Raw genomic sequence first — 57,671 nt, 5'->3', positions numbered from 1 at the left:
CTATCGCACCATTGTATTGAGCAAATGTTCGATCGCGCTGGGTAGATTTTCGCACAAACCAGTGTGTACCCTAGATGTTTGAACGATCGTGCTGCGGGGTGCTACGAGCCAGTGAAAGCGCTCTCTGTGTGGAAGTTGACCGATCGCGCCAGATTCGGAGCCGCCCGCACAAATGACGGGAATGACTGCTAGGTGGTTGCGAATCAGTTCCAGATCCAAGGTTGAGTCGATCGCCCTCAAGCGCTCTTCGTCAATTTCGATCCGGGCTTCAAGAAATTTTTTGGTACCGCAAGAAACGATCGCCCCGACGTTGATAAACTCTTCGCGATCGACTTTGGGAACGACGCGGATAATGGCATAATCATACAGAAATCGAGCGGGCACTAATCGCTTCCTCCAAAAAAATATGTGTTGATTCTAGCCGATTTAGCAGGTACTCAATATAAGCATCGCGATGCTGGTTGCTGTCGGTGAAAGGCGAATTTCCCACCAGCCAAACATCGGGAATCAGTTGAACGATGTTGCGAATAATTTCTGGGGTTAGCATCTGAGTCATCTTGAAGTTTGCAGCTTCCAGATTGCTCGCAAAACGCAGCAAAACGTGGTCTTTAATTGCGGGAAAACGATCGCGGCTGCGGGATAGATAATCTTTCCAAGTGTGGTGGAAATACATCGCCGCACCGTGGTCGATCAGCCACAGCCGGCGGTGCCATACCAGCATATTTGCATTGCGCGGCGTGCGATCGATATTAGTGACAAAAGCATCGAACCAGACAATTTCCGAGGCCAGATCCGCCTCAGATTTGCCCGCTACGGGGTCAAAGGTGATGGAACCGGGAAGATAGTCAAGGGCGAGGTTGAGGCCTGCACTGGCGCGAATTAAATCTTGAATTTCCGGGTCTGGTTCCGTGCGCGCGAGTTCGGGATCGAGTTCCACAAACACGAGTTCGGGGATTGGTAGCCCGATCGCGCGCGCAATTTCTCCGGCTACTAACTCCGCGATTAAAGATTTTGCTCCCTGACCCGCACCGCGAAATTTGAGTACGTACATACCGTCATCGTCGGCTTCGACGATCGCCGGTAGCGAGCCTCCCTCGCGCAAAGGAGTGACATATCTGGTAGCATTGACTGTTCGCAAGCTGGGACTCATTCTATTTTCGATTTTAGATTTTAGATTTTCGATTGAAGAATTGGACTGGACTAGATTGCTCGTGTAAAATTTTGATTGAGTCAACTGCAGATGTCAGGCAGATTGACGCAAATCAACTCAGATACATTTTTATTTAAATAGTATAACTTGATATCAATTATAATATAATTATGTACAAATTTGCGGCGGCTTCTGAGGATGAATTAGTTGTGTTTGGTGCGGCAAAACCGGGATACGGCGATGCAGAAGTTGCTCGGTGGATTGATTTTATGCGGCGACAGAAGATCGATCGAGTTTGCTGTTTGCTTGCTGAGACTCAACTCGTCCGCTATGGTGATTTGCTGGGAAGCTATCGAAATGTTTTTGGGGGCGATCGCGTTTGCTGGGCTCCGATCGCCGATTTTGAATTTGCCAGTCGCGAAATTTTAATCGATCGCATTTTACCGTTTTTGGCATCTGCAGATAGCGCGGGCGATCGGGTGGTAGTTCACTGTAGCGGTGGAATCGGGCGCACAGGACACGTCTTGGCTGCTTGGTTAGTGTGCGGGCGGGGATTTTCTAACCAAGAGGCGATCGCGGCTGTCAAAAAAACTGGCAGAAATCCCTATGAAGCTGCGATCGCTGCTTTTTTGAAAGGTCGAAATCCTTGGCAAGTTGCTGGAGAACTTGATGCTTTGTTAGATTGCTGCCGCCGTGATTTTGGGAAGTAACATACCCCCTTTACGATCGGGCGGTTGAAACCGCGTCTGTACCAACAATGATATCAAATCCTCTCTTCATCGGAAGAGTAAATTCACAGTTAACAGTTGACAGTTAACAGTTAACAGTTAACAGTTAACATCATTCCGATGCAACCGGAAACGATATGACTAATGACTAATGACCAATGACCAACAACCAATAACTAATAACTAATAACTAATAACTAATAACCAACAACCAATAACCAACAACCAATAACTAATAACTAATGACTGCTCAATTGAGCCGCCACGGCTTCGGTGAAGGGAACCGGCGCATCAAGCTGCAACCAGTGGCTGGTTTCGGGTATGACGGCGGTGGCAATTTCGGGGCGGAGTATGTGGAGGCTGAAGGGCCATGAGTTGGCGGGTGCGATCACTGCTGCGATTCGCGCGCCCGGAGTTGCTAAGTAGCGATCGATCGCACCGACGGCGCTGTAAGCAAACATACCTTTGTACATACCGATCAGCCGATCGCGCGGGGTGGATGCGAGGCGCGCGATCGTAGTTTGGCGCGTCGCAGCCGTAGCGCCTTCGAGGGCTTGGGCGAACTTTTCCTCTGCAGCAGCGCGGTAGCCGTCGCCCGCCAGCGCTGCGAGGAAGGGAACCATCTGTTCCTCGTACACCGACGGCGGCAGGTAGTTAAAGTCACCGGGCGGATCTGCGAGAATGACGTGCGTCACCCGCGTTGGCGCGGAGGCGGCCGTGGCGAGGACGACAAATGCCCCGAAACTGTGCCCGACAAGGGCTACTTGCGGGAGATTCAGCGCGTCGAGGACGGCGATGATATCGGCGGCGCAGGCATCGGGGCTGTAGTCGCCGTCTGCGGGCGGATCGGATGCGCCGTGGCCCCGGAGGTCGATCGCCAGAATGCGCTGGTTTTGACCGAGATTTGCTCGCAAAAGTGCGCTCGTCTCGTCCCAGACTCCGATGTCGTAAGCCATACCGTGTACTAACAGGACGGGGATGGCTTGTGGTTCTTCGCCACTTACCGCGCCCGTGTCGGTGAGATTGAGTCGCCCCGCAGGGCCCGCGACAGTTGTAAAGTGCATAAAATGCCTCGACTTCTACAAGGACACAACAATGTTTTATTCTTAAACAATTTTGACTTCAAATTCGGCACCCCAACATTCATATATGGGTGCAGGTGGACTGTGGAAAGCGGGCTACAATGTCATCGGCGCTACAGGTTCAATCTCTCCATTAAAACCTCCGACCTGATTTGTTCGCAATACCCAAGCTTCCCCACCCTGTTCGAGAAAGGCTTGAGTCACTTCATCGCTTGTCAGACGCGGTAGAATTGTGCGCCAACTCAACAGGCTTCGGCGAATCTTTTGCAGCGGACGATCTTCTAAAGTGCTGCCCAAAACTTCATCTTGATTCTTCCAGTCGGCGCGTGCGGTTCCACAGGGCAACAGCAGCCGTTTTAACTCCTTGCTCAACTGTTCTAACTGCTTTAATTTATCTAATTCTTCGGGGTGTTGCTGTTTCGATGCTTCGATATTTGGGAGAGACAAAAGCGATCGAGCAATTTGCCGCATTGCTGCATACAAAGCTTGATTGGAGTCTTGAGTGCAATTGTAGTCAGGCCCAACAAACGTCCCTCCGGTGCCATCGCCAATCCGGTAACGAGCCGCCATGATTTCTAACTGGTAAATCAATCGATCGAGTGGCGATCGCTTCTGGCCGTTCTGGGTTTCATACTCGCTCGTGAAGGCATCGAATTCGATTATCGTATCGCAAACCGGGCGCAAACCAAAGCAGCCAAACTGTCTGTCGCCCATGTAGCGCGACCAATGCAAACTCCCAGCAATCAGCCCCTCCTGGTTGTGCGTATAGATTTGGTGATAAACAATATCAAACCGCAGTTCATTCGCCAGCGGTTCTCGCACGACTGTCGCCAGTCCGTAAGCAAAATGCCCGAAGTAGAGCGGAGTTTTGGTAGCTGGTTCTGCTTTTTTGCCTCCAATCCCACCATAGATGTGAATCAGTAAGGCTCGTTTTCCTTCGTGCCAATTAACTGGATTTCGATTTGATTTGAAACGGAGCAATGTCTTACTGGTTGTTCCCTTCTGAGCTACCAGATTGCTCCAAGACTCGTGTTTAAGGTAGTGTTTAACTGAGGTTTTGCCTGCAATCTGTCGGTCAGCTTCAACCTGCAACAAACTCCGAGGCGCGATCGCCTGCACGACAAATCGCCCCGATCGATCCGGCGCACCGTAAATATACCATCCACTTTCATTTAGGGGCGATTTCTCAATGTTTTTGCTGGTGGAAGAAGCATTCTGATTGCTATTGGCAATTACTGGAGGCAGGCTAACGATTTCTTGGGCTCCCGCAAATTGTCGCGAGGCGCGATCGAAGTGAATTACCTCAAACAAATCACCCTTCGGCTGAATCGATCGCACAAATTTCACTAACCCGTAATAACGTCCGGTAATTTGCACTGGTTCGCAAGCAACGGTCAGAATGTTGTTTTGTGCAAATTGTTCCACACCCACGGGTTCTTGCAGCATCACAATTACATCATCGTGAGGATGCGAACCTGCGATCGACTCTAGGGGATTAACTTGTCGCCAGTGATTGAGCCTAGTTGGGTGAACTATGCCTTTTTGTTGGCTGCGTTCAGCTTGAGGACTGAAATGCACGTCTTTCGTCACGGCCCGAACGTAGGCCTGCACCAGGCGATCGTCACTAAACCGCAGGATCGCAATTTGTCCCACCAAATGCTGAAATTCATCGGGCGCGTGATGAATTTCAAAAAACGCGCCTTGAATCGTTTGCCGTTGGTGAATGGCCGGCAAAATTAATCGCCCCATCCAAGGCGCAATGGGGCGGTAATATTCGGGCGACACAGATCGATCGATCGGATAAAACTCCGGTCGGTTGAAAGCCGCTTGCTGGTAGCGTTCGTAGTTACTCAATTTGTCGGAAACGGCTCGATTATTCTTTTGTGCAGTACCGAGCAATATCTCTCCTAATTGCTGCCAGAAGTGGCTGAGGGCAGTTTCATAGCTCATTGTATGGCAGTTGACAGTTGATTGTTGACAGTTGACAGTTTACAGCTAGATAGTACGAGCCTCAAACCGTTTTCGATCGAGGGTGAGCGTCCTCTCAATCTGGAGGTTATACCAATTTAAAAAAATAATGCAACAGTATTCTTGTCCCCCCCCTTACTAAGGGGGGGCTAGGGGGGGTCAAAGAGTATTGCATGATTTTAGATAAATGGTATTATTTCTGCCCATACCTACAGGTGGCGCGATCGCAAATATGAATCTTAATTGGAACGCGGAGCATAAATAATCTGCTCTCCCCCCGCCCCTTATTTTAGTCAACCATCGCCTCATTTAAGCAAGTTTTTCTTAAGTCACATCTACCTAAATTTGCACCTCTTAAATCTGCATTTTTTAAGTTAGCATTGCTTAAATCTGCATAACTCAAATTTGCGCCTCGGAGATTAGCATCTGATAAATTAGCTCCAACTAAATTAGCCCTGACCAGTTGCGCTCCACTCAAGTTACTGTCACTCAAATTTGCTCCCGGCATCTCCGCTGATGTTAAATTAGCTTGACTTAAATTCGTGCCGCCCAGGTCGGCCAAATTCAATTTTGCATAACTCAAATCAATCTTTTGCAAGCAGACTTTATCCAATTGAGCGCATCTCAAATTGGCATTAATAAAAAATCTGTCTCCCAGGGCATAACGGCGGAGCAATTCGTCCGCTGCTAACCGAATTAAAACTGTTTCGGAAGCATTTTGGTAGCACCACGATGCCTCCAGCAAACTAGCGGCTGCTTCAATTGCTACCTTGTCGGATTTAGGAAGAACCAAACTATTGCAGCCATCCCACTCACCCTTGAGCATAAATGCCATGTCAGAAGCTGCTGCAATTGAGTCGCATAACAAAACGGTTTCTTGTTTTGGTTGCAGCCAGTTCATTAAACCTATCGAACTCTTGTTTTTCACGGTTGGTTCGGGATTTGTTTGTTTTTCTTAATTATAGATAAAATTATTTTTAATGTGCTGAAACGGTAGGCACGCGGCGCGCACCTACCGTTATAGTTCGGGGAATTAACCCTAGATATCGCAGCAGGCAAAAGGCATTAGTCAGAATCTGACTAATGCCTGATGACTGATGACTAATCTGTTGTACTTACGTGGTCGATTCTCTCTAATTGCCAGAGAATTTGGTTTCCCTCGCGCCGCACGCGAGAAACTACCCAGTTGCGCCACACCCAATTGTCTCCGCGACTGGTGACAGCGCTGGCATTTACATCCATCAAATCAGCCAGTTCAGAACTGGTGATCAAGTAGCCCTTGGTGGCCACTTCATCGGCTGTGTGCAAAGTTTCTATCAGGTTGCGGAGTTCCTGAACTCTCACCTCGCGGGGCAAGTTCTCCAGGGTATCGGCAGTTGAATCCATCATGGTAGAGTTGGAGATCGGAAGGTCAGAAGATATGACATAGGATTCTATCGTTTTGTTACCAGTTGTGTCCGTTTCTTCCAAAACAATTGGGTTTTGCAAGTGTAGCGGCGGTGCCCCCGTACTCGCCCCAGTCCCGCCTGTGGTTGCTTTCTGCTGTTGCAGTTTGGGAGTGAGATTGTGGGAAAAGCTGCGGGCGATTTCGTCGCACCTGTCGTTGTAGAAGTTGCCGGAGTGGCCCCGGACGTGTTCCCACTGGATTTGTCGCGAATTCAGCTTGTCTAGCAGGTGCCAGAGGTCTTGGTTGACGACTTCTTTGCCCGTCGAGGTTTTCCAGCCTTTGTTTTTCCAGCCTTGAATCCATTTGGTGATGCCGTTTTTAACGTATTCACTGTCCGTGTAAAGGGTTACTGGTTCGGTTTGACCGGAATTAGCAAAAAATTCGAGCGCAGCGACTGCGGCCTGCATTTCCATGCGGTTGTTGGTGGTTTGGGGGTCTGATCCCCCGAGTTCGTGACAGTTGCCGTCGGCGTAGCAAACTACTGTACCCCAGCCGCCGGGGCCGGGATTGCCGGAACAAGCGCCGTCTGTGTACAAGCTTTTGATGGTGGGAGTTGTCATGAGGGAATTAATTTTTCATTTACAGGTAACTGGTTTGCAGGTGTAATAATTGAGGAAAATAGCGATCGACTGTAGCTGCCATGAAAAACGTCAACTTAAAGATTAAAAAGGTCGGGTTATTTATTTGTCCGTTTTCTTTGTTAATTTTTAATACTTTGGCGCAAGCACAGCCAATAGTCCCGGCTGCTGACGGTACTGGCACTGCTGTTACCCGCACCGGCAACCGCTACGATATCAATGGCGGCAGTTTGTCGGGAGACGGGGCGAATCTTTTTCATAGTTTTGGCCAATTCGGCTTAAATCAAGGTCAAATTGCTAATTTTCTGACTAATTCGGCTATTCAAAATATATTAGCTCGCATTGCTGGCGGCGACGCTTCACTCATTAATGGCTTAATTACTGTCACGGGCGGCAATTCTAATCTGTTTCTGATTAATCCTGCGGGGATTGTGTTTGGCCCGCAGGCGAGTTTGAATGTGCCGGGGGCTTTCACTGCGACTACTGCGACGAATGTCGGTTTTGGTTCTAATTGGTTTAATGCTGCGGGTACAAATAATTTTAGCGCGTTAGTTGGTGCGCCAAATGCTTTTTATTTTGGCGGGACTCAACCGGGGAGTATTGTTAATGCTGGTAATTTGGCTGTGACTCCGGGCAAGAGTTTATCTTTGTTGGGCGGTACGGTTGTTAGTACGGGGCAGTTGTCGGCACCGGGAGGGCAAATTACTGTTGCTGCGGTTCCGGGGGAGAATGTTTTGCGTATCAGTCAACCGGGGCTTTTGTTGAGTTTGGAGATATCAACGGGCGGGAATTTTGGGAATTCTCCACAAGGTTTAAATCCTGTTTCTTTGCCGCAGTTGCTGACAGGTACGGGGCAAAATCAGGCGACTGGTGTTGTGGTTGCGGATGACGGTAGCGTGCGGCTAGTGGGTTCTGGTTTGCTGGTGAATTCTGGGGATGTGGCGATTGCTGCTGGGAATATGTCTGCGTTGGATCAATTGAATGCGGGAAGTGCGAATTTATGGGCTGCAGGAAATCTGACGTTAGCGGGGACTAGGTTGCAAACTGCGGGGGATTTGAGTTTGCTGGCAGGGGATGCGGTGCGGGTTCGAGATAGCGTTCAGAATCCGTTTTTGGCGCGGGCTGGGGGGAATTTAGAGGTGCGGGCCGATCGCGCGATCGACATTCTCACTCAAAATGCTACTGGCGGCTTGTCTCTTCCGCCGCAATTCCAAAGCGCAGGCAATTTGAGTTTAGTTAGCAACGGCACGATTTCGGGGGATTCTCACTTTGTTGCGGGAGGCAATTTTTCGGTGCGGAATTTGTCGGGAATGCCGGGAAATTTTGTGAGTTTATTTGACCCGATTATCAGTTCCGAAGGAGATGTTTTCTTTGGGGATTATACTGGTGTTTCTCTGAAAGTAGAGGCGAGGGGAAGTATTGTTGGTGAAAATATTACTATTACTGGCCCGGATTTGGCATTGCAGACTGAAAATGTGAATTCCGACCCAGATATTGCGATTTTAACCAGCAGTCCGGCTTTGATTCTGCGGGCGGGAGTGGCAAATTTGGCCAATTCTGTTAATGTTTCTCCTGACATTTTAGGTGAGGATGGAAATTTCACTGCGGAGCCTGTTTTTAGCAGAAATTTGATTGCTGTGGAAAATATTTTAGCAGCCGGGCCGGTGATTTTGTCGGCAACGGGAGATGTGCAAACTAGAGATATTAACGGGGGACAAGTTAGCCTCGAAAGCAGGGAAGCTGGAGTAGTGGTTGGGGGCAGATTAACGTCGAGTTCGACAATTAATATTCAAGCTCTCAACAATATTATATTAACCAATGATATTTCTCCCAATGATATCAACGGCAATATTAGTCTGAATACGACTGGGGGTAATATTGTAACCGGTGCGATCGACACTGGGAATTCTGGGGCGATCGCCTTTACAGCTTTTGGCAATGTGAATTTTGGGAATTTGCAGGGTTCTCAAGTTAATATTACCAGTAGCTCAGGGACTCTGGGAGTTTTGACCGATCCGAATACAATTGTCCCGAATACAACACCCGCCAATATTACAGCCACCGAAAATCTCACTTTGGCAGCTTCGGGCGACTTAACCGTAGGGAACCTCGCGGGTGCTACTCTCAGGGCTAGCAGCAGCAGCGGAAGTGTCGCTACGGGTACGATCGCCACTACGGGAGATGTCAGAATTTTAGCAGGACAACAAATCAACACGGGGGCGATCGCTGTTAATCCTGCCACAAATCCAGTTAATCCTGCGATTCCCACAGTCAATTTGGACGCCCAAACTAATATTAATGTGGCATCGATTGATGCTGCCGCCGCCAGCGTTGCTTTGAGAGCTTCTAGCGACTTAAATACTGGGAATTTGCAGGGTGCTGCAGTTGATGTTAATAGTGATGGGGGAAATATTGCGATCGGCAATACTGCGTCAACTGGAAATATCAATGTAAGAAGTGCGGGAAATGTGAATTCAGGGGATTTGCGGGGTGTGGCTGTTAATATTAACAGCAGTGCGGGGACAATTGGAGTTACCAGTGCTACCGCCACCAGCAATGTGAATTTGACAGCTTTGGGCAATATAAATTCAGGTATTTTACAGGGAAGTGATGTTTCAGTTAATAGTAATGCTGGAAGCATTCAGACTGCAAATGTTACCGCAGCTAACGGTGTCAGCTTCACAGCATCTGGCGATGTCAATGCTGGAAATTTGCAGGGAGTTATAGTTGATTTAGTTAGCAGCAGGGGAAATGTCAGCACTGGCAATATTAATGCTTCATCAATTGTGGATATTTTAGCGGGAGGGCAGATCGGAACTGGGGAAATAGATGTTAATCTTTCGGGGCGCGGCCGCAATCCTGCAGTCAATATTAACGCTCAAAATGATATTAGCATTGTATCGGTCTATGCTCCGGGCGCTAAAGTTGATATCGCAACTCCGGGTTTGGTGCGAGTGACTGGTACTTTTGACCAAAACCGCACTGTGAGTGTCTCAACGCTTGGTGGCGATCAACCGGGTACAGTCAGGATCGCCCACGGCGGCGGGGATGTCAATCCGCCGATACCTTTTGCGGTGGGAGATGCGGCGGTTAACGGGACTGCTGGGGCGATCGCCAGCAATGCTGCAGGTACAATTGCTCAGGGACAATCTTTCATCAATTCTTACACTCAGGGCAATAGTGCGATCGTCACTACCAACCAACCAAATAATCCCAATAATCCGAACAATCCCAATAATCCCAACAATCCCAACAATCCCAACAATCCCAACAATCCCAACAATCCCAACAATCCTAATAATCCGAACAATCCCAACAATCCCAACAATCCCAACCAACCAAATAATCCAAATAATCCCGACAATCCCAACCAACCAAATAATCCGAACAATCCGAACAATCCGAACAATCCGAACAATCCGAACAATCCGAACAATCCGAACAATCCGAACAATCCCAATAATCCCAATTCGCTGCCGCCATCACTCAGGGATAGATTTCCAGATCGAGGGCGATCGATTTTTCCCGAACCAAACGAACCCCTTAACTCCCAACAGCAACGGAATCAAAACAGAATATCGCGAGATATAGAAAAACTCCGAGAAAGGCTGCCGCCGGAAAGAATCCAATCTCAGAGAGGACTGAGAAATGTGATCAATTCAAATATCAGAGATTCAGTTATTCAGTCAGCATTTCGCAGTGAAATCGGCAGAAATTTGGATGTCGGTCAAATATCGGCAGCTTTACCTCTGCTGGAAAAATCTTTCAGCCAAGAATTCCGGGAATATTTCGGTATCAACGTCAGCAGCGACGAGTTGCTATCCCCAGACGAAATCAAGAAAAAGTTAGCATCTGCGGGTGCAGAAACGGGCACGAAACCCAGCTTAATTTATCTGTTTTCGCGAGAAGAAAAATTAGATTTAATGTTAGTAACTTCTTGCGGTGCAGTAGTTCACAAAACGGTGTCGGAAGCAAATCGGGAAGAATTGCTGAAAGTTGTAACTGAATTCAGGGGTGAGATTACTAAGCCTGGGGCGCGGACTACTACGAGTTATCTACCATCAGCCCAAAAGCTTTATAAGTGGATGGTTGCGCCTTTGGAGGAGGATTTGCAAAAGTGCGAAACGGATACTATTTCCTTTGTTGTCGATCGGGGTTTGAGAGGTATGCCCTTTGCTGCTTTGCACGACGGAAAGCAATTTTTGGTGGAAAAATACAGTCTCAGTTTGATGCCGAGTATTAATTTAACAGATAGTCGCTACGTCGATCTCAGAAATTCTCAAGTTCTAGCAATGGGCGCGTCGCAATTTTCACAGTTGAATCCTTTACCTGCAGTTCCTGCAGAAATAGCAGCTATTTCGCGAGAGTGGCCGGGAGCAAGTTTTCTGAATGAGGGTTTCACTTTAGAGAATTTGAAACGACAGCATCAAAGCCGGCCTTTTGGAATTATTCACTTAGCTACTCACGGCGAATTTCGTCCGGGGGCTCCGAGTAATTCTTTTATTCAGTTGTGGGATAGTCGGCTAAGACTGGATCAATTACAGAATTTGAGATTGAATAATCCGCAGGTGAATTTGTTAGTTTTAAGTGCTTGTCGGACTGCTGTGGGTGATGAAAGTGCGGAGTTGGGTTTTGGCGGTTTGGCGCTGCAAGCGGGGGTGCAAACGGCTTTGGGGAGTTTGTGGTATGTTTCGGATGAGGGTACTTTGGGATTGATGAATGAGTTTTACCAGCATTTGAAGACTGCGCCAATTAAGGCTGCGGCGCTGCGAGAAGCGCAAATTGCGATGTTGCGGGGTGATGTGCGTTTGGAGGGCGGCAAGTTGCGGGGTTCGAGTCGGGGCGAGGGGGTGGAGTTGCCGCAATCTTTGCAGGGGTTTGCTGATTTGAAGTTGTCGCATCCTTATTATTGGTCGGCTTTTGTGATGATTGGCAGTCCGTGGTGAAAAGATATTAATATTCCTTTTCTTCTATTAGATCATTTCAGGTTACACCGTCAGGTGATGTTGACTGTTGACTGTTCACTGTTTACTGTTTACTGTCAACCGTCAACAGTGAAATCGAATTTACCATTCCGATGAATAGAGGATTTGATATTACTTAGCACGGCAATTTTCCGAGGATTTTAATGATTGGCAGTCTGTTTTTCCATTTTGTATTTTCCCCGCAGCGCGTGGCATTACTTGAATTTGCGGTTCGGTTAGCAGCGAAGTGGTTGGTAAAGCCGACAGAAACGAGCGATTGAAAGCCAAGAGATGCCGAAAAACTAAACAGGAGTTAAAAAACCCTATTTTTTTCGTTTCTAACGCGCTATTATTTACAGAAAGCTGGTGCGTTGTGACTTAGCGTTAATTTTTAGCAGAAAAATCAATATGCTCTCGATTCCAGGCGTTGCCGTCCAGACACTGCTCTATGAAAGTGCTAACTCTCTGGTTTACCGGGCCATTCGGGAAGCGGATCGTCAACCGCTGATCCTCAAACTTCTCAAAGAAAGCTACCCCACACCTCAAGAATTGCTGCGCTACCGCACCGAATATCGCATCACCCGAGAGCTGAAAGAGGCGGGAGTCGTGCGAGTCTATGATTTGCAAAAATACCAAAACAGCCTCGTGATTTTTGTGGAGGACTTTGGCGGGGAATCCTTGAAAATATGGATGCTGCGGCGAAAGTTTAGCCTCAAGGAGTTTCTGCAAATTGCGATCGCCACTACTGAAACTTTAGGGCAAATTCACGCAGCTAACATCATCCACAAAGATATTAACCCCTCAAATATTGTTTATAACCCGGAAACGGGGCAACTCAAAATTATCGACTTTGGTATTTCCACTCAGCTAACGCGAGAAATGCCAACCCTGAAAAACCCCAGCATTTTAGAAGGCACCCTCGCTTACATCTCGCCGGAACAAACAGGCAGGATGAATCGCTCTATCGATTACCGAACTGACTTTTACTCCCTCGGTGTCACCTTCTACGAATTGCTGACAGGAAAATTACCTTTCGAGACAGAAGATGCTTTAGAAATCGTTCACTGTCACATTGCCAGACAGCCAATTCCTCCCCACGAAATCAAGCCAGGAATCCCCCTAATTGTCTCCCAAATAGTCAGTAAATTGATGGCGAAAAATGCCGAAAACCGCTATCAAACAGCAGTGGGTATCAAGCAGGATTTAGAAATATGTCAGGTTACATTACAAGAAAACGAGAGCATAGAAGAATTTGACTTGGGAACGCATGATATTACAGATAATTTCCTGATTCCCGAAAAATTATACGGCAGAGAAACAGAAGTTTTCGAGCTATTAGCTGCCTTTGAAAGAGTTGGTAATGCTACTGCCGAAATGATGCTAGTCGCTGGCTCCTCTGGAATTGGTAAAACCGCAGTAGTGAACGAAGTCCACAAGCCGATCGCCCGACAGCGCGGTTATTTCATCAAAGGCAAATACGACCAGTTCCAGCGCAATATCCCGTTCAGTGCATTTGTGCAAGCATTTCGGGAATTGATGGGACAATTATTATCAGAAAGTGACGCTCAGTTAGACAGATGGAAAACCCTGATCCTCACAGCAGTAGGCGAGAGCGGGCAAGTCTTGATTGACGTAATTCCTGAATTAGAACGCATCATTGGCGCTCAAAATCCAGCACTAAAATTGTCGGGGAGTGCCGCCCAAAATCGCTTCAATCTGCTGATGCAGAAATTTGTGCAAGTATTTACTACTGCTGAACATCCCTTAGTGATGTTTCTGGACGATTTGCAGTGGGCGGATTCAGCATCTTTGAAATTGCTACAACTATTGATGGAAGATACGGGGCATCTCTTGGTATTGGGTGCTTATCGGGATAATGAGGTATCACCTGCTCATCCGTTTATGTTGGCGGTGGATGAGATTGTGAAGTCTGGGGCCACGGTGAATACGATTACGCTGCAACAATTGCGTTTAGCAGATCTCAATCAGTTGGTAGCAGATACACTGATTTGCGATTTATCTTTAGCCGAACCCCTGACAGAATTGGTTTATCAAAAAACCCAAGGTAATCCCTTTTTCTCGACTCAATTCCTCAAGGCGTTGTATGAAGATGGTCACATTATCTTTAACCACCCTCAATCCCCCACCCCCCTTTCATCCCCCCTTACCAAGGGGGGACAGAGGGGGGTACAAGGGGGGTGGCAGTGCGATATCGATCGAGTTAAATTTGCCGGCACCTCGGATGTGGTGGAGTTTATGGTGGCGCAATTCCAGAAGTTGCCTGCCCAAACTCAGGATGTTCTCAAACTTGCCGCGTGTATTGGGGCGCAGTTTGATTTAGAGACATTGGCAACAGTCAGCGAAGAATTACCAGAAGCGACGGCATCAGCGCTGTGGAAAGCCTTGCAAGAAGGACTCATTTTAGTAATTTCCGAAGGCTATAACTTTATTCAAGTAGATGCTCAATCTCCGAATCAGTCTGTTGCTAATCCAACTTATAAGTTCCTGCACGATCGCGTCCAGCAAGCGGCTTATTCATTGATTCCCGACAACCAAAAACAAGCCACTCATCTGAAAATTGGCCGGTTGCTGCTACAAAGTTCTTCCGAGATAGAAATCGAAGAAAAAATCTTTGATATTGTGGGGCATTTAAATCTAGGAATTGAGTTAATCAATCAATTAAGTGAACGCTCAGCTTTAGGCCAACTCAACTTAGAAGCTGGACGCAAGGCCAGAAATTCTACCGCCTACGCTGCGGCAAATATCTATCTGCAAATAGGAATTGAGCTACTGACACCTGAATGCTGGCAAACTCAATATGAATTGACCCTAAATCTCTATATTGCTGCAGCCGAAACTGCTTATTTGAATGGTGACTTTGATGGTATGGAACAGATGGCAGCACTGGTTTTGCAAGAAGCTCAGACAATTTTAGATCGAGTTAAAATTTACGAAATTCAAATTGCTGCTCAGACAGCCCTGAGCAAGGTTTTAGAAACGATCGCAGTAGCAAGAGACGCACTGTTACAACTGGGGATTGAACTTCCTGCCGAACCTGATGAAGCCAAGATGGGCAAAGCGCTGCAAGCCCTTGCGGGGCAACTAAGCGGCCGAAAAATTGAGGAATTGGTTGACTTACCTGTGATGACAAATCCAGAGACTCAGGCAGCTATGCAACTGTCTGGTATGTTGTTTCCACCCATTTTCCAGGGAATGCCCGGTTTGCTGCCCCTGCTGAGCTCCACGATGGTGAGTTTATCGCTCTCTTTTGGGAATGCGCCCGCATCGACAGTGGGTTATGCGATGCACGGGATGGTGTTATGTGCCTTTTTGGGAGAGGTAAAAACGGGCTATGTTTTTGGGCAATTGGCACTCTCATTGCTCGATCGGTTGAATGTACCCGAATTCAAGTCCACAGTTCTGCTTTTGTTTGGCGGTTGGATTCAGCACCGCCAAGAATCTCTTTTGGCAACGATACCGACGCTGAAAGAGGGCTATAGGTTGGGTATGGAAACAGGCGATTTTGTAGACGCTGGATACAACATATATATTTGTTTTTATACTTATTTATTCGCTGGTGTAGAACTAGATACTTGGGAATCAGAAATAGCAAGTTTCAGGGCTGTCATGGCGCAGTTGAAACAATATTCTGCTCGGATTTATTTGGATATGATTCAGCAGACGGTGCAAAACTTGAGAGAAACCCGTATTCGGCCGGATTTGTTAATAGGATCTGCCTATGATGAAACGGTGATGATTCCCAAGCACTATCAGGATAATGAATTTACGGCGATCGCCTGTGCCTGCATTTTCCAACTGCTGCTTGCTTACTGCTATGGCAATTACACGGCGGCCCTAGACCACATTACCCAAGTCCAACAGTATTTGATGGGAGTATCTGGATCGGCTTTTGTACCCATTTTTCATTTTTATGCTGCCCTGACGCACCTGGCACTTTTTCCCGCACAGCCAGAAACGAAGCAAACTGAAATTCTTGGCTTAGTGGAAACCCATCAAAGCACGCTGCAACAGTGGGCGAACAATGCTCCGATGAATTATCTGCATAAATGGCATTTAGTTGAAGCAGAACGGCAACGGGTGTTGGGCAATAAAGCCGAGGCGATTGAAATGTACGATCGCGCAATTTCTGGAGCCAAAAAAAACAAATATGTTAATGACGAAGCCCTGGCAAACGAACTCGCAGCAAAATTCTACGGCGAATGGGGCAAAACAAAAATTGCTCAAGCCTACATATTTGAGGCGTACTATTGTTATGTTGAATGGGGAGCAACTGCTAAGGTAACAGATTTAGAAACGCGATATCCCCAATTATTTATTGTAACTCAACCGGGAAGGAAAAACACTCAAACTACCGTAGCAATGACAACGACTGGTTCGGGGAATCACCTAGATATCAGCGCAGTGATGAAGGCTTCTCACGCGATTTCCGGCGAAATATTGCTGGATAAACTACTGTCTAGCTTGATGAAAATTTTGATGGAAAATGCAGGGGCGCAAAGAGGCTATCTGATTTTGTCAAGCCAGGGACAACTGTTAATTGAAGCGGAAGGGGCAATCGATGACGAACAAGTCACCGTGCTGCACTCAATCCCTGTTGATAATTGTCAAGAACTTTGTTCTGCGATTGTCAATTATGTGTCCCGCACTCAAGAAAGTGTGGTACTAGATGATGCTGTGCGATCGGGACAATTTACCAACGACCCCTACATTCAAAAGCATCAGCCAAAATCAATTTTATGCGTGCCGCTGATCGATCGATCTCAAATCGTCAGTATTGTTTACCTAGAAAACAATCTGACAGCAGGAGCTTTTACGCCAGAAAGAGTGGAATTATTAAAAGTGTTATCTGGACAGGCGGCTATTTCTATTCAAAATTCTAAGCTTTATACAGAAGTACGCGAAAATGAAACTAGGCTGGCTCAACTCAACAAAGCTTACGAGCGATTTGTACCCTATCAATTTCTCCAATTTCTAAATAAATCAAGCATCGTGGATGTGGAATTGGGCGACCAAGTGCAGTTAGAAATGTCGGTATTGTTTTCAGATATTCGCGATTTTACAACACTTTCGGAAACTATGACACCGGAGAATAATTTCAAATTTATCAATTCCTATCTTTCTCGCATGGAACCCGTGATTAATGAAAATAAGGGGTTTATTGATAAATATATTGGCGATGCGATTATGGCGCTGTTTAGCGGTGAGGCGGATAATGCGGTGAAAGCGGGAATTGCGATGCTGCACCGTCTCGTTGAATACAATCAATACTGCGCTAATTCAGGCTGTGCCCCGATTCAGATTGGGATTGGGATTAATACGGGTTCTTTGATGCTGGGAACGGTGGGAGGACAAAATCGCATGGATGGGACAGTAATCAGCGATGCCGTTAATTTAGCTTCTCGCGTGGAAAGTTTGACAAAAAATTATGGGGTGGCGCTGTTAATTACTCAGCCAACTTATTCGCGCCTGAAAAATCCATCTCAGTATGCAATCCGCACTCTCGACACGGTAAAAGTCAAGGGAAAATCGGAAGCGGTGACGATTTATGAGGTGTTTGATGCCGACAGGCCAGAAATCAAAGCGGGCAAGTTAGCTACGCTGGAATTGTTTGCAGAAGCGAGGGCAATTTACTTGGAAGGGAATGTGGCTGAAGCGGCGCGGCTGTTTTCCGAGTGTTGGCGTCAGAATCAGGCCGATCGCGCGGCTAAAATTTATTGGGAACGCTGTCAGTCTGCATTGGGGACTCGCACAAAAATCAAAGACAGGCTACACAATTTAAATTAAGCGGTTGCTATACCTGAAAATCAAATCAAAAGTGCGATCGACTGTTGATGCACCATACAAATTAGGCGATCGAAATCGGGGCAACCACAAAGTATTTGCAGGCTGCTGCCCGAAAAACTAAACATTTGTTACACAAACAAAATTTTTGCCTTTCTAACGTGCTATTCTATACACAAAGCTGGTGCGTTTTGACTGCGCGTTAATTTTTAGCAAAAAAATCAATATGCTCTTGATTCCAGGCGTTGCCGTTGTGACACTTGTCTATGAAAGCGCCAACTCTCTGGTTTACCGAGCCATTCGGGAAGCAGATAACCAGCCGCTTATCCTCAAATTTCTTAAAGAAAGTTACCCCACACCTCAAGAATTGGTGCGCTACCGCACCGAATACCGCATTACCCAAGAGTTGAAAGAGGCGGGAGTTGTGCGAGTCTATGACTTGCAAAAATACCAAAACAGTCTCGTGATGTTTGTAGAGGACTTTGGCGGTGAATCCTTGACAATTTGGATGCAGCAGCGAAAGTTTAGCCTCAAGGAGTTTCTGCAAATTGCGATCGCCACCACAGAAGCATTAGGTCAAATTCACAGCGCAAATATCATTCATAAAGATATTAACCCCTCGAATATTGTTTATAACCCGGAAACGGAACAATTAAAAATTATTGATTTTGGCATTTCCACTCAACTAACGCGAGAAACACCGATACTGAAAAACCCCGGCATTTTGGAAGGAACCCTTGCTTACATCTCACCAGAACAAACCGGGAGAATGAATCGCACTCTCGATTACCGCACTGACTTTTACTCCCTCGGTGTCACCTTCTACGAATTGCTGAGTCGAAAACTGCCTTTTGAGACAGAAGACGCTTTAGAGTTGGTTCACTGCCACATTGCCAGACAGCCGCTTTTCCTGCAGGAAATCGAGCCAGAAATTCCCCTAATCGTATCTCAAATTGTCAGTAAATTGATGGCGAAGAATGCCGAAAACCGCTATCAAACAGCCTTCGGAATCAAGCATGATTTAGAAATGTGTCTGGTTCAATTACAACAAACGGAAAGCATAGAAGAATTTGACTTGGTAAGCCGAGATATTACAGACCGTTTCCTGATTCCCGAAAAACTATACGGCAGAGAAACAGAAGTTTCTAATCTATTAGCAGCCTTTGAACGAGTTGCATCAGGACGATCCCCCCAACCCCCCTTAATAAGGGGGGCTTCATCCGACTCCCCCCTTCTTAAGGGGGGCGGGGGGGGATCGCATTTAGGAAGCAGTGAAATGATGCTGGTAGCTGGCTTCTCTGGAATTGGCAAAACCGCCGTAGTGAACGAAGTCCATAAGCCTATAGCCAGACAGCGTGGCTATTTTATTAAAGGCAAATATGACCAATTCCAGCGCAATATTCCCTTTAGTGCATTTGTACAAGCATTTCGGGAATTGATGGGGCAATTATTATCAGAAAGTGATGCTCAGTTACACACATGGAAAACCCTAATTTTGACAGCAGTAGGCGAGAGTGGGCAAGTGCTGATTGAGGTGATTCCTGAGTTAGAACGCATCATTGGCGCTCAACCGACTGCACTAGAATTGTCGGGTAGTGCAGCACAAAATCGCTTTAATTTGCTGATGCAAAAGTTTGTAAAAGTATTTACTACTGCCTCACATCCATTAGTGATGTTTTTGGACGATTTGCAGTGGGCGGATTCGGCATCGCTGAAGTTGCTACAACTATTGATGGAGGATAGGGGGCATCTGTTGGTATTGGGTGCTTATCGGGATAATGAGGTGTCGCCCGTTCATCCGTTTATGTTGACGGTGGATGAGATTGTTAAGTCTGGGGCAGTGGTGAATACTATTACGCTGCAACCGTTGAGCCAAAGATATCTGAATCAGTTGGTGGCAGATACGCTGATTTGCGATTTATCTTTAGCCGAACCCCTGACAGAATTGGTTTATCAAAAAACCCAAGGTAATCCCTTTTTCTCGACTCAATTCCTCAAGGCGTTGCATGAAGATGGTCAAATTAGATTTGACTGGGATGTACGGCATTGGCAGTGCGATCTCGATCGAGTTAAATTTGCCGGCACCTCGGATGTGGTGGACTTTATGGCGGCGCAATTGCAGAAGTTGCCTGCCCAAACTCAGGATGTTCTCAAACTTGCCGCGTGTATTGGGGCGCAGTTTGATTTAGAGACATTGGCAACAGTCAGCGAAGAATTACCAGAAGCAACGGCATCAGCGCTGTGGAAAGCCTTGCAAGAAGAACTCATTTTAGTGATTTCCGAAGGCTATAACTTCATTCAAGCAGATGCTAAATTCCCCAATCATTCTGTTGCTAATCCAACTTATAAGTTCCTGCACGATCGCGTTCAGCAAGCGGCTTATTCATTGATTCCCAACGATCAAAAACAAGCCACTCATCTCAAAATAGGACAGTTACTTCTACAAAATTTCTCGGATATTGAAAGAGAAGAAAAACTCTTTGATATTGTGGGACATTTGAATCAAGGAATTGAGTTAATTAATCAATCAATTAAGCGAACGAGAAGCCTTAGCCCAACTTAACTTAGAAGCGGGAGGTAAGGCAAGAAGTTCTACCGCCTACGCTGCGGCAAATATCTATCTGCAAACAGGGATTGAACTGTTGACAGCCAACTGCTGGCAAACTCAATATGAATTGACCCTAAATCTTTATGTTGCTGCTGCCGAAGCCGCCTATTTAAATGCTGACCTTGAAGGCATGGAACAAATGGCAGCCTTGGTGTTGCAAGAAGCTAAGACGATTTTAGACAAAGTGAAAATTTACGAGATTAAAATCGCTACTTACACAGCCCAGAGCAAGATGTTAGAAGCGCTCGCCGTCGGTAGAGATGTCTTGGGGCAATTAGGGGTTGAACTCCCCATCACACCTGACGAAACCCAAATTAGCCAAGCGCTACAAACCCTCAATAGCCAGCTTCAGGGAAGAAAAGTTGAGGAATTGATTGACCTGCCAGTAATGACTAATCTCCAAACTCAGGCAGCTATGCAACTGCTAGGAATGTTGATTTCAACCATTGTTCAAGCAATGCCGAGTTTGCTACCCCTACTTAGCTCGACGATGGTGAGTTTATCGCTCCAATTTGGGAATGCACCCGCATCAACTGTGGGGTATGGAGTTCATGGTCTGGTGCTGTGTGCATTTTTGGGAGAGGCGAAAACGGGCTATGGCTTTGGGCAATTGTCAATCTCATTACTAGAGCGGTTTAATGTGCGGGAATTCAAGTCTGTAACTCTGATTGGCTTTGGGGGTTATATTCAGCATCACCAAGAATCTATTAGGGCAACGATACCAATACTAAAAGATGGCTTTACGGCTGGCATGGAAACTGGCGACTTTCTCTCTGCTGGCTACAACATAGATTTTTACTTTTATGCTAAATTTTTCGGTGGGGTAGAACTAGACACTTGGGAAACCGAAATAGCAGATTACAGCGCTGCATTGGCTCAGGTGAAGCAATATTCTGCTCAGACTTCTTTGAAGATAATCCAGCAGACGGCGAAGAACTTGAGGGAAACCCTCAGCCAACCGGATTGTTTGATCGGAACTGCCTACGATGAAAGGGTAACGATTCCTAAGTACCATCAGAATAATGAATTCACGCCGATCACTATTGCCTACACTTACAAACTGCTGCTTGCCTACTCCTTCGGGAATTACACGGCAGCCCTCAACTACATTGGCCAAGCCAAACAGTATTTGATCGCAATATCGGGAATGGTTTTTCTTCCTATTTTCCATTTCTATGCCGCCCTGACGAACTTGGCACTTTTCCCCACACAGTCAGAAACCCAGCAAGCTGAAATTCTTGCTGAGGTGGAAACTCATCAAACCACTTTGCAGCATTGGGCGAAAAATGCTCCCATGAATTATCTGCATAAATGCTATTTAGTTGAGGCAGAACGGCAACGGGTGTTAGGTAATAAAGCGGAGGCGATTGAAATGTACGATCGCGCCATTGCTGGAGCTAAAGAAAATCAATTTCTCAACGAAGAAGCCCTTGCCAACGAACTAGCAGCAAAATTTTACCTAGAATGGGGTAAAGAAAAATTTGCCCAACTCTACATGATTGAGGCATATTATTGTTATATTCAATGGGGAGCCACTGCTAAGGTAACGGATTTAGAAACGCGATATCCGCAGTTATTGAAACCAATTCAATCGGGAAATAAAAACACTAAAACTACCGCAACAGTTACGACTGCTGGTTCGGCTAATAACTTAGATATCACCACAGTAATGAAAGCTTATCAGGCGATTTCCGGCGAAATATTGCTAGATAAGCTACTGTCTAGCTTAATGAAAATTTTGATAGAAAATGCAGGGGCGCAACGAGGCTATCTGATTTTGTCAAGCCAGGGAAAGCTGTTAATTGAAGCTGAAGGGACAATAAATTCTGAACAAGTTACCGTGTTGCAGTCAATCTTAGTTGATAATAGTCAAAAACTTTCCACCGCAATTGTCAATTATGTGGTCCGCACTCAAGAAAGCGTGGTATTAGATGATGCTGTCCGAGAGGGACAATTTACTAACGACCCCTACATCCAAAAGAATCAGCCTAAATCAATTTTATGCGTGCCGCTAATTAACCAATCTCAAATCGTCAGTATTGTTTACCTAGAAAACAATCTGACAGCAGGAGCTTTTACGCCAGAAAGAGTGGAATTATTAAAAGTGTTATCTGGACAGGCGGCTATCTCGATTCAAAATTCTAAGCTTTATACAGAAGTCCGCGAAAATGAAAGCAGGCTGGCTCAACTCAACAAAGCTTACGAGCGATTTATACCCTATCAATTTCTCCAATTTCTAAATAAATCAAGTATTATTGATGTGGAATTGGGCGACCAAGTGCAGTTAGAAATGTCGGTGTTGTTTTCAGATATTCGCGACTTTACCACACTTTCGGAAACTATGACGCCGGAAGATAATTTCAAATTTATCAATTCCTATCTTTCTCGCATGGAACCCGTGATTAATGAAAATAAGGGGTTTATTGATAAATATATTGGCGATGCGATTATGGCGCTGTTTAGCGGTGAGGCGGATAATGCGGTGAAAGCGGGAATTGCTATGCTGCACTGCCTCGTTGAATACAATCAAAATCGCGCCAATTGTGGTTATCCACCGATTCAGATTGGGATTGGCATCAATACTGGAACTTTGATGCTGGGAACGGTAGGAGGACCAAATCGCATGGACGGGACAGTAATTAGTGATGCCGTTAATTTAGCTTCTCGTGTGGAAAGTTTGACGAAAAATTATGGGGTGTCGCTGTTAATAACCCAGTCAACTTACTGGCGCTTAGAAAATCCCTCCCAGTACGCAATCCGCACCCTCGATACGGTAAAAGTCAAGGGAAAATCTGAAGCGGTGACGGTTTATGAGGTGTTTGATTGCGACTCGCTAGAAATTAAAGAAGGCAAGTTAGCGACGCTAGAATTGTTTGCAGAAGCTAGGGCGCTTTACTTGGAAGGGAAGTTAGCTGAAGCGGCACGGTTGTTTGCCGAGTGTTGGCGTCAGAATCAGGGCGATCGCGCGGCTAAAATTTATTGGGAACGCTGTCAGTCTACATTGGGGTCAACTGAAGACTGAAATCCTCGATATCGATGTTGATATCGAAGTCGGAAGCCCCTTTTTTTATCTATTACCAACCAGAAAAGAAACCACTCGTTTTCTAGCAGCCTCAAAGGGCGATCGCTTAACCGAATCATCCGCGAGAAATATCCCAACATTCCCGCCCAATTTCCCAATCTTCCTGAGTGTGAATTACCAAAACCCGCACCGCTGAATCAACCGCCGCAATATCATCATCCACTGGCGAATTCAAATTTTTCTCCCCATCCAATTTTAACCCCATAAATCCAAAAACTTCGCAAGCCGCAGCCCGCAAAACCGCCGAATTTTCCCCAACACCCGCAGTAAAAATCAAAGCATCCAACCCGCCCAAACTCGCCAACATCGCCCCGATACCAGCCCGCAAACGGTGCACGTAAATATCCAAAGCAAGTTGAGCCCGAGAATTACCATCTTTAATCGCTGCCAAAATTTGCCGCATATCGCTAGAAACCCCGGAAATCCCCTTCAAACCAGAATTTCGATTCAGAATATTATCTAGTTCCTCAGCGGTAAAGTGCGATCGCCTTAACAGATAAATTATGATACCAGGATCGATCGCCCCCGATCGACTTCCCATCATCAAACCATCCAAAGGAGTAAAACCCATCGTAGTATCAACACTCCGACCACCGAGAACCGCCGCCAGAGAGCATCCGTTGCCCAAATGACAGCTAATCAGCCGCAAATCGGCAGAATCGCGGTTGAGAATTTCAGCAGCCCTGCGAGTGCAATATTGATGGCTGATGCCGTGAAAACCGTAGCGCCGAATCCCCTCTTCCAGCCATTCGTAGGGGCCAGGATAAACAAACGCAGCGGGCGGCAATTGAGCGTGAAAAGCCGTATCAAAAACAGCAACTTGCGGCACATTTCCCAGTATTTTTTCGATTGCTTCGATGCCTTCCAAATTAACCGGATTGTGGACAGGAGCAAACTCAGCCAAACGAGAAATTTCCTCTTTTACTTCCGGCGAAATCAGCGTGCTTTGCTGATATTTTTCCCCGCCGTGAACGACGCGATGACCGACAATATCAATGTCCTTTAAACTATTAATAACTTGAGTTTTCCCCTGCCACAGAGTCTCCAGCATCCGAGCAATGGCCTGGGAGCGAGAATTTGAAGCGAATTCTTCCGCAAGCCTATTGCCCGCAGCAGTTTTGACCTGCAACTCCCCGGCATTTTCGCGGTGAGTCCAGTCTATTTGCGCTTCCCAGAGGGGTTGCGGCGCGCGATCGGGAAGTCGGTCATTTAGTTCGTACAAGCAGCTTTTGTGACTGCTAGAACCTGCATTTAAAACTAGGATTTTCATGGGAATTGGGAATTGGGAATTAGTAGTAGGGGCGGTGCCCCCGTGCCAGCCCTATTTTTTTACCTTTTCTGTTGGTTGGAACCTGTGTATTTTGCTAAAAAACCCGGTTTCTGGCTATCCGTATTAATTGTTAGCTATGCACTCATTATAACTTTGTTAAGGAATATGTCAAATTATTAAAAATTAATTCAAGATGTAGCCACGGGTTGCTGTTGTTTGATATATCTTCATCATCTGATTTTCATGGACTAAAAATTAAGGAGTCGATCGCCATGCTGACAACAATTTTACTAACCGTTACGGCCAGAACCGTAGAGTGGAGCCCCGAAATCGGTTTAATTATGATTATTTGCAATGTTGCAGCCATTGCTTTCGGCAGCTTAACCATCAAAAATCCTCACACAGGCCCAGCCGCGCCCTCAGCGAATCTGGTGGGCGGTTTGAGCTTGGGTGCACTTATCGGAAGTCTCTGCTTCGGTCATATTCTGGGAACAGGTACGATTTTAGGATTGTCTTACTTGGGCGCACTTTAGTTGAAAACTGTAGGGTGCGCCCCCGCACCTTACCGCCAATGTCAAGTACCAGGCAAATTGCGGAGAGTTTCATCCATGTACGATCGATCGCCCAAAACCTCCAGCATCGGCCCGCGCACATCAAACTTGACAACACTCACAGAAGCTGCTAAGGCGGCAATGCGAAGGCGATAACTTCCCAAATCGATCCCCAACAAACTGCACAGAATAATCCGAATAGTCGCCTTGTGGGAAACCACCAAAACATTACCATTCTTGTACTTTTCCTGAATTTCTGCAATCACTAAGGACGATCGGCTAGCAATTTGCACAGAAGTTTCCCCCTCAGTCGGTGGATTCCAAGCCGGTTCCGTCAACCAATTAATATAATCATCAGCATATTTTTCACGAACAAACTCAACTGTTTTACCCTCCCACTTGCCGTACTTAATTTCCCTCAATCCGTCGCGAAGTTGCATTTCAATTCCCACAGCATCGCACAGAGGTTTCGCAGTTGCGATCGTGCGTTTCATGGGGCTGACATAAACAGCATTCCAAGGCAATTTTGCATAAGTTGCAGCAAATTGTTCGGCCATCATAGAACCTTCCGGTGTTAATTCTGCGTCGAGGTCGCCGCAGTAGCCGCCAGTCTTGCTGTAAGTTGTTTCACCGTGTCGTACAAAGTAGATTTTTAAGCTCATGAGTTAATTGTGTGTGAATTTTACTATGTTAGCAAAAGAGTGTAAAAAACTCCTTCAAATCATCGAGAGCAGGATTATCCCAATCCCAAATATCTTTTTTCTGTTCCATAACATAATCAAACCCAGACATACTGCATTTCCTTCCAGCTTGTTTCTGATCCTGCTTTGAGCAAGTATCATACCTGAGATAGATGCTTACCCAGAATTTATCAAAATCTTTCTGCTTGATTTCCTTTCCCTCCTTTTCTTTTATGCAACTTCTCCAGCTATCCAAACAATCAGCATGAGGTGATTCTCTAGCCTTTATTGCCTTTAAAAGCGTTTCCAGTTCGCCTTTACCTCCAACATTTGTAAAGTAACAAGCCAATTTTGCATTTGTTCCATGATCTGTACAAATATCGATAAATTGTTTAGTGCTTGACAAGCTTTCAGCTTGAAACACTTGTTTTATACATCTATCTACGAATTTCAGCCGTTCTTGCTCTGAATAATTATCAATATCGATAATTATTCCAATCTTTTCGATATCTTTTCGGTCAATCTTTCTTATTAAATTTTTTAAAGCTTTGATTAACTCTGTTTCGCTCAAGCCTTCCAAAGGTTCATAATTATCTATATAAATAGGTTTTTCTACCTGAATATCGCAGTTTAGTTTCTCAACCATTGCCTGCATGAAAAATTTATCATTTTTACTTTCTACTATGACAGTATTACTCACCTCTCACTCCTTCTTGATGCTCAAGGGCATAACTAAGAGTTTCCAAATCGAGCCGACTTCCGATTATTTGATTTGTTTTGAGTTTCCTTGCTAGTTCAAAATATGCGCTGCTGCATTCCTGATTTGGTTCTAAACCCACATCAGCAAATGCTTGAAGCATCTCTAAACTGTGCGTTGTAGCAAAAATCTGCGTATCCAGTTCCACCGCCAAGCGAAATAAAATTCTCCAAAACTCCCGCTGGTTTTTATAGTGTATGCCATTCTCTATTTCATCGATTAGCAGGATTTTATGTTCGCTGTTTACCAGTTTCAAGATAATGTCTGCAACTCGGTTAATTGCATCTCCGAATAATGGAAGAGGCAAACGCTTTTCTCCTTTTTTTCTCAAGTACAGGGTGGGTTCACCAATTGAAAAGCTTTCTACTGATTCGATAGCCGGATCGATAACTTGAAAAGCTTTTAAAACTTCACTATCTTTATCATCCAAACGGGCGCGGTCGTAGGCTGCCGTGAGTTCTTTTCCAGAAATCCTGATAAAGGAGGGAATGATTGGTACTTCGTCAAGAGAAATGCTATAATTCATTAAACTTCTGGCAGGAACCTTGGTTGATGACCAAGTAGATTCATCCTCGTTTCTCATGAACTCAAAAATTATCTTATCTCTAAGTGAATTGATTTCTACTTTAATTTCTACTCGATCGGTATTATTGTTGTCGTCTTTGCCAATAATTCCTATAAATCTATCTTTTTTTAGTGCATAAAATAAGTTGTCCCAGGCTCTATCAGGCATAGCTTCTAGGGCTTTTGATGGCTCTCTTCTCAGATATCTTAGGATTGCGAGACTGCTAGCATTGGGAGCGAAATTGAGAAAAAGTGCTTCTAGCAAGGCTGTTTTGCCAGCATTGTTTTTACCGCCGATTAAATTGACTCTTTCAAACCCAGAAATTTTGATTTGCTCAAAGCATCTAAAATTTTGAATTTCTATTTCTTTAAGCATTACCGCCTCTTTTGAATGTACAAATCCTAAATCACCGTTGATTTATGCTAACATTAATTCTATCTTAGTTGTTTTACTTGAGCCGCAACAAGCAACGAACGTCATGCAGAATATAGACCTCTTTGAAGTGATTGAACGCGATCCGACCAAGGTGAGTGGTGCATGGGTATTTCGGGGAACGCGCGTACCTGTTGCCGCCTTTTTCGAGAACCTTAAAGATGGAGCATCTATTGACCAGTTTCTCGAATGGTTTCCGGGAGTAACTCGCGCCCAAGTTGAGGTATTGCTCGATCGCGCGCTAGCCTCATTTTAGCATCGTCCTGTATTCATCTCTCTCTTATCTTCCTCTGCGTTCTCTGCGTTCTCTGCGGTTAAATCATTCCGATCCAACCGGAATTGATATGACTAATTCTAACAGGATTTAGGTAAAAAGTGGAAGGGCTAAAGCCCTCACTACGAACCAGGTTTGTAGTGAGGACTTTAGTCCTTATAAATCTAGGTGAAGAAGGACTAAAGTCCTGACTACAAACCTCTTACCCAGGTGCACCCGATCGCACGCTTTGATCTCCTGTCGTTGTCGGATCTTTCGTTTCCTGCGGCGCATCCGACGAAACTGCGCCACCGTGCGGCCACTTCCAATCGCGGATTTCCGGCATATCGTCACCGTATTTGGTGATATACTGCCTGTGTTCGATCAGCTTGTCCCGCATAGCTTGTTTGCCGTAAGCTGCTACAGAGCTCAGTTTCGGAACCCGATCGAGTACATCACCAACCAAATGGAAGCGATCGAGATCGTTCATCACCACCATATCAAACGGCGTAGTAGTCGTACCCTCTTCCTTGTAACCGCGAACGTGAATATTCGGGTGATTAGTCCGGCGGTAAGTCAAGCGGTGAATCAGCCAAGGATAGCCGTGAAAAGCAAAAATCACAGGCTTATCCTTCGTGAACAAAGCATCAAAATCGCGATCGGACAAACCGTGCGGATGTTCGCTAGTAGGCTGCAGCGTCATCAAATCCACCACATTTACCACCCGCACTTTTAACTCAGGATAATCTCGGCGCAGAATGTCAACAGCAGCCAAAGTTTCCAGCGTCGGAACATCGCCCGCGCAAGCCATCACCACATCAGGTTCGCCACCTCGATCGTTGCTAGCCCACTCCCAAATACCGAGGCCAGTCGTACAGTGTTTGATCGCAGCATCCATATCCAAATACTGCAAAGCCGGCTGCTTCCCTGCAATAATCACATTAACGTAATTGCGGCTGCGGAGACAGTGGTCAGTTACTGACAGCAAAGTGTTCGCATCCGGCGGCAAATAAATCCGCACCACTTCCGCTTTCTTGTTAATTACGTGGTCGATAAAACCCGGATCTTGGTGAGAAAAACCGTTGTGATCTTGCCGCCAAACGTGAGATGTCAGCAAATAATTCAAAGAGGCGATCGGTCTGCGCCAAGGAATATCGCGAGTAGTTTTCAACCATTTAGCGTGTTGGTTGAACATCGAATCAATGATGTGAATAAACGCCTCGTAGCAAGAGAAAAATCCGTGTCTTCCTGTTAGTAAATAGCCTTCCAGCCATCCCTGACACAGATGTTCGCTGAGGACTTCCATCACGCGGCCGTCGGGGGTGAAGAGGTGGTCATCTTCCGGCAAAGTTTGGGCCATCCACTCCCGACTCGTCACTTCAAACACCGGATCGAGGCGATTTGAGGCCGTCTCGTCGGGCCCGACAACTCGGAAATTCGCGTTTTCCTGATTGAGTTTCATCACGTCTCGCAGGAAACGGCCGGTAACGCGGGTTGCTTCTGCAATCACAGCCCCCGGTTTTTGCACATCTACCGCGTAGTCTGCAAAATTTGGCATTTTCAAGTCTCGCAGCAGCTTGCCGCCGTTAGCGTGGGGATTTGCCCCCATCCGCCGATCGCCCTTGGGTGCGAGTTCCGCCAATTCTGGAATCAGTTGGCCCCGATCGTCAAAGAGTTCTTCGGGCTTGTAGCTTTTCATCCAATCTTCCAGGAGTTGGACGTGTCCAGGCTTAGAAGCCATTTCAGCTAACGGGACTTGGTGCGATCGCCAAGAACCCTCAGTTTTCTTCCCGTCAACCTCCTTCGGCCCCGTCCAGCCCTTGGGAGTTTTCATCACAATCATCGGCCACTGAGGGCGATCGGAATATCCCTCTGTCCGGGCTTTTTCCTGAATCGCCTTAATTTCCCCAATGACTGTATCCATAGTTGCAGCCATCAACTGGTGCATCGTTTCCGGGTCTGAACCTTCCACCCAATAAGGTTTGTAGCCGTAACCAACCATCAAACTTTCCAATTCCTCCTGCGGAATGCGGGCCAACACCGTCGGATTGGCAATTTTGTAGCCGTTGAGGTGCAAAATCGGCAACACGGCCCCGTCGCGAACCGGATTGAGAAACTTGTTAGAATGCCAGCTAGCAGCCAGCGGGCCAGTTTCTGCTTCCCCGTCGCCGACAACAGCCGCCACGATTAAATCGGGATTGTCGAAAGCCGCCCCGTAGGCGTGGACGAGGGCGTAGCCGAGTTCGCCGCCTTCGTGAATCGAACCGGGAGTTTCCGGCGCGACGTGGCTGGGGATACCGCCGGGAAACGAGAACTGTTTGAACAGCCGTTTCATCCCTTCTTCGTCTTCAGAAATGTTCGAGTAATATTCGCTATAGGTACCTTCGAGATAGGTGTTGGCCACCAAGCCGGGGCCGCCGTGTCCGGGGCCTGCGATGTAGATGGCATTGATGTCTTGGGCTTTGATGATGCGGTTGAGGTGAACGTAGATGAAGTTGAGGCCTGGAGTTGTCCCCCAATGTCCGAGGAGTCTGGGTTTGACGTGTTCGAGTTTGAGGGGTTCTTTGAGTAGGGGATTGTCGAGGAGATAGATTTGTCCGACGGATAGATAATTTGCGGCCCGCCAGTAGGCGTTAATTTTATGTAGTTCTGAGTCGGAAAGCAATTTTAATTGGGGGCTTTCGGTGGTTCCTAACGTCATCGGCTGTTGACTCCTGAGTTTTGGTTGTTTGGAAAAAATTGTTTGGGAAGTTGTTTGGCAAGTGCGATCGATCATATTTTGCGATCGGTAATATTTGCTATTTTTATTCCCTATTTTTGTCACAAACAATTGAATTGTAGATCGTTTTTGTCTATATCAAAGTTTAAATGAATCTTAATATTTTACTAAACATCGCGCTATTTTAACGGAAGAAAGGCGGCAACTAGCGAGGGCTCAAGGAATTATGCAATAGAAAATAGGAATTATGCAAGAGTTTTTGTAGGGCGCGGGCTGCGGGCCGATCGCTATAGCAATCCTTGCAGGAGTCGTAAAGTTTTTTACCCCACCCCAACCCTCCCCTTATTAAGGGGAGGGAGTAAGAAATTCACAAATGATTTAGGATTGCTATATATACTGCGCGTCGCCGGCTGTGCGGTGCAAGTTGTGAAAAATTATGCTTCAGGTAGAGGTCAGAAATATTAATAATAAATCTAAATAATAAATGTAAAAAGTTATCGAGGGCGATCGCACGCGCTCAATTCATTTTTCAAATTCATAAATTAAATAAGCTCTGTGACAGTCCCAGAATTATCGCCTTTCTCAACTCCTCATATCAAATCCTCTCTTCATCGGAATAATAAATTCGAGTCAACAGTCAACAGTCAACAGTCAACAGTCAACAGTCAACAGTCAACATAATTCCGGCGTAACCAGAAATGATATCACCTGTTTGAAAAAGGCTATATCGTAGATTGCTATCTCCATCTGGGTGCTGCTGATTTAGTAAATGTTTCGGCTTATGCTGAAGCTTACCCTGACGACATTGAGGAAGCAATCAGGCTGCAAGACGAGGCTGACGAAATCTTAGATATACCTAAAAATATCCGATAAATCTATGGCGCGTATCTATGCAGGCGAAGACTTTCCCCGACAAATCACGCATAACTTGCGTTCTTTTGAAACCGATGTCGTGACTGTTCGACAAGCAGGAAACGCTAGAATATTCGATCGAGGATGTATTGGCGCATTTGCGATCGTTGAAAATCGGGCTGTTTTGATTGTCAACCGGCGCGATTTCTTTCAATTGCACAAGCTGGAACCTAAGCGCTGCGGTATTGTTCCCTGCACGCGAAATAACGGTATTGCTAGACAGACTGCTAATATGAATGATGCGATATCTACTGCTGAGACTCTGAGGGGAAAATTGATTCGAGTCGATCGCACAGTCACCGCCATCTATATCTTAAGTCGATCGCCACACCGTAAAGCAAAGCAATGTCAATCCGAAAATTACTGCATCGGTTTGATTGTTTGCTAAAAGCCATCGCCGATATTTCCCGCTGAAAAACCTAAGACGCGACTAAAACAGGGCACTGTGAAATTTGGCAACTATTGGACACACTTGGCTGCTGCGAAACGACTAGCAGTTCGTGAGGATACCGGGGACGGGGGTCATTTTCTAACCAGATGGGCGGTACCATCATCACTTCATAGTAAGCGATCGTATGCAAAACCCCTGGCTGGGACTTCAACTCCACTGTCAAGCCCGCTCTGTACTCAAATGCTTCTTCCCAATCCAGGTCTTCATTGATACTCATAGCGATCGCGCCTCTTTTCTTGTTTCGTTTCTCTATTGTAGGGCCGTACATAAAACATTTGGTAGTTTCTGTTGTTTTTGATACATTTTTTAACTTTTATGTTATATCCCTGACAATTTAACAGAGAAGAGCAATTGTCAATAAGTAAATAGGCTGATTTTGCCGGCTGGTGACAAGCCAGCCCAAAAGCTAGGCTTGACAAGGGTTTGAGTTGATATGTCTCAAAAATGTCGGGGCGGGCGATCGAACCGCCCCGATATTTATTTATGACAAAAAATCAGAGAATCTCAAGAAATTAAATTCTAACGCTCGAACCTATTTTGGTAAGTAAATTTAGTATTTTATCAATCAATAAACTCGGTATTTTTTAATAAACCCGGTTTCTGGATGAGTGAAAAATTTACTAATCTAAGCTCAAATCAGCAACAGATAGCCTTGAACTCGACACCAGGATATCTAGTCCGTCCGCTGCATTTAAATTGTTAGATGCCCAAATTAAAATTTGAACTAAATCCTATACATTTAAACATCTATTAAAGACAGTTGAATAAAGCTTTTATCCACTTGTTCGAGTCTCACCTCTTCCAGAGAAACATTAACATCATAATCTTCAATATACCGAGCAAGACAACGAGCGACATACTCAGCAAGTTTAACAGGCACAGCATTACCAATTAACTGTTCGAGAGCGGTTTTAGAACCTTGAAATAAAAAATTATCGGGAAAAGTTTGTATATAACTTCTTTCAATAGTAGTTAAAGGACGTACATTTGATGAGACCAAAGCTGAATCACCCGGATGAGGTTGATAAGTCTTGGAAATCGGTCTGTTAACTCCTCTAACTGTTGGGCTAGGCTCGTCAACACTAAACACGCCACGCCTTTGATAACTTCTCGGATGTCTGTAATAATGATCGACATTTAAAGCCTTACCTATACTATTAAAATATTGCCTGATAGTCATAGGTTCAGTTGCCAGATTATTTTCCAAATAAGGCTCGATCTTTTTATCTTCCCCATCAAGTTCGCCGATCCAAAAAAATCTTTTTCTACTTTGCGGAACACCACATAAACTAGCCCGAAGTATTTTTTCACTGAGGCCGTAGTTAGCAGATTGAAATATTTTTTTTGCTTCTTGATATTTCGTGCTTTTTACAAATCTATCTACATTTTCCATAATAAAAAATCTCGGCTTGACAAACGCAACAATCTCAGCAAAAGAAATAGTTAAATCTGCTCTACCTAGATTTTCATCTCTTTTTCCCGCACTCGAAAAATCTTGACAGGGTGGGCCTCCAGCTATGATGTCTGGGTTAAACCTTTTAATAATGTCAAACTGGCCTTGAAGATTGCTCAGGTCAATCAAAAATGCTTGGTGTTTAAAGTTTTGCTGATAAACATTAATAGCTAACTCCCAGTTGTCAAAACCAGCAATCACATCAAAACCAGCGTTTTGAATTCCGAGTGACAACCCACCACAGCCTGAAAAAAGATCTACAACTGTAAGATTTTTTGGTTTAGTTTCCATAAATAACAAAGACTCCTTAAGGAGCCTTCGCCAAAATTTATATTTTGGTATTCAGAACGTCTTTACCGGAATTCCTCGACCCTCGTTGGTAACGGGATGTCATGATTAGATCATGTCTGCTGCATCCATAGGTCTAATATAATTCATGGTTTGGAGCTGTGTCAACTTTTACGGAATAAAAGTATTAAAAATTTTCAGTGTGGGCGATTTGCGGTATTGTACGCTTTCTACTTCTGGATTGTGGCAGTTTTGTCGTGAAAGCCGATCGCCCGTATCGCTTTTTTCGTGGCTGAGGAGATTTTACACGCGAGGTTATTGATTGGGGGGTTGGTGCGATCGATCTTGGGCGATCGAAATTTGTGATAAGCTTTCAACTCCAATCTAAAATCTAGATTGTACTTTGGGACTACAAACGGAGCAGTAAACAAGCCTTATGACTTCACAAGTACAACTTGAACAGCTAAAGCCGGAGCTAGTTTGGCGCTCGCATGATGGACTGTCTCACTTTTATCACGGCGATACTTTGGAACTCATGGCTTTGCTGCCTGCTGAAAGCGTAGACTGCATCTGGACTGATCCGCCCTACAACCTATCCAATGATGGTATTACCTGCGTGGCTGGTCGTATGGTCAAGGTAAACAAGGGGGAATGGGATCGCAGTCAAGGTGTTGAGCTAGACCATGAATTTAACAAAGCATGGTTGGCTGCTTGTTATCGGCTTCTTAAACCAACTGGTACCATCTGGGTAACGGGCACTCTCCATGTGTATCCATCAATCGGATTTGCCATGCAGCAGCTTGGCTTTCGTATTCTCAATGACATTATCTGGGAAAAACCTGCTCCACCTCCAAATCTGGGGTGCCGCTGTTTCACTCATTCAACAGAACTAATCCTGTGGGCAACGAAAGCACGTAAAGGAAAAGAACGTTACACGTTCAATTATGATGAAATGAAGGCTGAGAATGGCGACAAACAGATGAAGAATGTCTGGCGAATGTCTACTCCTGGCAAAGATGAAAAACTCTATGGTAAGCATCCGACACAAAAACCTATTGACCTTGTTGCGCGTTGCCTTCGAGCAAGCACAAACCCAGACGATCTAGTTTTTGATCCTTTTTCGGGTTCCTCCACAACAGGAGTTGCAGCTTTATCATTAGGACGGAAATTTATTGGTTGTGAAGCAGATGCAGGTCATGTTGAACTCTCGATTAAACGTTTAAGTAATCCTGCTCAAATGGAGTTACCACTAGCATTTAAGTAAGGTCATTTATGGAAAGAGTAGAGGCAATGAAAAGACTCACTACATTAGTAGGTCAAGATCTTCGACAACTAGCAGATCTTCACCGTGTAACAGTTTGGAGCAAAGAAAATAAGAAAAACAAGGGTTGGGCTGGGCATACAATTGAACGGTATTTGGGATTAGCCCTTAACTCATCTCGATCGCCTAATTTTGGCAGTTGGGAGCTAAAGCTGGTTCCGCTAGTAGCCAGACGAACAGGAGAACTCAGAGTCAAAGAAACGATGGCAATCACGATGATAGATGAAGTAGAGGTCAAAAGCAAAGAATTTGAGGAAAGCCATCTCTTCAACAAACTACAGAAAATGGTTGTTGTTGCACGGGTATTTGAGAGCCAAGCAGATAATCGTTCTCTTGTGCATTCAGTAGCTTCTTTCGATCTTGATAATCCTCAAATCTACGAGCAAGTGAAAGCAGACTACAACCTTGTTCGAGAAACGATTATAACTCAAGGATTTTCCAGTCTTACTGGAAAAATGGGCATACTTGTGCAGCCAAGAACTAAAGGGCAAGGGCATGGCAGCACCTCTCGGGCTTTCTACGCTCGAACTAAGTTTGTCGCACATATTTTAGGAGAGGGGTATTCTATTCCGCTGCCTGTCAAGCCTTGACATATTTCCGATTGGCACTGCTAATTAATTAAGCGTCGAAACGAGTAGTCCATATCAATCCAGTCAGTAGGTGGACGACCTTCTGTTAAAGCACGCTCAATCACCTCATCAATAGAATGCTTGCTCTCAAAGCAATACAGTGATTCAAGATATCTTGAAAAAGGCATTTTCCTACCCTGATATCTTGGCATCGGATAATTGATATCTTCCTGAAGAACTATCCAGAAAATTGAGTTAAACAGTTCCTCAAAGGTTAAATCAAATTGATTAGCAGATGAATTATAGCTCTTACCTAACCCTGTATGAACATCTGTTGCACAACCTAGAAGCGATTTATCTACTGCTTGATAAGAGTAGCTTCCAAATTGTGAACATTGATTTACATCAAATTGCCCTTCTCGTGCAGTTTCGATGAGAAGCTGTCTCATTGATTCACGCTCAAAGTTATGTAGGCATTTGTTGTAAATATCAACAATAATGTTCACATGAGACAGAGAAGCTTTAATTTTTGACGTGACGATATCAACCCTGTAATCGTATACATTTTTTTTATCTGTTCCAAGTCTTGCCTTCAAACCAGGGTAGCTAATGTAAATTTCAGAACCATTAGAGCAAGTGTAGATTAAATCTTTATGTACATGGCGTAAACGTTTATGAATTAAGCCCCGATAATCTCTAGCTTCAAACAACTCCTGAAGATTTTGTTCTGCCTCATGGTAATTCATCTAATAATACTCCTGAATCACTAAAATAATCAGTTTAGCATTTACGTTTACGTCCCAGTCACAACACAAGTTTAATCAACACTAACCTGCTTTTGCCGCCAAAAAACGAACTGTTAAGATTTCATCAGGGCGGAGAACTTCTACGGTAGAGATTGGGACGGCAATGACTGTTAGAGACTCACCAACAGCATTAAATACTTCCAACAGATAGCCCTCTTCACACCACTAGGATGATCAACAAAATCAACCAATGTTACAATATCTCCTGCTCTGAGTTGATATTCTGGTAAGTCACGGGTTAAAGCAAATTCCTGATATAGCTCTAGGGTCATGTCAAGTCTCCCCTATTTCTACCAAATGTACTGTTAGAAACGGATAAAACACTGAACAATTGAGGGATAGGCGTTCTGGGTCTAACCAAGTATTCACCTACAAATGCAGACTCAACAACTGAGATAACTTCAAACTACCACATATTTTGTATCCAGTCAAGTTCTACTCAAGAAAATTATCAAAATTTTTCCGATCGGTGGGTCGTAATGTCCTACGACACTCTAACCCAATTTTAAGGACTTCAGTCCTTACTACAAACCTAAATTTTTGCAGTATTTTACCAACAAAAAAACCGGGCGGGTACGGGGGCACCGGCCCTACACCGTCCGGGTTTCTCGATGAGTGAAAACTTAACTAACTTGACTTAGTTGCTTTCTTCGTCTTTGTCGCAGTCGTTTTCTTCGCAGTCGTCGTTTTCTTCGCAGTCGTCGTCTTCTTAGCAGTGGTTTTCTTCGCCGCAGTCTTCTCAGTTGCAGTTTCCGACTTCGCCGCAGTCTTACTAGACTTCTTCGACTTGCTAGATTTGCCGCCGCCCGCTGCTTCCTTCGCTGCTAACAAATCCAATGCTTTTTGTAAGGTGAAATTCTCCACAGATTCATCCTTAGCCAAAGAAGCATTGATATCCCCGTGTTTCACGTAAGGGCCGTAGCGGCCATCATAAACATTCAGGAGTTCTCCCGACTCTGGATGCGCGCCCAATTCCTTCAAAGGTGTCGCTGATTTGCTGCCCCGGACGGCTTTTGGCTGCGATAATAACTCTAATGCCCGATCGATCTCGATCGTCAAAACATCATCCGGCGGCTTGATCGATCGATAATCCTTACCAACCTTACCCTGGTCGTGCACAACATAAGGCCCGTACATCCCCAAATTAGCCTGCACCTTCGCCCCCGTATCCGGGTGAGTCCCCAACAACCGAGGTAAAGTCAACAAACTCACCGCCATATCAACCGTCACGCTATCCTTATCAGTCCCCTTCGGTAAAGAAGAACGCTTCGGTTTCTTATTCGTTTCCGAAACATCCCCCAACTGAACGTAGGGGCCGTAATTGCCAACCAACACATAAATCGGTTCCCCAGTGTCCGGGTGAAGACCCAATTTTTCCGGGCCTTCCGTCTTTTGCTTTAACAGAAACTCCACTTTTTCCGGGTCTAAATCAGCCGGAGTCAAATCTTGCGGAATCGATGCTTTCACCGGGCCCTCTTCGCTTTCAGCTTCCAGGTAAGCGCCGTATTTGCCGATGCAAACTTTCGCCGCAATATTCTCCAATACCACAGTTCGGGCAACTTTCGCGTCAATCTGACTTTCCTGTTCCTTAACTTGGGTAGCAAGTCCCATTTCCCCGATATAAAACTTTTGCAAATACGGCAGCCATTTCGCCTCACCGGTGGCAATTTCATCGAGGGTTTGTTCCATGCGCGAAGTAAAACCCGTGTCTACTAAGTCGGGGAAATGCGTTTCTAATAAAGTAGTGACGGCGAAAGCAGTGAAGGTCGGAATCAGGGCGTTAGCTATTAATTTCGCGTATCCCCGATCGACAATTGTACCGATAATACTCGCATAGGTACTCGGACGGCCAACCCCCTCGCTTTCTAGCATCTTCACCAGCGAAGCCTCCGTATAGCGGGCGGGAGGTTGAGTTTCGTGCCCCACAGCCTCCACATCCTTGCAATTAGGTTTATCCCCCACCTTCAGCGCCGGCAAAATCACCTCTTGGTCTTCCAAGGCCGCATCTGGGTCGTCGGAACCTTCGACGTAGGCGCGCAAAAAGCCGGGAAAATCAATGCGTTTCCCGCTGGAACGGAAACCGGCATCTTCTACCTGAGTTTGTAGCGTGACGTGAGTTTGGCGGGAATCGGCCATTTGAGAAGCGACTGTCCGCTTCCAAATTAAATCGTAGAGGCGGAAGTCCACGCCATCTAATCCCGTTTGCTGCGGAGTCCGAAAAGTGCTGCCGGCCGGGCGGATAGCTTCGTGGGCTTCCTGTGCGCCTTTGCTTTTCGTGGTGTATTTGCGCGGTTGGGGGCTGAGATATTCGCTGCCGTACAGTTCTTGCACGCAACTGCGGGCGGCCGTAATCGCCTGTTCGGACAAATGCACCGAATCCGTCCGCATATAGGTGATAAAACCGCGTTCGTAGAGACTTTGGGCAATTCGCATGGTTTCCCGCGCACCCAGCCTCAGCTTGCGGTTAGCCTCCTGCTGCAAAGTCGAGGTCGTAAACGGCGGCGAGGGTTTGCGGGTGACTGGCCGTTCTTCGATATTGCTAACAGTCCAGGGTTTGTTTTGAATGCGCGAGAGTAAAGCCCTGGCTTGGTCTTCGTTGAGCAAAAGTACGCGGCGACCTGCGATAATTTGTCCGGTATTTTCATCAAAATCGCTGCCGTTGGCAACTTTCACGTTCCCGACTGTGACGAGTTTGGCATCGAAGGAAATTTTGCCCTTTTCCAAAACGGCTTTCAAATCCCAGTAGCTACCTTGGCGGAAGGCGCGGCGTTCCCGTTCCCGGCGTACCAACAGCCTGACTGCGACTGACTGGACTCGCCCTGCTGACAAACCCCAGGCGATTTTTTTCCACAGTAGCGGAGAGAGTGTGTAGCCGACGAGTCTGTCGAGAATTCGGCGAGTTTCCTGGGCTTGTACAACTCGGTTGTCGATATCGCGGCAGTGGGTGAGGGCGTCGCGGATGGCTTCGCGGGTGATTTCGTGAAATACCATCCGCTTGATGGGGACTTTGGGTTTGAGGATTTGCAGCAAATGCCAGGAAATGCTTTCGCCTTCTCGGTCTTCGTCTGTGGCTAGAATCAGTTCGGTAGCGTCTTTGAGGGCGTCTTTGAGTTCTTTAACAATTTTCTTTTTATCTTTCGGGATGACGTAAAGCGGTTCAAAGTCTGCTTCCACGTTGACGCCTAGTTGCGCCCATTTTTCTCCTTTAACGGCTTCTGGTATTTCTTCGGCGGAGGATGGGAGGTCGCGGACGTGGCCCATAGATGCCTCTACACGGTAGGTGGAGGGCAGGAAGTTGCGAATGGTACGGGCTTTGGTGGGAGATTCGACGATGACTAAAGTTGACATGGCATCTTTTTATATATGGATGGCGGCGCAGTTAGAGTGTCTAATTTACAGAGTGTAGGTCGGATGTCAAGGCCTATGGGTACTTTAGGGGGTTATTTTCAAACTACCTTAATTTTTAAGTTATTGCCGATCGGGTTGCAGGTGACAAGCTGATGGGATTTTACTGCAGTCGGCGCAGAGGCTGGGAACTCTTGTCTCTGGAAGATGCACGGGGATGTCATGACTGACTGTAGCAGAATTGCAGGTAACTGGATGCTGAGACTGTTGGATGCGGGCGGATGGTTCCTCAATTTTAGATTTTAAGTTTTAGATTTTAGATTGGGATAGATTTGATGGTTTCCCTGCAAAAAGACTAGAAGCGCGATCGACTATTTGACCGATTGGCGATCGCCAGCTAACATCAAATATTGTGGGACTAATTTTTGATACGATTTTGGCAACGCCTTACAAATTTGCGTAAATTTTCGATTGATAATTCAACCGCAGATGTGAGGCACATACACACAGATGCAACGCAGATATTTTCATTCCGAGGAAAGCGATTGAGTGCCTGCAGTCATATCTAACGAACTCTCCGACTCTTAACGAGAGTGAAATCCAAACTCAGATGCTCCCAATTTATCGATCGCGTGAAGTAATTTTTTATGACATTAGAAGAACTACAGCTCAAGCTAGCAGATATCAATAACTTGGTCGCTAGTTTTCAAACATCCGCAGTTTTAGATAAATATTACTCCGAAGATATTGTGATGATTGAAGGTGACGGAACTGTTACCGAGGGTAAAGAAGCGTGCCGTCAAGGTAGAGAATATTTTTTTAATGAGATGTTGGTGGAATTTAGAGAATCAAAATTAATTAGTCAAGACATTGCTGTGGCCGCCGAAAAAGATTATGATTTTGTAGTGATCGCAAATTGGTATAATGATTTCACGATTAAAATAGACGGTCAAATAATTGACACGAAGAGCAACCAGCTCTCGATCGGCTATTGGAAGGATGGCTTAGTGGTGAAAGAGAGTTATAATTATCCAGTGGTTTCCGTGATTTAGCGATCGCCTCTTTCGCAAAACTGCAGATGTCTGCCAAAAAGGCGATCGTTTGTGCGCGACAGCAAAGCTGCAACAAGTTTTAGATGCAAACAAGCCATGATAAATTTACGCCCCGCTACCCCTGCAGATTTAAATTTATTGCGACGCTGGGACGAGCAACCTCACATAATTGTCTCAGATCCGAACGATGACTGGCACTGGGAGATAGAACTCGATCGCACTCCCGACTGGAGAGAACAATTGATTGCTCAAATCGACAATCGCCCGATCGGATTTATCCAAATTATCGATCCGGCACTTGAGGAGAGTCACTATTGGGGTGATGATGTTGCTGCGAATCTCCGCGCCATTGATATCTGGATCGGAGAGGAGAAAGAATTGAGCAAAGGCTACGGAACACAAATGATGCAGCTTGCACTTGCTCGATGTTTCGCCGACTCTGCCGTGACGGCTGTACTGATCGATCCGCTTGCCAACAATACCCGCGCCCACCGTTTCTACCAACGTTTTGGTTTCCAATTTGTGGAACCGCGACGGTTTGGCAACGATGACTGCTTTGTTTATCGCCTCAGCCGAGCAGATTGGGAGAATCAAAGGGCGATCGCACCGCAGTAAAGACAGTTAGCTCAATAACCTGCTCCGGTACAGAAGCATCGCACCAGAAAAGAGGCTTTATGACAATTCCTCACCAGTCGCTTTTGATATTGAAACTTTTCGCGGTACTGGGCTGTGGCCTGATAGCCGGAGTCTTTTTCGCCTTCTCAACCTTCGTGATGAACGCCCTTGGCCGACTCCCGCCGGCGCAGGGGATTGCGGCCATGCAATCGATCAATATTGCAGTCATCAATCCATTGTTTATGACGGCGCTTTTTGGAACGGCTGCGGCTTGCATTTTTCTGGCTTTCTCCTCATTCAAATGGCCTCAAACAGGTGCTATCTATTTGCTGATCGGTAGCTTGTTGTATCTCGTCGGTACGGTGGGAGTGACGATCGCCTGTAATGTACCGCTGAACGATGCGCTGGCAAAAGTCGATCCAGGCAGCGCTGAGGGCGCGAGGCTGTGGACCAGCTACCTTGTTAACTGGACAATCTGGAATCACATTCGATCGGCAGCAGCGCTAGCGGCATCAGCAGCCTTGGCGATCGCCCTCCGTTACCCCTGACAAAGCGACACTCAGCCCGTTGCAGGTTGCATACCTTTCGTCCTTTCTGTTCAGAGTCGATCGCCAATCAATCAATCCTAAACGCCTTACGTTGCCTCGGTGTCAAGGGGTGAAGGAAAAAAAATTTGCCCGATCGGCCGCAATGGCGATTTTTCCGCAGTGCGATCGCTTTTGCGGCAGACTCCCCGCCGACTCAACAGCAACAAACACCCGCCCAACTAGGCTGGCAAAGCTGTAATCCGCTACAATCGGTGTTTGGTAAAGAATTTTTACGAATTCGCTGCCCTTTACAGCCATTTCGGCTTGTACTAACCAACCTGCGTGAAAATATGGATTTTGCTACTCTTGCCGCCCAGCTAAATGCTGGAACTATCTTGCCGGAGGGAATTATCATCGTCACCCTCCTGGTGGTTCTCGTAGGCGATTTAATCGTAGGCCGCAGTTCCTCTAGTTGGACTCCCTACGTGGCCGTTGCGGGTTTGCTAGCCGCCGTTGCTGCTTTGTGTTTGCAGTGGGACAACGTTAATACCATCTCGTTTCTGGGCGGTTTTAACAGCGATGCCTTGAGTTTGGTATTTCGCGGAATTATCGCTTTGACGACGGCTGTCACTATTTTGATATCCGTCCGCTACGTACTGCAAACTGGTACTGCTTTAGCGGAATTTATCTGCATTTTGCTCAGCGCTACTTTGGGAGGAATGTTCCTTTCCGGCGCTAATGAATTGGTGATGATTTTTATTTCGTTGGAAACTCTGAGTATCTCGTCTTATTTGTTGACGGGTTACACAAAACGCGACCCGCGTTCCAATGAAGCTGCTTTGAAATATTTGTTAATTGGTGCATCTTCTTCGGCGGTGTTTCTCTACGGTATTTCGCTGCTGTACGGGTTGTCTGGCGGCCAAACTACGCTAAATGCGATCGCAGCCAATCTTTCTACTGTTAATGACGGTCAATCTCTCGGTTTGGTAATTGCTTTGGTTTTTGCGATCGCCGGCATCGCCTTCAAAATCTCCGCAGTTCCCTTCCACCAATGGACTCCCGACGTTTACGAAGGTTCGCCCACACCAGTTGTCGCCTTCCTTTCTGTCGGTTCCAAAGCCGCCGGTTTTGCCCTAGCAATCCGCTTGTTAACAACAGCTTTCCCCGCACTTACGCCGCAGTGGCAATTCATATTCACAGCCTTAGCCATACTCAGCATGGTGTTGGGTAATGTAGTTGCCCTCGCCCAGACTAGCATGAAGCGGCTTTTGGCTTATTCGTCGATCGCCCAAGCCGGTTTTGTGATGCTGGGTTTAATTGCAGGAACAGAAGCCGGTTACTCCAGCATGATATTTTATCTGTTGGTTTACCTGTTTATGAACCTAGGCGCATTCGCCTGCATCATCCTCTTCTCCCTGCGGACAGGAACCGACCAAATCAGCGAATACTCCGGCTTGTACCAAAAAGACCCGCTGCTAACTTTAGCCCTAAGTATTTGCCTGCTTTCTCTCGGCGGAATTCCCCCCCTAGCAGGATTCTTCGGCAAAATCTATCTGTTCTGGGCAGGCTGGCAAGCTGGACTTTACGGCTTAGTTATCCTGGGATTAATTACCAGCGTAATTTCGATTTACTACTACATCCGCGTCGTCAAAATGATGGTAGTAAAAGAACCTCAAGAGATGTCGGACGCAGTGAAAAACTATCCCGAAGTTCGCTGGAACCTTCAGGGAATGCGGCCTTTGCAAGTCAGCGTCGTACTTACCTTGGTTGCGACAACATTGGCTGGAATTTTGTCTAATCCTTTGTTTAACTTAGCAAACGATTCTGTCACAAAAACTCCCATGTTGCAATCGGCAATTAGTCAGGTTGTACCGACTTATGCTGCGAAACTCGAATCGAATCTTTTGTCTCGCAACGATTGATTTTAGTGGGATTTGAAAGATTGGAAAGCGCCTAATTGTCAAAGATTAGGCGCTTTTTTATATTTTCAACCTGCGGAGGCAGGTGAGAGTTTGTATAGACGCGGTTTCAACCGCCCGGTCTTCTGTAATCAAATTCAAATCGCCGATGATTGTGATATACTATTAGTCATGATTTTTAACCGCAGATTGAAGCAGATTAACACAGATTAACGCGGATAAAATATAGTGGAGGTGTAAAAATGTTAGTAAAAACCAAGTCAAAGTTTTATACTCCCGATGAGTACCGGCAGTTAGAAGAAACTACTGAGTTTAGAAATGAATATCGCGATGGAGAAATTTTAGAGATGGCAGGTGGCACAATTAATCACAGCCAGATAATAGGTAATATTTATGCCTTCTTGAAATCTGCTTTGCGGGGAAAGAATGCAAGACCATTTATGAGCGATTTGCGGTTATGGATTCCTCGACACCGACGGGGAACTTACCCGGATGTGATGGTGATTGAAGGAGAACCCGTTTTTACGGAAGGGCGCAGTGATGAGATACTTAATCCAGTCTTGATTGTGGAAGTGCTTTCTAAGTCTACCAAGGATTTTGATCGAGAGGATAAGTTTCGGTTTTATCGCTCAATCCCTGAATTTCGCGAGTACGTATTAGTCAGCCAACAAGAGTTTTTAGTACAACAATATATTAGGAATGAATCAAATCAATGGTTGTTTCAGGAATATGAGGGAGAATCTGCAACAGTTTCTTTCACTTCGGTGGGCGTGCAAATGTTGGTGAGTGATATTTATGAACTGGTTATATTCAAGAAGGAGGAAACAGAAGTACAGGAATGAAATTCAGACTATTGGGTGATGCAATATCCAGCTTGGTAACACTAAAACAATAATAATTTGGTTGTGGTGAGGAATTTAGTCCTCTGATTTTTTTGAGGTAAAAAATGGATAACTACCGCATAGTCGAGACTTTGACGGAAAGTCAGGTTTCTGACTTGATGGATTTGTACAAAAACGAGTTTTGGTGCGACAAGCGGAGGCGGGAGGATGTGGTAAAAATGCTGGCCGCTACTGATGTTATTATTGGTTTGGTCGATGAGGGCGATGGCGTCCCGCCCCGCAAGCTACGGCTAATTGGCATTACCCGCGTCATCACCGATTTTGTCTACAGGGCGATGATTTTTGATGTGATTGTCAAGCCGACACACATAAAAATAGGACTGGGCGCGGTATTGATGGATGCAGTTTTCAATCATCCCGAATTGCAAGCCGTGGAGAGTTTTTCGCTTAATTGTTTGCAGAAAATGATACCATTTTACGAGCGCTGGGATTTCACGGACGACCTGGGAGAAATTAAGGTTATGCGGCGCAAAAACCGCTAAACTCAGCTAATTTAAAGCCCAAGTTTTTCTCGAATCGCATCTGCTTTGAAACCTACTAAAACAGCAGTTCCATCTTTGACAAAAAGCGGACGTTTCAGCAGCATCGCATCCTTAGCAAAAGCCTCCACCCACTCTTCACTCGTCCAGTCTTGCCTCTCGTCGCCCAACGCGCGGTAAGATTGACCAGAAGTATTTCGCATTGGTTGAAAACCCAAAGCTTTGACCCAGTTTTCGATTGTTTCGCGAGTTGGCGGATTTTCTTTTGTGTTAATGAACTCGTAAGTAATGCTGTAATCTTTGAGCCACTGCATAGCTTTTTTGCAGGTTCCGCAGTTGGGGATTCCGTAAACTTGAATTGACATATAGGGGAAGGAAGAAGGAAGAGGGAAGAAGGAAGAAGGAAGATTGGCAGCGGATTATGTAACGGATTTAACGGATTTAACGGATTTAACGGATTTAACGGATCGAAGAAGTCAGAAGGCTTTGGTGATCTAGCAGGGAAGCAATATAACAGCTTATTTTTTAGTAATTAAGAACGTCTTAAACGTCTTGGGAGTTTCTATAATACTAACAACTGCCAACTAACAACTGCCAACTGACTAATGACTCTTGACTAATCTAGCTTGTTGAATCCATTGTTGCACGCGATCGACCGAAGGAGTCAAATCATTGCGCTGCATTGTCGCTACGTGCAGTCTCAGGATTTGTTGGTGCAACCTCTCCACGGGCATTTGAGCTAATTGAGCGGCAGAAGCTACGCCGGCGTGCAGCAACAGCCCGCAATACTGACAGCCGACACTGGGAATCCGAGCCAGCTCTGCCATCGCTACCCATTTATTAACTGATAGAATGTTAATGTGTAATTGATGTGCTAATAATGCTTTCGCAGCCGGTGTTTTCGTCATCCGAATTAATTGCGCGGTTGTGGTGATGCCGCATTGTTCTAGTTGAGACTGGTTTTCATTGCTCAATCCCGGCAAGTGTTCGATCGGCCAATCCCGTAGTTGTACGGAATTTTTAGGAGCTTTGTGAGGAATTTTCATCTTATTTTCAGGGAATTTACTTATACTTTAAAGTCGAAAATATCAAGCCGTCAATAGATGCGATCGCTCTTGTTACAACATCTACAAAAACCCGATCGACTAATTTGGTCGATCGCCCTGTTGCTACAGGGAATGTTAATTACTTGCCGCGCAACACTTTCAGCCTTTGTTGCCTTGCTGTCTGGCAAGATTTGTGCTCAACAAATTTCCGTCTGTGGCGATCGCAAATGCGATCGAAAACACTACGCACAAGATGATAGCAAGAAATAATATAAAGATTAGACTTTTTTCCAAATGACTGCTAAGTTTGAAGTCAAGACTTTATTTATTTTAAGACCGATAATTAAAGGACTGAAGTCCTTACTACCAAAAAAAATCACAATAATCTGCTGTTAGCCATGACCATTACCAAGACTGATGATATGTTAAAAGATATTTTACACCAACGGCGGCAAAAACTTGCCAATTTAATTGATTTTCCGGTAATTCTTTGGTCTGGGCGCAGCATTCCTCGCAATTATCCGGCGCTGACTTTTCCTTTTCGCGCCAGCAGTCACTTTCTATATTTTGCAGGTTTGCAGTTAGAAAATGCTGCCATTCGCTTAGAATCGGGTAAATTAGAATTGTTCTTAGATGACGCAGATCCTAGCAGCACTCTTTGGCATGGAGAAATGCCGAAACGTGCAGAAATTGCTGAATTAATTGGGGCTGATGCTGCTTTCCCCATGACTGAATTAAAAGCGCGTTCCACAAATGCCGCCACGATCGCCCTTCAGGATAGCTTGACTCTGTTGCAACAGTCACAAATTCTCGATCGCCCCCTTGCACCGTCCAAATCGCCAACCGGCATCGATCTAGAATTAACTCAGGCGATCGTATCGCTGCGCCTGAGCCACGATGCAGCCAGTTTGGTCGAATTGCGTCAAGCTGCCGCTGTCACCGTAGCAGCGCACAAAGCGGGCATGGCGGCCACAGGAAATGCTCGAATTGAAGCCGGGATTCGCGCTGCAATGGAAAGTGTCATTATCTCGGAAAACATGACCTATGCCTATCCCAGTATCGTCACGGTACAGGGCGAAGTTCTGCACAGCGAACACTATCACAATCCGCTACAAACAGGAGATTTGCTGTTAGCAGATGTCGGTGCCGAATCGTCAATGGGATGGGCGGCAGATGTGACTCGCACTTGGCCTGTTTCGGGCAAGTTTTCGCCGACTCAAAGAGCGATTTATGATGTAGTTTTGGCAGCGCACGATGCTTGTATTGACAAAATTATTCCTGGGGTGGAATATCAAGATATTCACCTGTTAGCTGCTCGAATTATGGCGGCAGGATTGGTTGATTTGGGTATTTTGCGGGGGAATGTTGAAGATTTGGTAGAAATGGATGCTCACGCGCTGTTTTTTGTGCACGGCATCGGGCATTTAATCGGTTTGGATGTTCACGATATGGAAGATTTGGGCGATTTGGCTGGCTATGCAGCCGGAAGAACGAGAAGCAGTCGGTTTGGGTTGGGTTTTTTGCGGCTGAATCGAGTTTTGCGTCCGGGAATGCTGGTATCGATCGAACCTGGTTTTTATCAAGTGCCGGCAATTTTGAATAACTCTGAAAATCGCGCCAAATATAAAGAATTTGTAAATTGGGACGAGTTGGAAAAATTCGCGGACGTCCGGGGCATACGCATTGAAGATGATATACTTGTTACCGAAGAGGGTAGAGAAGTATTAACAGGGAAATTGCCAGCGAAAGCTCAGGAAATTGAGGAGTTAGTTGCGGTAAGTATGTAGGGATAGATCGCAAAGCGGGCGATCGTCCACAGTTCCAACAGGCTAGAAAAAAATAAAGTAAGATGAACAAAGCTTGGCAAACAGGTATTTTGATGTTAGTTGAAAAACTAGCAGCGCAAGTCCAAAAATTTGCATCGCGGAGACTTGGGCGGATTTTTCGTAACCGTATATCCTCGCCGCCGCCGATGCAAGTTGCACCTTTGCCCAGCAACGAAGAAGAGAGGCTAGAAGCACTTTACCGCTACAACATTCTCGACACAGATGCCGAAGCAGCTTTTGATGACCTAACAGCTTTAGCCTCCTATATTTGCGGTACTCCTATTGCTTTAGTCAGCTTAATAGATTCTAACCGACAGTGGTTTAAGTCAAAAGTCGGTTTGGACGCGCCAGAAACTCCGAGAGAGTTAGCTTTTTGCGCCCACGCTATTTTAAATCCCAACGAATTGCTAGTTATACCCAATGCTCTAGAAGACGATCGCTTTGCCGGCAATCCGCTGGTAACTTCCAATCCCAATATTCGATTTTATGCTGGAGCCCCGCTAGTAACTGCTGACGGTTTCCCGATCGGCACTTTGTGCGCGATAGATACAGTTCCTCGCAATCTGACACCAGAACAGCTAGAAGCGCTGCGGACTTTAGGAAAGCAAATTATTAGCCAAATGGAGTTGCGAATTAATCTGACTAAATTAAAGCGCGCACAGTTTCGGCAGAAACAAGTTGAAGGAAAACTCCGTTCAAGTGACGAGCAAATTGTCAATTTTTTAGAAGAAATGAGCGATGCTTTTTTTGCTCTCGACCCCCAGTGGCGATTTACTTACGTCAATTACAAAGCATCGCAATTTTTGCACCGCTCGCCGGAAGAACTTTTTGGTAAAATTTTTTGGGAAGAGTTTCCCGAGTTAGTAAATTCGGTATTTTATGAAGAGTGTCATGAAGCTGTAGCCAAACAAGTGGGAGTGAATTTTGAGAAATATTATCGTCCCTTAAAACTGTGGTTGGAAGTCCGGGCTTTTCCCAGTCATGACGGCATTTCTGTATTTTTTCACGACATCACCAAGCGCAAGGAGATGGAATCTGCACTCAGAAAAGAACAGAAAAAAACTGAAAGTTTACTGCTAAATATTTTACCAGAACCGATCGCCAACAGGTTGAGGCACGAACCGGGGCTAATTGCAGACAAGTTTGAAAAAGCCACTATTCTTTTTGCTGATTTGGTGAATTTTACCCAAATTTCTACCACGATGCCCGCCACTCAATTAGTATATTTGCTGAATGAAATTTTTTCGACTTTTGACAAACTGACTGATAAGCACGGGTTAGAAAAAATCAAGACGATTGGGGATGCTTATATGGTAGCGGGCGGTATTCCGATTGAACGCCCAGATAACGCTGAGGCGATCGCCGAAATGGCAATGGATATGCTAGTAGTAATTCAGGAATTAAATGTGAAGCTAGAGGCGAATTTTGCGATCCGCATCGGGATTAATAGCGGCCCGGTGGTGGCGGGGGTAATCGGCACTAAAAAATTCATTTACGATTTGTGGGGAAATGCGGTAAATACAGCCAGCCGCATGGAATCTCACGGAATACCGGGCCGCATTCAAGTCAGCCACTATACTTATAACTTGCTGCATGATAAATATGAATTTGAAGACCGGGGTGAGATCGAGATTAAAGGTAAAGGAAAAATGCAGACTTATTTCCTGACGGGCAGGAAAGCATCAAGGGAGATGGAAATAGTCGGAGATTAAATGTAGAAGAGGAAAGTTCGGTAACGGATTTTTTAACGGATGTAACGGATAGTGAAGTAGGGTGCATCAGAAGTGTAAAATTTGTGCGACAAATTCACAATCTTATTGTGACGTACCAACTAATGAATAAATGGTGTGTCAGTTCTAAAATTTTCGGTGAGAATTGAGAATTATCTTGCCTGACGCACCCTACGGCTAAGATTTGAAAGTACCTGAAACATTAGGCCCGATCGCCTGCCAAGCAAAACAACAGCAACAGTTGTCAACAAATCAGATTATGCTATACACACGCAGAGAGATCCAAGCAATCCCAAGCGCGGTACTCGACGTTATAAAAATATTAAGTTGAAGTCCTCGGAGCCTTTAATATGGTTCAATTTCATATTCAAACAGATAGCGAGATCCCTGCATCCACTCAACTATTCAATCAAATCAGGTTTGCGATCGCCTCGCGCCAGTTTCCGCCCGGACACCGCTTGCCGAGCACCAGACAACTAGCCATGCAGACTGGTTTGCACCGCAACACCATCAGCAAAGTTTACCGACAGCTCGAAAATACCGGACTTGTAGAGGCCCAAGCCGGATCGGGGATTTATGTCCGCGCTCAAGGCCACGAAGGCGGCAGTAAACTCAAATCCCCGATCCTCAATGAATACCCGCTTGCTAACCGAATAGTGCAAGAAAGTATGGATCAACTGCTGGGACAGGGCTGTACGCTCAACCAAGCCAGGGAATTATTTTTGGCCGAAATTGACTGGCGGCTCAGGTGCAGCGCCCGAGTCGTCGTCACAGCCCCCGCAGAAGACATCGGCGTGGGCGAGCTGATGGCGAAAGAACTCGAACAAGCTTTGCGGATTCCTATACAGTTGGTGGCGATGGAAGAGTTGGCTACTTTTATCGATCAAATCTCTTCGGGAACTGTAATCACGAGTCGCTATTTTATCGGACAAGCAGAATCCATCGCAGCACCCCGTTCGGTGCGAGTCATTCCCGTAGACATCTACGACTACGGCCAGGAAATCCAGCTTGTGACGGGTTTGCCGAAAGACAGTTATTTGGGTTTAGTCAGCTTGAGCCCGGGAATGTTGCGATCGACTGAAGTGATCATCCACAGCATCCGGGGCGAGGATTTGCTGGTGATGACGGCTTTGCTGTCGGATGCCTACAAGATTAACTCGATCGTGCGATCGGCAAGAACAATTTTCTGCGACCAACCGAGCTTTGCTACAGTAAAAGCGGCTATTAACGCTGCCCGAGAGGATATTATTCGTCCCCCGCAACTGATATGCTCTGAAAATTACATCGGCTCTAAGTCAATTAATTTGCTCAAGCGCGAGTTGGGTTTGGGGTAAGTCAGTTGGCAGTTGGCAGTTGGCAGTTGTTAGTTGTTAGTTGGCAGTTGGCAGTTGGCAGTTGTTATTGGTTAGTTGGCAGTTGTTAGTTGTTATTGGTTAGTTGTTATTAGCCAACAGTCAACAGCCAACAGCCAACAGTCAACAGTCATTAGTTAATTCCCATTCCCATTCCCAATGACAACTAACAACTAACTACTGACTACTAACTACTGACTACTAACTACTGACTACTGCCCAATGCCCAATGCCCAATTACCAATTAGAATTATCCATGACTATTGAAATCCAACCCTCAATTAATGTTAAAACTGCGATCGAAAGCCGGCGGGCCGCGCGCAGCTTCAAACCCGATCCGATTCCCCCAGCTATATTGGCAGAGATTTTGCGATTGGGAGTGCGATCGCCCTCCGGTTACAACTTGCAGCCTTGGCGGTTTATCGTACTTGAAGACCAAGCCAGCAAAGAAAAATTAAAAACTTGCGCCTTCGACCAGCGCCAAGTGGTAGAAGCCCCAATCGTGTTAATCTGTTGTGGCGATCGGCGCGCCGCCGAGCCCGAAAACACTGAAGCCGTCATCGAATTGGGCAAAGCCGCAGGCGCAATGAATGACAATTTAGCCGGTTATATGCGCCAAGCAATCCCGCAATTGTTCGAGAACCGTCCCTGTTTCGACTCTGTAGAAACTTGGACAAACAGACATACAATGCTCGCAGTAGCTCACTTAATGATTGCAGCTAAAAGCTTTGGAGTAGACAGTTGTCCGATGGAAGGTTTTGTCAGCGCTAAGGTGAAAGAAGCTTTTGAAATTCCTGAACAAGTAGATGTTTGTTGTTTGCTACCGCTTGGTTATGCAGCAGAACCTTTAAAACAATACGGTGGGCGTTTTGATGTGACTCAAGTTTATTACAGCGAAACCTATGGAAAAGAGTTGCAACTTGAGACTTAAGAGTTAAGATTTGAGAGTTGAGATTTGAGAGTTGAGATTTGAAGGAGTCGGTACAAGTTCAAACAAATCGGAACTACCGACAATTTCGCAATTTCGCAATCCGAAATCGCAATCTAAAATCTTAACTCTCAAATCTAAAACTTGTTCTGAGCAAAGTCGAAGAATCTAAAATCTAAAATCGCAAGTGGTGAGAGCAGAAAGAGGAACAAAGTATGACAGTAGCAGCACGACAAAGCAAGGCACAAATTCTAGAAGTAAAGTTGCAGAAGCACTTACAAGCAGCCGGATTAAAAAAATTACCGCTTTATATCAGTTGCGATTTTAGAGATGACTCTTTAACGGTTGTCGGAGAACACCCGCGAAGTGTAGTTATCAAAGCAAAACCGACTTTTACGGTGCTAGAAGCGGCTATTCTAGAAATAGAACCAGAATCTATTGAACAGATTGGACTTTGCCTAAAAATTACCGGACAAAAACAGCCCTATGCTTTCCATTCTTTTACAATGCACAACCCTGTTTTGTCAAGACCCAGAACAGTGGAAGTGCGAAAGAAAGTCGAGGAAATACCCGCAGTAGAAACGGGGATTGTGCTAGCAACAAATGCGGCAGAGACGGCGGATGCAGCGGAGGAAATGCTGTTAGAAACAGATATTAAAGAGCAGGGACATGATGAAGATTTTCCTGATTTGTCTGAGAGTTCCAACAATTCCGAGCCGATCGCCTTTAAGGTAGCTACAATTCCGGGAGATTTTGCAGAAAATCCCTTCAATTCGCTAGATATGGAAGCGGTAACAGTTTCTCAAACACCAAAGTATTCACCGTGGGCGGTGCTGGCGGCGACAGGAATCGTCAGCTTGGCGGCGATAATTCTGGCTGGGGGTTATTACCTGTTGAGCCGCCCCTGTGTCATTGGAGAATGCCCTGCACTAGCTAATGCTAAACAGTTGAGCGACAATTCGATCAGGACGCTGAAAACTTCAAAGGTTGCTAACAGCCCCGAAGAAGCGCAGGAACAGGTAAAAGGCGCGATCGCCCTTTTGGAACCGATTCCAGCTTGGTCAATTCATCGCGGCGAAGCTCAAACCGCCCTGGAAAACTACCGCCAGCAAAGTCAGAATGTAAACTCTGCGATCGATGGCGCGCGCCTCGCAGAGTCAGCAGCCAGGAAAACCGGAAATCCTCCTTATTCTGCCGAGAATTGGCAGGAAGCGCAAGCTCTGTGGCAAAGCGCGATCGCCCAACTCGGAGAAATCCCCACAGACAGCCCTGTTTATCCCTACGCTCAGAAAAAAGCCAAGGAATATCGGAAGAATTTAGCCACAGGAAACAAGGAATTAGGAACAGAAAAAAAAGCCGAAAAAACCTTGAGCGAAGCCAAAAATACAGCCCAAATAGCAGAAGCTCGCGAAGCAGTAGCTCAGACAGCCGAAAGTTGGATTCAAGTACAAGCTGGTTGGGAAAAAGCCCTGGATATAATATCAGAAATTCCCAGCAATACCCAATCTTACCAACAAGGTAAACTGCTAGTTCCGAGATACGAAACGAAGCTTTCCCAAGCTCGCGAGCGCAAAAATATTGAAGGAATTTCGGAAAACGGCTACACTCAAGCAGTGAGTTTAGCAGCGGAAGCGATGATTTTTGAGGGCAAAAATGAATGGTTTAAGGCATCGGAATACTGGCGGAGAGCTTTGAGTTATGCCGAGCAAGTTCCGGCGGCCACTGCTTATTCCCAGAAAGCCAAACCGCTGATTGATTCCTACACAAAATCATTGGAGCAAGCAGAAGTAAAGTTGAAGGAAGAAAGGAATCTGCAAAAAGCGCGGGCGGATTTAGATAAAACTTGCAAAGGTAAGCCGAAGATTTGCGACTATACTGTTAGCAAAGATTTGATTGCGGTGCAGATGACTTCCGATTACGTGCAGAAACTGCAACAAACTTTCATCCAAGCGGAAAACAAGAAGGCTCTGAAGACTCGTCAAGCTGTGGAAAAGCACGTTGAAACGTTGCAAAAAGCTTTGGAGGCGATCGCCGAAAACGCCAAAATTCCGATGCAGGTGTACAATGGCGAAGGCAAGCGGATTGCGAGTCACGAACCGAAGTAGCCCGGATTTGAACATATTGTAGGGTTATATCAATTCCGGTTGCACTCAGGGGGAATTGTTGACTGTTGACTGTTGACTGTTGGCTGCTGACTGTTGACTGGATTTGATTATTCCTGAGTTACTCCGCAATCAATCCAGCTTGAAAAACTTGTTGTGCCGTTAATTTAAACTCTGGAAAAGTTGGAGACTCAATCCGATCGCTTCCCCGAAACAAACTCACCTCATACTCGCCGTCAACCAACCGATAAACCGATATCGTTGGTTGTTTGGGATTGCCAATAAACCTGCGGCCGCCCAAACCGAGATAATCCACAATCCAGTATTCAGGAATCCCGATTAGTTCGTATTCGCCTACTTTTTTGATGTAGTCATCTTGCCAGTTGGTACTAACTACTTCAACAACAAGCGGAATTGAGGCTCCTTGAGTCACAGTTGAAAACTTTTGCCACAGAGGTTCTGATGCTAAATTTGGGCGATTTAAGATCGGAATGTCCGGCGAATAAGCTGATTGGTTTTCCAGTGGTTTAACTAATGCTTGTTTGGGGATGAAGTACGGCAGGTTTAGGCGATCGAATTCCACGGTCAATTTTTTTGCTAAAAAACCGATAACTTCTTCATGTTCTCCTAATGGCTGTGACATTTCAACAATCTCTCCATTGTGCAGTTCATAACGTGCATTTTCTGGCTTCCATTCCGCAAATTCTTCAAAAGTTAGCGTTTTAGTTGCTATTTGAATCATGGCTATTTCTCCTGAATTATGGCCGGGCAGGCTAGAAGCCCACCCCACAAAATAAACTCACTCTTTGTGGAACAGGCAGGACAGCCTGTTCAATAAAATAAGGGCAAATGCAAGTTCCTACCCATATTATATTCCCAATGCCCAATCCCTCCGCTTCGCTGGGCCCTGCGCGGGCCAATCCCTCCGCTTCGCTGGGCCCTGCGCGGGCCAATCCCTCCGCTTCGCTGGGCCCTGCGCGGGCCAATTCCCAATGCCCAATTCCCAATCCCTCCGCTTCGCTCCGCCCAATTCCCAATTATCATTTTATCAACTGTGCATCTTGATTAAAAAAACTGCGGCACAATCCCTCCGTCAACAATAGAGTTGCGATTAAAGTTGCCAGCGCTAACACAAACATAATTAAGATTTGGTAAGATGCTGCATCAAGAGGGCTGACACCGCTGAGCATTTGACCTGTCATCATTCCCGGCAATGTCACAATTCCTACGACTGTCATTGTATTTAATGTGGGGATTAATCCCGCTTTGATGGCATCTTTGCGGTACTGTTTTACTGCTTGCTGCGGTGTGGAACCTAAACTTAAATGGGTTTCTATTTCTAACTGGCTGCTGTTAACTGTACTGACAAGTCTTTCGCCGGCGATCGCCCCAGAGTTCATCGCATTGCCCAAAATCATCCCCGCTAGGGGAATCAAATACTGCGGTTCGTACCAGGGGTCAGGTTGCAAAATTAGCAAGTTTGTATAGCCCAAAGTCAAGGCCGTACTGATAAAAATCGAACCCGAAACTAACGGTAGTAAGTGCTTGATTTTTTTGCTGATGCGGTTGCTAGCCACTGTGCTAGCTGTTGTCAGCATGATTGCTAAAACTGCTAAAACCAGCCAAGGATTTTTTCCCTCCGGGGCAAATACGACGGCCAGCACGTAGCCAACTAGGATTAGCTGGATCAGGGTGCGGCCCGCCGCGATCGCGATCGCCCCCTCCAATCCCAATCCCTGCCACGCCGAAAGCCCGATCGCGATCGCCACCATCCCCAAAGCCCAACCCAAATCAGTAAAATCTAGCTGAATTAACATCGGCGCTCTCTTTCGATCCAGTGATTGTTTGCCCCTCCAACTATAAAATATTTGAAGAAACGTTTCTCAAAAACAGTTTTGCTGCAAGAATTTGCTGTGATAATGGTTGAAATTTTTGGTGTGAAGAGTGAATAAAGTTCCCCCCCTCGACTTAAGCCAGCAGTACGCCCAGATCGGCGAGGAAATAACCGCTGCGGTGCAAAAAGTGCTCGCCTCTGGCGGCTACATAGGCGGCCCCGCCGTGAAGAGTTTTGAACGAGAATTCGCCGACTACACCGGCGTTTCCGAGTGCGTCGGCTGCAACTCGGGCACGGATGCCCTGATTTTGGCCTTGCGAGCTCTCAAAATTGGCCCAGGCGATGAAGTGATTACCACTCCTTTTACTTTTTTTGCTTCGGCTGAGACAATTAGCGCCGTCGGTGCAACTCCGGTATTTGTCGATATTGACAGCGAGACTTTTAATTTGGATGTCGAACTCCTCGAAGCGGCAATTACCCAAAAAACCAAGGCAATTATGCCCGTGCACATCTTCGGTCAACCCACAGACATGACTCGGTTGATGGAAATTGCCACCAAGCATAACTTAGCCGTAATTGAAGATTGCGCCCAGTCTGTCGGGGCCCTGTGGCAGTCTCAAAAAGTCGGCAGCATCGGCCATGTCGGCTGTTTCAGCTTTTATCCGACCAAAAACTTAGGCGCTTGCGGTGACGGCGGCGCGGTGACAACAAACGATGCAGCCCTCGCAGCTTCCATGAGAATGCTCAAAGAACACGGACAGTCTTCTAGGTATTTCTACGAGGAAATCGGCTACAACAGCCGTTTAGATGCCCTGCAAGCGGTGATTCTCAGCATTAAATTGCGGTATCTCGACAGTTGGAATGCCCAGCGGCGCGAAAAAGCAGCCGTTTATAACGAATTTCTTTCCCGCGTGCCCGGAGTTGTTGTCCCCAAGGAATTGCCAGCAGCTAAGGGAGTTTGGAATCAATACACAATTCGGCTGACAAGTCAAGAAGACAGGCCAAACTCATCTGGCAATTTCCGGGACTCGGTGCGGGATCGGTTGCAGGAATCCGGCATCGGTTCGATGGTTTACTATCCGTTACCCTTGCACCTGCAACCTGTTTACAAATCTTTGGGCTATCACGTCGGTCATTTACCTGTGGCTGAGCAAGTTTGTCGCGAAGTCTTGTCTTTGCCGATGTTTCCCGAACTTTCGAGGGATCAACAAGAGCGGGTGATTTATGGACTCAAAGATTGTTTGGCACATAGCCGGTAGCATCCGGTAGTTTTGGCCCGATCGCCCGATCGACAGAAACGCCCCAAAATATAGAAATTGCAGGGTTGCAGTGCCGTACTGGTGCAGCGGTCAGGGAAATATATTAAGTATTTTGACCGATCGCTTGTACTTTTATGTACTATCATTAATTAATGAAAAGAAAAAAATTTAGGCTGATAATCCGCCTAGAACGGGTACATCTTCCGCTCGCCTAAAATTGGCGATGTGTCAATGATGAAGAAGGAAGAAGGAAGTTCGGCAACGAGCAATGTACGGGATGTAACGGATGTAAGTCCGATGTCCGTCGGAAGAAGGAAGA

Annotated in this window: 41 protein-coding genes and 1 pseudogene; 22 read left to right on the top strand and 20 right to left on the bottom strand. The window is 45.9% G+C overall.

Going from position 1 to position 57,671, the window contains the following annotated elements; translation table 11 throughout:
• Positions 1-384: a DUF3037 domain-containing protein gene (locus tag QUB13_RS22760; RefSeq protein WP_333385137.1), complete on the bottom strand. Its 384-nt coding sequence runs from the start codon at positions 382-384 to the stop codon at positions 1-3.
• Positions 362-1,150, bottom strand: a complete 789-nt coding sequence (locus QUB13_RS22755) for a HipA family kinase (RefSeq protein WP_333385134.1) — start codon at positions 1,148-1,150, stop codon at positions 362-364. The genes QUB13_RS22760 and QUB13_RS22755 overlap by 23 nt, the downstream gene beginning before the upstream one ends.
• A gap of 170 nt (positions 1,151-1,320) precedes the next feature.
• Between QUB13_RS22755 and QUB13_RS22750 the strand changes: the two genes are divergently transcribed.
• Positions 1,321-1,860, top strand: coding sequence for a protein-tyrosine phosphatase family protein (locus QUB13_RS22750; protein ID WP_333385131.1), 540 nt, complete (start codon positions 1,321-1,323; stop codon positions 1,858-1,860).
• Positions 1,861-2,117: 257 nt separating this feature from the next.
• On the opposite strand, the gene QUB13_RS22745 is transcribed toward QUB13_RS22750, so the two are convergent.
• The 4 genes from QUB13_RS22745 to rnhA all read right to left on the bottom strand — a co-directional run bounded on the left by QUB13_RS22745 (position 2,118) and on the right by rnhA (position 6,935).
• Positions 2,118-2,942 (bottom strand): alpha/beta fold hydrolase, encoded by an 825-nt coding sequence (locus tag QUB13_RS22745; RefSeq protein WP_333385127.1) that lies wholly within the window; start codon positions 2,940-2,942, stop codon positions 2,118-2,120.
• 114 nt (positions 2,943-3,056) lie between these two features.
• Complete coding sequence (locus QUB13_RS22740) at positions 3,057-4,910, bottom strand: abortive infection protein (RefSeq protein ID WP_333385124.1); 1,854 nt, start codon at positions 4,908-4,910, stop codon at positions 3,057-3,059.
• Positions 4,911-5,217: 307 nt separating this feature from the next.
• Complete coding sequence (locus QUB13_RS22735; RefSeq protein WP_333385122.1) at positions 5,218-5,829, bottom strand: pentapeptide repeat-containing protein; 612 nt, start codon at positions 5,827-5,829, stop codon at positions 5,218-5,220.
• Positions 5,830-6,029: 200 nt separating this feature from the next.
• Positions 6,030-6,935, bottom strand: a complete 906-nt coding sequence (gene rnhA / locus QUB13_RS22730; RefSeq protein WP_333385119.1) for a ribonuclease HI — start codon at positions 6,933-6,935, stop codon at positions 6,030-6,032.
• Positions 6,936-7,015: 80 nt separating this feature from the next.
• Here rnhA and QUB13_RS22725 point away from each other — a divergent pair, with 80 nt between their 5' ends.
• From QUB13_RS22725 to QUB13_RS30545, 3 genes and pseudogenes are all read left to right on the top strand, one after another.
• Positions 7,016-11,899, top strand: a complete 4,884-nt coding sequence (locus tag QUB13_RS22725; protein ID WP_333385114.1) for a CHAT domain-containing protein — start codon at positions 7,016-7,018, stop codon at positions 11,897-11,899.
• 426 nt (positions 11,900-12,325) lie between these two features.
• Positions 12,326-17,722, top strand: a complete 5,397-nt coding sequence (locus QUB13_RS22720) for an AAA family ATPase (RefSeq protein WP_333385111.1) — start codon at positions 12,326-12,328, stop codon at positions 17,720-17,722.
• Positions 17,723-17,945: 223 nt separating this feature from the next.
• Positions 17,946-23,349 (top strand): annotated as a pseudogene (locus QUB13_RS30545) (AAA family ATPase).
• Between the two features lie 115 nt (positions 23,350-23,464).
• Here the strand turns inward: QUB13_RS30545 and QUB13_RS22705 are convergent.
• Complete coding sequence (locus QUB13_RS22705; RefSeq protein WP_333385102.1) at positions 23,465-24,679, bottom strand: acetate kinase; 1,215 nt, start codon at positions 24,677-24,679, stop codon at positions 23,465-23,467.
• Between the two features lie 272 nt (positions 24,680-24,951).
• Here QUB13_RS22705 and psaK point away from each other — a divergent pair, with 272 nt between their 5' ends.
• A complete protein-coding gene (gene psaK / locus QUB13_RS22700; protein ID WP_194012539.1) occupies positions 24,952-25,212 on the top strand; it encodes a photosystem I reaction center subunit PsaK in 261 nt (86 codons plus the stop codon).
• 41 nt (positions 25,213-25,253) lie between these two features.
• Here psaK and QUB13_RS22695 read toward each other — a convergent pair whose 3' ends face one another.
• The 3 genes from QUB13_RS22695 to QUB13_RS22685 are packed head-to-tail and all read right to left on the bottom strand — an operon-like array spanning position 25,254 to position 27,607.
• Complete coding sequence (locus QUB13_RS22695) at positions 25,254-25,892, bottom strand: histidine phosphatase family protein (protein WP_333385098.1); 639 nt, start codon at positions 25,890-25,892, stop codon at positions 25,254-25,256.
• A gap of 28 nt (positions 25,893-25,920) precedes the next feature.
• Positions 25,921-26,610 (bottom strand): DUF3226 domain-containing protein, encoded by a 690-nt coding sequence (locus QUB13_RS22690; protein WP_333385095.1) that lies wholly within the window; start codon positions 26,608-26,610, stop codon positions 25,921-25,923.
• Positions 26,603-27,607, bottom strand: coding sequence for an AAA family ATPase (locus QUB13_RS22685; RefSeq protein ID WP_333385092.1), 1,005 nt, complete (start codon positions 27,605-27,607; stop codon positions 26,603-26,605). Before QUB13_RS22685 ends, QUB13_RS22690 begins: the two co-directional genes overlap by 8 nt.
• A gap of 103 nt (positions 27,608-27,710) precedes the next feature.
• Here QUB13_RS22685 and QUB13_RS22680 point away from each other — a divergent pair, with 103 nt between their 5' ends.
• Positions 27,711-27,920 (top strand): DUF433 domain-containing protein, encoded by a 210-nt coding sequence (locus QUB13_RS22680; RefSeq protein ID WP_333385089.1) that lies wholly within the window; start codon positions 27,711-27,713, stop codon positions 27,918-27,920.
• A 220-nt stretch (positions 27,921-28,140) separates the two neighbouring features.
• Here the strand turns inward: QUB13_RS22680 and QUB13_RS22675 are convergent, their stop codons facing one another.
• Positions 28,141-30,618, bottom strand: coding sequence for a phosphoketolase family protein (locus tag QUB13_RS22675; protein ID WP_333385163.1), 2,478 nt, complete (start codon positions 30,616-30,618; stop codon positions 28,141-28,143).
• 895 nt (positions 30,619-31,513) lie between these two features.
• Here QUB13_RS22675 and QUB13_RS22670 point away from each other — a divergent pair.
• Entirely contained in the window at positions 31,514-31,936 is a 423-nt protein-coding gene (locus tag QUB13_RS22670) for a DUF5615 family PIN-like protein (RefSeq protein ID WP_333385086.1), read from the top strand.
• A 31-nt stretch (positions 31,937-31,967) separates the two neighbouring features.
• On the opposite strand, the gene QUB13_RS22665 is transcribed toward QUB13_RS22670, so the two are convergent.
• Together QUB13_RS22665 and QUB13_RS22660 are read right to left on the bottom strand one after the other, a co-directional pair.
• Positions 31,968-32,267, bottom strand: a complete 300-nt coding sequence (locus QUB13_RS22665) for a hypothetical protein (protein WP_333092529.1) — start codon at positions 32,265-32,267, stop codon at positions 31,968-31,970.
• Between the two features lie 471 nt (positions 32,268-32,738).
• Complete coding sequence (locus tag QUB13_RS22660) at positions 32,739-33,743, bottom strand: DNA cytosine methyltransferase (RefSeq protein WP_333385082.1); 1,005 nt, start codon at positions 33,741-33,743, stop codon at positions 32,739-32,741.
• A gap of 433 nt (positions 33,744-34,176) precedes the next feature.
• Here QUB13_RS22660 and QUB13_RS22655 point away from each other — a divergent pair, with 433 nt between their 5' ends.
• Together QUB13_RS22655 and QUB13_RS22650 are read left to right on the top strand one after the other, a co-directional pair.
• Positions 34,177-35,004 carry a DNA-methyltransferase gene (locus QUB13_RS22655; protein WP_333385079.1) on the top strand — a complete coding sequence of 276 codons (828 nt, stop codon included), beginning with the start codon at positions 34,177-34,179 and terminating at the stop codon, positions 35,002-35,004.
• Positions 35,005-35,012: 8 nt separating this feature from the next.
• Positions 35,013-35,651 carry an MvaI/BcnI family restriction endonuclease gene (locus QUB13_RS22650; protein WP_333385075.1) on the top strand — a complete coding sequence of 213 codons (639 nt, stop codon included), beginning with the start codon at positions 35,013-35,015 and terminating at the stop codon, positions 35,649-35,651.
• A 20-nt stretch (positions 35,652-35,671) separates the two neighbouring features.
• On the opposite strand, the gene QUB13_RS22645 is transcribed toward QUB13_RS22650, so the two are convergent.
• Positions 35,672-36,376: a hypothetical protein gene (locus QUB13_RS22645; RefSeq protein WP_333385072.1), complete on the bottom strand. Its 705-nt coding sequence runs from the start codon at positions 36,374-36,376 to the stop codon at positions 35,672-35,674.
• A 687-nt stretch (positions 36,377-37,063) separates the two neighbouring features.
• Positions 37,064-39,784, bottom strand: coding sequence for a type I DNA topoisomerase (gene topA / locus QUB13_RS22640; protein ID WP_333385069.1), 2,721 nt, complete (start codon positions 39,782-39,784; stop codon positions 37,064-37,066).
• Between the two features lie 644 nt (positions 39,785-40,428).
• Here topA and QUB13_RS22635 point away from each other — a divergent pair.
• The 6 genes from QUB13_RS22635 (at position 40,429) to QUB13_RS22610 (ending at position 45,278) form a co-directional block, all read left to right on the top strand.
• Positions 40,429-40,833, top strand: a complete 405-nt coding sequence (locus QUB13_RS22635) for a hypothetical protein (RefSeq protein ID WP_333385067.1) — start codon at positions 40,429-40,431, stop codon at positions 40,831-40,833.
• A gap of 96 nt (positions 40,834-40,929) precedes the next feature.
• Complete coding sequence (locus QUB13_RS22630; protein WP_333385064.1) at positions 40,930-41,448, top strand: GNAT family N-acetyltransferase; 519 nt, start codon at positions 40,930-40,932, stop codon at positions 41,446-41,448.
• A 203-nt stretch (positions 41,449-41,651) separates the two neighbouring features.
• The gene (locus tag QUB13_RS22625) at positions 41,652-41,996 is read left to right on the top strand and encodes an anthrone oxygenase family protein (protein WP_333385061.1); all 345 of its coding nucleotides are present in this window, start codon (positions 41,652-41,654) and stop codon (positions 41,994-41,996) included.
• A 329-nt stretch (positions 41,997-42,325) separates the two neighbouring features.
• Entirely contained in the window at positions 42,326-43,897 is a 1,572-nt protein-coding gene (locus QUB13_RS22620; RefSeq protein WP_333385160.1) for an NAD(P)H-quinone oxidoreductase subunit N, read from the top strand.
• 239 nt (positions 43,898-44,136) lie between these two features.
• Positions 44,137-44,736: a Uma2 family endonuclease gene (locus QUB13_RS22615; RefSeq protein ID WP_333385058.1), complete on the top strand. Its 600-nt coding sequence runs from the start codon at positions 44,137-44,139 to the stop codon at positions 44,734-44,736.
• A 104-nt stretch (positions 44,737-44,840) separates the two neighbouring features.
• Complete coding sequence (locus QUB13_RS22610) at positions 44,841-45,278, top strand: GNAT family N-acetyltransferase (protein WP_333385055.1); 438 nt, start codon at positions 44,841-44,843, stop codon at positions 45,276-45,278.
• 11 nt (positions 45,279-45,289) lie between these two features.
• Here QUB13_RS22610 and QUB13_RS22605 read toward each other — a convergent pair whose 3' ends face one another.
• Together QUB13_RS22605 and QUB13_RS22600 are read right to left on the bottom strand one after the other, a co-directional pair.
• Positions 45,290-45,640: a Spx/MgsR family RNA polymerase-binding regulatory protein gene (locus QUB13_RS22605; protein ID WP_333385053.1), complete on the bottom strand. Its 351-nt coding sequence runs from the start codon at positions 45,638-45,640 to the stop codon at positions 45,290-45,292.
• A gap of 237 nt (positions 45,641-45,877) precedes the next feature.
• Positions 45,878-46,321 carry a DUF4332 domain-containing protein gene (locus QUB13_RS22600; RefSeq protein WP_333385051.1) on the bottom strand — a complete coding sequence of 148 codons (444 nt, stop codon included), beginning with the start codon at positions 46,319-46,321 and terminating at the stop codon, positions 45,878-45,880.
• Positions 46,322-46,378: 57 nt separating this feature from the next.
• On the opposite strand from QUB13_RS22600, the gene QUB13_RS22595 reads away from it, so the two are divergent.
• From QUB13_RS22595 to QUB13_RS22570, 6 genes are all read left to right on the top strand, one after another.
• On the top strand, positions 46,379-46,591 hold the full coding sequence (locus tag QUB13_RS22595) for a hypothetical protein (RefSeq protein ID WP_333385048.1): 213 nt from the start codon (positions 46,379-46,381) through the stop codon (positions 46,589-46,591).
• Positions 46,592-46,719: 128 nt separating this feature from the next.
• Positions 46,720-48,108: an aminopeptidase P family protein gene (locus QUB13_RS22590; RefSeq protein ID WP_333385045.1), complete on the top strand. Its 1,389-nt coding sequence runs from the start codon at positions 46,720-46,722 to the stop codon at positions 48,106-48,108.
• A gap of 185 nt (positions 48,109-48,293) precedes the next feature.
• Positions 48,294-49,859 (top strand): adenylate/guanylate cyclase domain-containing protein, encoded by a 1,566-nt coding sequence (locus QUB13_RS22585; protein WP_442922196.1) that lies wholly within the window; start codon positions 48,294-48,296, stop codon positions 49,857-49,859.
• Between the two features lie 368 nt (positions 49,860-50,227).
• Positions 50,228-51,211, top strand: coding sequence for a GntR family transcriptional regulator (locus tag QUB13_RS22580; protein ID WP_333092546.1), 984 nt, complete (start codon positions 50,228-50,230; stop codon positions 51,209-51,211).
• Between the two features lie 274 nt (positions 51,212-51,485).
• Entirely contained in the window at positions 51,486-52,160 is a 675-nt protein-coding gene (locus QUB13_RS22575; RefSeq protein WP_333385039.1) for a nitroreductase family protein, read from the top strand.
• Between the two features lie 212 nt (positions 52,161-52,372).
• A complete protein-coding gene (locus QUB13_RS22570) occupies positions 52,373-54,262 on the top strand; it encodes a hypothetical protein (RefSeq protein WP_333385036.1) in 1,890 nt (629 codons plus the stop codon).
• A gap of 118 nt (positions 54,263-54,380) precedes the next feature.
• On the opposite strand, the gene QUB13_RS22565 is transcribed toward QUB13_RS22570, so the two are convergent.
• Genes QUB13_RS22565 through QUB13_RS22555 form a run of 3 tightly spaced genes read right to left on the bottom strand, consistent with a single transcriptional unit; the run spans position 54,381 to position 56,076 of the window.
• Positions 54,381-55,001: a Uma2 family endonuclease gene (locus QUB13_RS22565; RefSeq protein ID WP_333385032.1), complete on the bottom strand. Its 621-nt coding sequence runs from the start codon at positions 54,999-55,001 to the stop codon at positions 54,381-54,383.
• 31 nt (positions 55,002-55,032) lie between these two features.
• Positions 55,033-55,296 (bottom strand): hypothetical protein, encoded by a 264-nt coding sequence (locus QUB13_RS22560; RefSeq protein WP_333385029.1) that lies wholly within the window; start codon positions 55,294-55,296, stop codon positions 55,033-55,035.
• Positions 55,297-55,299: 3 nt separating this feature from the next.
• Positions 55,300-56,076 carry an ABC transporter permease gene (locus QUB13_RS22555; RefSeq protein WP_333385026.1) on the bottom strand — a complete coding sequence of 259 codons (777 nt, stop codon included), beginning with the start codon at positions 56,074-56,076 and terminating at the stop codon, positions 55,300-55,302.
• 127 nt (positions 56,077-56,203) lie between these two features.
• Between QUB13_RS22555 and QUB13_RS22550 the strand changes: the two genes are divergently transcribed.
• A complete protein-coding gene (locus QUB13_RS22550) occupies positions 56,204-57,352 on the top strand; it encodes a DegT/DnrJ/EryC1/StrS family aminotransferase (RefSeq protein ID WP_333385023.1) in 1,149 nt (382 codons plus the stop codon).
• The last annotated feature ends 319 nt before the right edge of the window (positions 57,353-57,671 follow it).

The organism is Microcoleus sp. B4-D4 (genome assembly GCF_036705185.1).
In the GTDB taxonomy this organism is placed as follows: Bacteria; Cyanobacteriota; Cyanobacteriia; order Cyanobacteriales; family Microcoleaceae; genus Microcoleus.
The sequence above is the reverse complement of the archived record's forward strand: the minus strand, read 5'-3'. Positions and strand labels throughout refer to the sequence as shown.

Coding starts and splice junctions, on each gene's coding strand:
- QUB13_RS22645 (WP_333385072.1), bottom strand. CDS start 36,376: ATGAATTACCATGAGGCAGAACAAAATCTTCAGGAGTTGTTTGAAGCT.
- QUB13_RS22670 (WP_333385086.1), top strand. CDS start 31,514: ATGGCGCGTATCTATGCAGGCGAAGACTTTCCCCGACAAATCACGCAT.
- QUB13_RS22745 (WP_333385127.1), bottom strand. CDS start 2,942: ATGCACTTTACAACTGTCGCGGGCCCTGCGGGGCGACTCAATCTCACC.
- QUB13_RS22620 (WP_333385160.1), top strand. CDS start 42,326: ATGGATTTTGCTACTCTTGCCGCCCAGCTAAATGCTGGAACTATCTTG.
- QUB13_RS22750 (WP_333385131.1), top strand. CDS start 1,321: ATGTACAAATTTGCGGCGGCTTCTGAGGATGAATTAGTTGTGTTTGGT.
- QUB13_RS22660 (WP_333385082.1), bottom strand. CDS start 33,743: ATGGAAACTAAACCAAAAAATCTTACAGTTGTAGATCTTTTTTCAGGC.
- QUB13_RS22635 (WP_333385067.1), top strand. CDS start 40,429: ATGACATTAGAAGAACTACAGCTCAAGCTAGCAGATATCAATAACTTG.
- QUB13_RS22605 (WP_333385053.1), bottom strand. CDS start 45,640: ATGTCAATTCAAGTTTACGGAATCCCCAACTGCGGAACCTGCAAAAAA.
- QUB13_RS22600 (WP_333385051.1), bottom strand. CDS start 46,321: ATGAAAATTCCTCACAAAGCTCCTAAAAATTCCGTACAACTACGGGAT.
- QUB13_RS22680 (WP_333385089.1), top strand. CDS start 27,711: ATGCAGAATATAGACCTCTTTGAAGTGATTGAACGCGATCCGACCAAG.
- QUB13_RS22595 (WP_333385048.1), top strand. CDS start 46,379: ATGCGATCGCTCTTGTTACAACATCTACAAAAACCCGATCGACTAATT.
- QUB13_RS22630 (WP_333385064.1), top strand. CDS start 40,930: ATGATAAATTTACGCCCCGCTACCCCTGCAGATTTAAATTTATTGCGA.
- QUB13_RS22570 (WP_333385036.1), top strand. CDS start 52,373: ATGACAGTAGCAGCACGACAAAGCAAGGCACAAATTCTAGAAGTAAAG.
- QUB13_RS22735 (WP_333385122.1), bottom strand. CDS start 5,829: ATGAACTGGCTGCAACCAAAACAAGAAACCGTTTTGTTATGCGACTCA.
- QUB13_RS22740 (WP_333385124.1), bottom strand. CDS start 4,910: ATGAGCTATGAAACTGCCCTCAGCCACTTCTGGCAGCAATTAGGAGAG.
- QUB13_RS22705 (WP_333385102.1), bottom strand. CDS start 24,679: ATGAAAATCCTAGTTTTAAATGCAGGTTCTAGCAGTCACAAAAGCTGC.
- QUB13_RS22650 (WP_333385075.1), top strand. CDS start 35,013: ATGGAAAGAGTAGAGGCAATGAAAAGACTCACTACATTAGTAGGTCAA.
- QUB13_RS22565 (WP_333385032.1), bottom strand. CDS start 55,001: ATGATTCAAATAGCAACTAAAACGCTAACTTTTGAAGAATTTGCGGAA.
- QUB13_RS22675 (WP_333385163.1), bottom strand. CDS start 30,618: ATGACGTTAGGAACCACCGAAAGCCCCCAATTAAAATTGCTTTCCGAC.
- topA (WP_333385069.1), bottom strand. CDS start 39,784: ATGTCAACTTTAGTCATCGTCGAATCTCCCACCAAAGCCCGTACCATT.
- QUB13_RS22685 (WP_333385092.1), bottom strand. CDS start 27,607: ATGCTTAAAGAAATAGAAATTCAAAATTTTAGATGCTTTGAGCAAATC.
- QUB13_RS22580 (WP_333092546.1), top strand. CDS start 50,228: ATGGTTCAATTTCATATTCAAACAGATAGCGAGATCCCTGCATCCACT.
- QUB13_RS22695 (WP_333385098.1), bottom strand. CDS start 25,892: ATGAGCTTAAAAATCTACTTTGTACGACACGGTGAAACAACTTACAGC.
- psaK (WP_194012539.1), top strand. CDS start 24,952: ATGCTGACAACAATTTTACTAACCGTTACGGCCAGAACCGTAGAGTGG.
- QUB13_RS22585 (WP_442922196.1), top strand. CDS start 48,294: ATGCAAGTTGCACCTTTGCCCAGCAACGAAGAAGAGAGGCTAGAAGCA.
- QUB13_RS22725 (WP_333385114.1), top strand. CDS start 7,016: ATGAAAAACGTCAACTTAAAGATTAAAAAGGTCGGGTTATTTATTTGT.
- QUB13_RS22655 (WP_333385079.1), top strand. CDS start 34,177: ATGACTTCACAAGTACAACTTGAACAGCTAAAGCCGGAGCTAGTTTGG.
- QUB13_RS22665 (WP_333092529.1), bottom strand. CDS start 32,267: ATGTACGGCCCTACAATAGAGAAACGAAACAAGAAAAGAGGCGCGATC.
- QUB13_RS22615 (WP_333385058.1), top strand. CDS start 44,137: ATGTTAGTAAAAACCAAGTCAAAGTTTTATACTCCCGATGAGTACCGG.
- QUB13_RS22590 (WP_333385045.1), top strand. CDS start 46,720: ATGACCATTACCAAGACTGATGATATGTTAAAAGATATTTTACACCAA.
- QUB13_RS22625 (WP_333385061.1), top strand. CDS start 41,652: ATGCAATCGATCAATATTGCAGTCATCAATCCATTGTTTATGACGGCG.
- QUB13_RS22575 (WP_333385039.1), top strand. CDS start 51,486: ATGACTATTGAAATCCAACCCTCAATTAATGTTAAAACTGCGATCGAA.
- QUB13_RS22555 (WP_333385026.1), bottom strand. CDS start 56,076: ATGTTAATTCAGCTAGATTTTACTGATTTGGGTTGGGCTTTGGGGATG.
- QUB13_RS22720 (WP_333385111.1), top strand. CDS start 12,326: ATGCTCTCGATTCCAGGCGTTGCCGTCCAGACACTGCTCTATGAAAGT.
- QUB13_RS22755 (WP_333385134.1), bottom strand. CDS start 1,150: ATGAGTCCCAGCTTGCGAACAGTCAATGCTACCAGATATGTCACTCCT.
- QUB13_RS22610 (WP_333385055.1), top strand. CDS start 44,841: ATGGATAACTACCGCATAGTCGAGACTTTGACGGAAAGTCAGGTTTCT.
- rnhA (WP_333385119.1), bottom strand. CDS start 6,935: ATGACAACTCCCACCATCAAAAGCTTGTACACAGACGGCGCTTGTTCC.